At 30.5% G+C, this 44,604-nt stretch carries 35 protein-coding genes and 6 tRNA genes; 23 read left to right on the top strand and 18 right to left on the bottom strand.

Going from position 1 to position 44,604, the window contains the following annotated elements; genetic code table 11:
* Nucleotides 1-1,465: S46 family peptidase (locus ACVC2P_RS05335; protein ID WP_452597440.1), on the top strand; the 1,465-nt coding region annotated here is incomplete at its 5' end.
* Nucleotides 1,466-1,568: 103 nt separating this feature from the next.
* Here the strand turns inward: ACVC2P_RS05335 and ACVC2P_RS05330 are convergent.
* From ACVC2P_RS05330 to ACVC2P_RS05320, 3 genes are all read right to left on the bottom strand, one after another.
* A complete protein-coding gene (locus ACVC2P_RS05330) occupies nucleotides 1,569-2,267 on the bottom strand; it encodes a hypothetical protein (protein WP_452597439.1) in 699 nt (232 codons plus the stop codon).
* 34 nt (nucleotides 2,268-2,301) lie between these two features.
* A complete protein-coding gene (locus ACVC2P_RS05325; RefSeq protein WP_452597438.1) occupies nucleotides 2,302-2,994 on the bottom strand; it encodes a LytR/AlgR family response regulator transcription factor in 693 nt (230 codons plus the stop codon).
* A 114-nt stretch (nucleotides 2,995-3,108) separates the two neighbouring features.
* Nucleotides 3,109-4,044 (bottom strand): sensor histidine kinase, encoded by a 936-nt coding sequence (locus ACVC2P_RS05320; protein ID WP_452597441.1) that lies wholly within the window; start codon nucleotides 4,042-4,044, stop codon nucleotides 3,109-3,111.
* Nucleotides 4,045-4,250: 206 nt separating this feature from the next.
* Here ACVC2P_RS05320 and ACVC2P_RS05315 point away from each other — a divergent pair, with 206 nt between their 5' ends.
* Both ACVC2P_RS05315 and ACVC2P_RS05310 read left to right on the top strand, forming a co-directional pair.
* Nucleotides 4,251-5,177, top strand: coding sequence for a PfkB family carbohydrate kinase (locus tag ACVC2P_RS05315; RefSeq protein ID WP_452597437.1), 927 nt, complete (start codon nucleotides 4,251-4,253; stop codon nucleotides 5,175-5,177).
* Between the two features lie 101 nt (nucleotides 5,178-5,278).
* On the top strand, nucleotides 5,279-7,177 hold the full coding sequence (locus tag ACVC2P_RS05310) for an amidophosphoribosyltransferase (protein WP_452597436.1): 1,899 nt from the start codon (nucleotides 5,279-5,281) through the stop codon (nucleotides 7,175-7,177).
* A 522-nt stretch (nucleotides 7,178-7,699) separates the two neighbouring features.
* On the opposite strand, the gene ACVC2P_RS05305 is transcribed toward ACVC2P_RS05310, so the two are convergent.
* Nucleotides 7,700-8,308, bottom strand: coding sequence for a superoxide dismutase (locus tag ACVC2P_RS05305; protein WP_452597435.1), 609 nt, complete (start codon nucleotides 8,306-8,308; stop codon nucleotides 7,700-7,702).
* Between the two features lie 125 nt (nucleotides 8,309-8,433).
* Here ACVC2P_RS05305 and ACVC2P_RS05300 point away from each other — a divergent pair, with 125 nt between their 5' ends.
* The 5 genes from ACVC2P_RS05300 to ACVC2P_RS05280 all read left to right on the top strand — a co-directional run bounded on the left by ACVC2P_RS05300 (nucleotide 8,434) and on the right by ACVC2P_RS05280 (nucleotide 18,089).
* Nucleotides 8,434-11,583 carry a UvrD-helicase domain-containing protein gene (locus ACVC2P_RS05300; RefSeq protein ID WP_452597434.1) on the top strand — a complete coding sequence of 1,050 codons (3,150 nt, stop codon included), beginning with the start codon at nucleotides 8,434-8,436 and terminating at the stop codon, nucleotides 11,581-11,583.
* Between the two features lie 87 nt (nucleotides 11,584-11,670).
* Entirely contained in the window at nucleotides 11,671-12,864 is a 1,194-nt protein-coding gene (kbl, locus tag ACVC2P_RS05295; protein ID WP_452597433.1) for a glycine C-acetyltransferase, read from the top strand.
* Between the two features lie 123 nt (nucleotides 12,865-12,987).
* Nucleotides 12,988-14,421: an OmpA family protein gene (locus ACVC2P_RS05290; protein ID WP_452597432.1), complete on the top strand. Its 1,434-nt coding sequence runs from the start codon at nucleotides 12,988-12,990 to the stop codon at nucleotides 14,419-14,421.
* A gap of 72 nt (nucleotides 14,422-14,493) precedes the next feature.
* The gene (locus ACVC2P_RS05285) at nucleotides 14,494-17,250 is read left to right on the top strand and encodes a PD-(D/E)XK nuclease family protein (protein ID WP_452597431.1); all 2,757 of its coding nucleotides are present in this window, start codon (nucleotides 14,494-14,496) and stop codon (nucleotides 17,248-17,250) included.
* Between the two features lie 2 nt (nucleotides 17,251-17,252).
* Nucleotides 17,253-18,089: an alpha/beta hydrolase family protein gene (locus ACVC2P_RS05280; protein ID WP_452597430.1), complete on the top strand. Its 837-nt coding sequence runs from the start codon at nucleotides 17,253-17,255 to the stop codon at nucleotides 18,087-18,089.
* 7 nt (nucleotides 18,090-18,096) lie between these two features.
* Here the strand turns inward: ACVC2P_RS05280 and ACVC2P_RS05275 are convergent, their stop codons facing one another.
* Together ACVC2P_RS05275 and ACVC2P_RS05270 are read right to left on the bottom strand one after the other, a co-directional pair.
* Nucleotides 18,097-20,433 (bottom strand): 7TM diverse intracellular signaling domain-containing protein, encoded by a 2,337-nt coding sequence (locus ACVC2P_RS05275; RefSeq protein ID WP_452597429.1) that lies wholly within the window; start codon nucleotides 20,431-20,433, stop codon nucleotides 18,097-18,099.
* A gap of 182 nt (nucleotides 20,434-20,615) precedes the next feature.
* Nucleotides 20,616-21,413 carry a universal stress protein gene (locus tag ACVC2P_RS05270; RefSeq protein ID WP_452597428.1) on the bottom strand — a complete coding sequence of 266 codons (798 nt, stop codon included), beginning with the start codon at nucleotides 21,411-21,413 and terminating at the stop codon, nucleotides 20,616-20,618.
* A gap of 130 nt (nucleotides 21,414-21,543) precedes the next feature.
* Between ACVC2P_RS05270 and ACVC2P_RS05265 the strand changes: the two genes are divergently transcribed.
* The 3 genes from ACVC2P_RS05265 (at nucleotide 21,544) to ACVC2P_RS05255 (ending at nucleotide 23,934) form a co-directional block, all read left to right on the top strand.
* Nucleotides 21,544-22,878, top strand: a complete 1,335-nt coding sequence (locus tag ACVC2P_RS05265; RefSeq protein ID WP_452597427.1) for an MATE family efflux transporter — start codon at nucleotides 21,544-21,546, stop codon at nucleotides 22,876-22,878.
* A gap of 135 nt (nucleotides 22,879-23,013) precedes the next feature.
* The gene (locus ACVC2P_RS05260; RefSeq protein ID WP_452597426.1) at nucleotides 23,014-23,466 is read left to right on the top strand and encodes a 6-pyruvoyl trahydropterin synthase family protein; all 453 of its coding nucleotides are present in this window, start codon (nucleotides 23,014-23,016) and stop codon (nucleotides 23,464-23,466) included.
* A 261-nt stretch (nucleotides 23,467-23,727) separates the two neighbouring features.
* Nucleotides 23,728-23,934 (top strand): hypothetical protein, encoded by a 207-nt coding sequence (locus tag ACVC2P_RS05255; RefSeq protein ID WP_452597425.1) that lies wholly within the window; start codon nucleotides 23,728-23,730, stop codon nucleotides 23,932-23,934.
* On the opposite strand, the gene ACVC2P_RS05250 is transcribed toward ACVC2P_RS05255, so the two are convergent.
* Nucleotides 23,931-24,521: a riboflavin synthase gene (locus ACVC2P_RS05250; protein ID WP_452597424.1), complete on the bottom strand. Its 591-nt coding sequence runs from the start codon at nucleotides 24,519-24,521 to the stop codon at nucleotides 23,931-23,933. The genes ACVC2P_RS05255 and ACVC2P_RS05250 overlap by 4 nt on opposite strands.
* Before the next feature lie 66 nt (nucleotides 24,522-24,587).
* On the opposite strand from ACVC2P_RS05250, the gene pdxA reads away from it, so the two are divergent.
* The 12 genes from pdxA to ACVC2P_RS05190 all read left to right on the top strand — a co-directional run bounded on the left by pdxA (nucleotide 24,588) and on the right by ACVC2P_RS05190 (nucleotide 38,064).
* Nucleotides 24,588-25,643, top strand: coding sequence for a 4-hydroxythreonine-4-phosphate dehydrogenase PdxA (gene pdxA, locus ACVC2P_RS05245; protein WP_452597423.1), 1,056 nt, complete (start codon nucleotides 24,588-24,590; stop codon nucleotides 25,641-25,643).
* Between the two features lie 87 nt (nucleotides 25,644-25,730).
* On the top strand, nucleotides 25,731-26,270 hold the full coding sequence (locus ACVC2P_RS05240; RefSeq protein ID WP_452597422.1) for a YceD family protein: 540 nt from the start codon (nucleotides 25,731-25,733) through the stop codon (nucleotides 26,268-26,270).
* A gap of 9 nt (nucleotides 26,271-26,279) precedes the next feature.
* The gene (gene rpmF, locus ACVC2P_RS05235; RefSeq protein WP_452597421.1) at nucleotides 26,280-26,483 is read left to right on the top strand and encodes a 50S ribosomal protein L32; all 204 of its coding nucleotides are present in this window, start codon (nucleotides 26,280-26,282) and stop codon (nucleotides 26,481-26,483) included.
* 178 nt (nucleotides 26,484-26,661) lie between these two features.
* On the top strand, nucleotides 26,662-27,657 hold the full coding sequence (locus ACVC2P_RS05230) for a beta-ketoacyl-ACP synthase III (protein WP_452597420.1): 996 nt from the start codon (nucleotides 26,662-26,664) through the stop codon (nucleotides 27,655-27,657).
* A 36-nt stretch (nucleotides 27,658-27,693) separates the two neighbouring features.
* On the top strand, nucleotides 27,694-28,176 hold the full coding sequence (gene accB, locus ACVC2P_RS05225) for an acetyl-CoA carboxylase biotin carboxyl carrier protein (protein ID WP_452597419.1): 483 nt from the start codon (nucleotides 27,694-27,696) through the stop codon (nucleotides 28,174-28,176).
* A 95-nt stretch (nucleotides 28,177-28,271) separates the two neighbouring features.
* The gene (gene accC / locus ACVC2P_RS05220; protein ID WP_452597418.1) at nucleotides 28,272-29,627 is read left to right on the top strand and encodes an acetyl-CoA carboxylase biotin carboxylase subunit; all 1,356 of its coding nucleotides are present in this window, start codon (nucleotides 28,272-28,274) and stop codon (nucleotides 29,625-29,627) included.
* 903 nt (nucleotides 29,628-30,530) lie between these two features.
* Nucleotides 30,531-31,031, top strand: a complete 501-nt coding sequence (locus ACVC2P_RS05215) for a helix-turn-helix domain-containing protein (RefSeq protein WP_452597417.1) — start codon at nucleotides 30,531-30,533, stop codon at nucleotides 31,029-31,031.
* A 134-nt stretch (nucleotides 31,032-31,165) separates the two neighbouring features.
* Entirely contained in the window at nucleotides 31,166-33,985 is a 2,820-nt protein-coding gene (locus ACVC2P_RS05210; RefSeq protein WP_452597416.1) for a M4 family metallopeptidase, read from the top strand.
* A gap of 325 nt (nucleotides 33,986-34,310) precedes the next feature.
* The gene (locus ACVC2P_RS05205) at nucleotides 34,311-35,423 is read left to right on the top strand and encodes an NAD(P)/FAD-dependent oxidoreductase (RefSeq protein ID WP_452597415.1); all 1,113 of its coding nucleotides are present in this window, start codon (nucleotides 34,311-34,313) and stop codon (nucleotides 35,421-35,423) included.
* The gene (gene mtgA, locus ACVC2P_RS05200; protein WP_452597414.1) at nucleotides 35,423-36,100 is read left to right on the top strand and encodes a monofunctional biosynthetic peptidoglycan transglycosylase; all 678 of its coding nucleotides are present in this window, start codon (nucleotides 35,423-35,425) and stop codon (nucleotides 36,098-36,100) included. The genes ACVC2P_RS05205 and mtgA overlap by 1 nt, the downstream gene beginning before the upstream one ends.
* The gene (locus ACVC2P_RS05195) at nucleotides 36,097-36,555 is read left to right on the top strand and encodes a 3-oxoacyl-ACP synthase (protein ID WP_452597413.1); all 459 of its coding nucleotides are present in this window, start codon (nucleotides 36,097-36,099) and stop codon (nucleotides 36,553-36,555) included. The genes mtgA and ACVC2P_RS05195 overlap by 4 nt, the downstream gene beginning before the upstream one ends.
* Nucleotides 36,556-36,636: 81 nt before the next feature.
* The gene (locus ACVC2P_RS05190; protein ID WP_452597412.1) at nucleotides 36,637-38,064 is read left to right on the top strand and encodes a hypothetical protein; all 1,428 of its coding nucleotides are present in this window, start codon (nucleotides 36,637-36,639) and stop codon (nucleotides 38,062-38,064) included.
* A 1-nt stretch (nucleotide 38,065) separates the two neighbouring features.
* On the opposite strand, the gene ACVC2P_RS05185 is transcribed toward ACVC2P_RS05190, so the two are convergent.
* The 11 genes from ACVC2P_RS05185 to ACVC2P_RS05135 all read right to left on the bottom strand — a co-directional run.
* Nucleotides 38,066-38,779 carry a DUF434 domain-containing protein gene (locus tag ACVC2P_RS05185; RefSeq protein ID WP_452597411.1) on the bottom strand — a complete coding sequence of 238 codons (714 nt, stop codon included), beginning with the start codon at nucleotides 38,777-38,779 and terminating at the stop codon, nucleotides 38,066-38,068.
* Between the two features lie 26 nt (nucleotides 38,780-38,805).
* Nucleotides 38,806-38,877, bottom strand: a tRNA-Asp gene (locus ACVC2P_RS05180).
* 11 nt (nucleotides 38,878-38,888) lie between these two features.
* Nucleotides 38,889-38,960, bottom strand: a tRNA-Asp gene (locus ACVC2P_RS05175).
* 95 nt (nucleotides 38,961-39,055) lie between these two features.
* A tRNA-Cys gene (locus ACVC2P_RS05170) sits at nucleotides 39,056-39,128 on the bottom strand.
* 21 nt (nucleotides 39,129-39,149) lie between these two features.
* Nucleotides 39,150-39,223 (bottom strand) — tRNA-OTHER (locus tag ACVC2P_RS05165).
* A 10-nt stretch (nucleotides 39,224-39,233) separates the two neighbouring features.
* The gene (locus tag ACVC2P_RS05160; protein ID WP_452597410.1) at nucleotides 39,234-40,604 is read right to left on the bottom strand and encodes an SDR family NAD(P)-dependent oxidoreductase; all 1,371 of its coding nucleotides are present in this window, start codon (nucleotides 40,602-40,604) and stop codon (nucleotides 39,234-39,236) included.
* A gap of 8 nt (nucleotides 40,605-40,612) precedes the next feature.
* On the bottom strand, nucleotides 40,613-41,317 hold the full coding sequence (locus ACVC2P_RS05155) for a hypothetical protein (RefSeq protein WP_452597409.1): 705 nt from the start codon (nucleotides 41,315-41,317) through the stop codon (nucleotides 40,613-40,615).
* Nucleotides 41,318-41,485: 168 nt separating this feature from the next.
* Nucleotides 41,486-42,484 carry an RNA ligase, Rnl2 family gene (locus tag ACVC2P_RS05150; protein ID WP_452597408.1) on the bottom strand — a complete coding sequence of 333 codons (999 nt, stop codon included), beginning with the start codon at nucleotides 42,482-42,484 and terminating at the stop codon, nucleotides 41,486-41,488.
* A gap of 37 nt (nucleotides 42,485-42,521) precedes the next feature.
* Nucleotides 42,522-42,592: transfer RNA gene (locus ACVC2P_RS05145), tRNA-His, on the bottom strand.
* 334 nt (nucleotides 42,593-42,926) lie between these two features.
* A tRNA-Leu gene (locus ACVC2P_RS05140) sits at nucleotides 42,927-43,000 on the bottom strand.
* 676 nt (nucleotides 43,001-43,676) lie between these two features.
* The coding region (locus ACVC2P_RS05135; RefSeq protein ID WP_452597407.1) for a DNA polymerase beta superfamily protein at nucleotides 43,677-44,604 on the bottom strand (928 nt) is incomplete at its 5' end.

Raw genomic sequence — 44,604 nt, 5'->3', positions numbered from 1 at the left:
CAATTGGGTCTTTCCAAGACACACAGGAGATTTTTCTATGTTTAGAATTTATGCAGACGAAAACAATCGTCCAGCAAAATACTCCAAAACCAATAAACCTTACAAACCAAAACACTACTTACCAGTCTCTTTAGATGGTATAGAAGAAGGTGATTTTACTTTAGTATTTGGGTTTCCTGGTAGAACAAACGAATACCTCCCTGCTGTTGCAATAGAACACATAACCAAAGAGTTTAATCCAAGTAATATTGCCATTCGTGAAGCGGCATTAAAAGTCATTGATGCTAAAATGAAAACTAGCGATGCAGTAAGAATTAAGTACGCTTCTAAACAAGCTAGAATTGCAAATGCATGGAAAAAATGGATAGGAGAAAATCTAGGTATTGAAAAAAGTAATGCTGTTGCCAAAAGAAAAGCATTTGAAGCAGAGTACACAAAAGCACTAAAAACAAAAGGCTTAGAATCTAAATACGGTAATATATTACCAGAATTTGATAAATTATATAAAGATTTTGCCGATATAAATATTAAAAGAAGAAACTTTATAGAGGTCTTTTTAGTGACAAATGAGTTAATGCAAATGACGTTTAGAGCCTTCCAAATGGAAATGGCGACTAATGCAAATATTCAAAATTTTGAAAATGCTAAGGCTTCTTTAATTTCAAGATTAAAAGGTATTCATAAAAATTATGATGTACAGGTAGATAGAGAGGTATATAAAGCAGTAATGCCTTTTTACACAAATACTGTAGATGCCTCTATTTATGAAAATACTGCATTTACTAACTTAGAATCTGCATTAAAATTATTAGAAGGTAAACCTAAAGACGTTTTAAAACGCCTTAATAAAGATGCAGCTTATAAATATGCAAAACCTTTAATGGAAGCATTTATGAACAAAATAGATGCAGAGTTTCAACAGAAAAATGCACCCATCACTGCACTTCAAAAACAATATATGAAAGCCTTAATGGAAGCTTTACCAGATGCACGTTATTTTCCAGATGCTAACAGTACATTACGTGTTACTTACGGGCAAGTTAAAGGCTATTCGCCAAGAGATGCTGTGTACTACCAACCTGTAAGCTACTTAGATGGTATTATGGAAAAGTACATTGCTGGCGATTATGAATTTGATGTTCCTGCTAAATTACGTGATTTATATGCCACTAAAGACTATGGCCAATATGCAGATGCTAACGGAAAAGTACCAGTATGTTTTATAGGAACAAACCATACTACAGGTGGAAACTCTGGAAGCCCAGCTATTGATGCTGAAGGAAATTTAATAGGTTTAAATTTCGATCGTGTATGGGAAGGTACTATGAGCGATATGAATTACGACCCAGAGATTTGCCGAAACATTATGGTAGATTTGCGTTACGTACTATTCATTATAGACAAATACGCTGGAGCTACACATTTAATTGATGAAATGAAATTAGTACACCCTAAGAAAAAATAGTATCGTTCCTTCGCAGGCAGGAATCTCATTAAGTATTATTACAATATTTTTATATTTAAAAGAAGCCTTTATGAACAGTAAAGGTTTTTCTTTGTAATTTAACTTACTTAGGGTTTTTAACAACTCTATAACCGTTTTCTTCTGATTCATATTCTCCAAATTCATCTAGATTTACATAGCCTTCAAATTCGTTGGAGTAATTACCTAAATGTTTTAGCCTTAGTTTAGTTTTAAAATTCCCTGAATACTTATATACTGAAGATACGCAGATATTATTTGGTTTTAAAATATGAGTGTAAATCCCTGTTCCGCAAAAATAGCTCCATTGCTTTTCTACTGGCTTCCACTCTCCTTTTCTATTTTTAGCTTCTAAATGAAGATATAGAATACTTCCTAGACCTACAGCATAATTTTTATACGATGAGTTATAAATAAAAATAGGGTGCGATTTACTATCTGAGTCTCTTTCTGAATACTTATATATAACTTGAGTAGTGTCTACTATAATTTTTAAACCTTCCTTTTCAGACCTATTCACATTAAAAGCTAATGCACTAGATTCTGCATGATGGGTATTATATTTAATTTCTGGGATTAATGGCCCTATGTAGCCTACAGTATATTTAACTCTAGTTAAAGTATGATTTTCATTTCCTAAATTAACCGTACTATATACTTTCTTTATTTGTGGTAAAGACTCATAAAATATTCTTTCCTGAGACTCTTGAACAGAAGTCGTAAATACAACTAAAAAAACAATTAAAATGATAGACCCAATATTTAAAAAGCTGAAATTTTTCATGATAGAGAATCATCAAAAAGCATTCCAGTAATTTTTAAACAATTTCTAAACGTTGTAGCAACTCTTGCTTATAAGTTCTACCTATAGGCAATCTATTTGTTTGTATATATAATTCGTTTCCTGCTATTTTGTCTACACACTTACTATTAATAATGTACGACTTATGTATTTGTATAAATTCTTGTTCTGGCAGTTTCTCTTTCCAATTTTTAAGCGAATCGATATACGATAGTTTTTGTGTTTTAGTAACAACAGTAATATAGTTTCTATCAGACTCTAAATATAGAATATCCTGTAATACAATTTTATATAAGGTTTTATCTACATTTAAAAAAATGGCTTCTTTTTTTTCTGTAGTAGAACGCTCTGGTTTTATAATTCTTTCTTTTACTTTATTAACTCCTTTAATAAATCTATCAAAAGAAAATGGTTTTACTAAATAATCTACAATAGTATCCAATTCAAAACTAGATACCGCATAATCAGGATATGCCGTTGTCATTATTATAGCTGGTGGGTTTTTAATTGTTTTTATAAAATCTATTCCAGTTATATCGGGTAGGTTAATATCTAAAAACACAAAATCAACTGTTTCTATATTTAAAAAAGCATTAGCTTCTATTGCTGCCTTAAAAACACCTTTTAATTCTACATTAGGTAGTTTACTCAAATAGTTTTTTAAAATATTCTGAGCAGGAATTTCATCTTCTATTATTATACAAGTCATAGATTTTCTTATAAATTTTGAGATCAAAAAATACTTAATTCAATATGTAAACTTAAAACTCTAAATTACTTCTCGATACAATTTTCTATAGAAAATTACTCGAAGTGACTTATTCTATTTTAAATTCAGTTTTAAGGTGACTACAAATTGTTCTCCTTTAACAATAGTAAACTCATACCTACTATTATACATTAATTGCAATCGCTTTTCTAAGTTTTGCAATCCAATATTAAAGTCTTCGGTTGTAACACTATCTTTTTTATAATCGTTAGAGCAAGTACAAACTAAAACAGCATCTTGTTCTTTAATAGAAATAGAAATATCACTATTTAAAGTACTATGCTTAAAAGCATTTTCAATAATAGTAATGAGTAATAAAGGCGCAATAACGTTATGTTTAGATTCTATTTCGGTTGCATAAAAAATCTGTTTTACACCTTCGGTTCGTAATTTCTGAAACTTGATATAATTATCTAGAAACTGAAGTTCTTTTTCTAACGAAATAGTTTCGGCATTACTTTCGTACAATACGTGTTTTAAATTATCCGATAGCATTAAAATAAGATCAGGCACCTCGTTTGGTTTTTCTATGGCATACGAGTAAATGGTATTTAAATTATTAAATAAAACATGCGGATTTATTTGAGATTTTAAAAACTTAAGCTCCATTTCGGTATGTTCTTTCTTAATACGTTCTACTTCTTCTTGCTTATCTATAAAGCGGTACAATACCCAAACAAAAGAGAAAAATATTAAAGGCACCAATGTTTGCCATAAGTAATCACTTAAACACTTCATGATAGAACAACCACATTGCGCAAAAACATTACAATACAATTGTGTTGCAAAAAAAGAAATAGCAGCAAATACAAATATATAAAGAGCATAGAGACGCTTCTTAACAAAAAATGGTAGTAACACCAAGTTATTTACATACACAATAACTACTAAAATAGATGCATATTGCAAAAACGGATTTTCTCTCCAGTAATATTTAGAAAACAGAAACAAAGACACAATAACAAAAAGTGCCCAAAACAAAAGGTGCACCAAAATTTGTGAAGTATGTTTTTTAAAAAAAGTCATATTATAAAACCCGAAAATAGCAAGAAGTACTTAAACCTTCAAAATTAATGTATAAAACCACTAGTTAAGTATACAAACAGCATATAAAATAAAAACGCCATCAAATATTACATTAATAATAACGAAATATTAAAAAAACTTATATTTGCACAGAATTTAGAATTCATTTTATGAGCAAATTAGTAGTAGTTGGTACAGTAGCGTTTGATGCTATTGAAACCCCTTTTGGCAAAACAGATAAAATACTTGGTGGTGCAGCCACTTATATTGGTTTATCTGCATCTAATTTTAATGTAGATGCAGCATTAGTTTCTGTTGTAGGTGGAGATTTCCCACAAGAGCATTTAGACCTTTTAACAAATAAAAACTTAGATATTTCTGGAGTAGAAATTGTAAAAGAAGGAAAAACCTTTTTTTGGAGTGGTAAATACCATAACGATATGAACTCTCGCGATACATTAGTTACAGAACTTAATGTATTAGAACACTTTAACCCAGTAGTTCCAGATAGCTATAAAGATGCAGAGATAGTAATGCTAGGAAACTTACACCCAATAGTACAGCAAGGTGTATTAGACCAAATGAATACAAAGCCAAAATTAGCAATTTTGGATACTATGAATTTTTGGATGGATATTGCATTAGACGATTTATTAAATGTTATTAAAAACGTAGATGTAATTACTATAAACGATGAAGAAGCTAGACAATTAACTGGAGAATATTCTTTAGTAGTGGCTGCACGTAAAATTCATACTATGGGACCTAAGTATGTTGTGATTAAAAAAGGAGAACATGGTGCTTTATTATTTCATGATGATAATGTATTCTATGCACCAGCCTTACCTTTAGAAGAGGTATTTGATCCTACGGGAGCTGGCGACACTTTTGCAGGAGGTTTTGCAGGTTATATTGCAAAAACAGGAGACATCTCTTTTGAAAACATGAAAAATGCAGTAATCTATGGCTCAACATTAGCATCCTTTTGCGTTGAAAAATTTGGAACAGAGCGTATGGAAAGCTTAACTAAAGACGAAGTTTATAAACGTCTACAACAATTTAAGGATTTAACACAATTCGATATTAAATTAACATAAACTAACGCGCTCAAAATTTGAGCGCGTTTTTTATTAAATATATATTTGCCTTTTCTGTAAAACAGAATTAATAAAAATACAACGACTACAACAACTAAACAATGAGTGACATTTTAAAGCATGAGTGCGGTATTGCAATGGTTAGACTACTAAAGCCATTAGAATTCTATAAAGAAAAATACGGAAGCGCTTTTTATGGGGTAAACAAAATGTATCTATTAATGGAAAAACAGCACAATCGAGGACAAGATGGAGCTGGTTTTGCAAGTATAAAATTAGATACAAAACCAGGAGAACGTTATATAAGTAGAGTTCGTTCTATACAACAACAACCAATACAAGACATTTTTGCTCAAATTAACGAGCGAATAAATAAAGAGCTTACAGATCACCCAGAATATAATGATGATGTAGCGTTACAAAAAAAGAACATTCCGTACATAGGAGAGGTTTTTTTAGGTCACGTACGTTATGGAACTTTTGGAAAAAATAGTGTAGAAAGTGTACATCCATTTTTAAGACAAAATAATTGGATGCACAGAAACCTTATTATGGCAGGAAACTTTAACATGACCAATGTTAAAGAGCTATTTAAAAACTTAATAGATTTAGGACAACACCCAAAAGAGTATACCGACACCATTACTATAATGGAAAAAATTGGTCACTTCTTAGACGATTCTGTAAGTAAAATCTATAAAAAACTAAAAAAAGAAGGTTACAATAAAAACGAATGCTCTCCATTAATTGCAGAACGTTTAAATGTTGCTAAAATATTAAAGCGTGCCGCTAAAAACTGGGATGGTGGTTATGCAATGGCTGGTTTACTGGGACATGGTGATTCTTTTGTACTACGTGATCCAGCAGGAATTCGCCCAGCTTATTATTATAAAGATGATGAAGTAGTTGTAATTGCATCAGAACGCCCCGTAATACAAACGGTTTTTAATGTAGAATTTAATGATGTTAAAGAACTAGATCCAGGCCATGCGATCATAACAAAAAAATCTGGAGAAGTCTCTATTAAGAAAATACTAGAACCTTTAGAGCGTAAAGCCTGTTCTTTTGAACGTATTTATTTTTCTCGTGGAAGTGATGCAGAAATTTACCAAGAACGAAAAGAACTAGGGAAATTATTAATGCCACAAGTTTTAAAATCTATTAATAACGATACTAAAAACACTGTTTTTTCATACATACCTAATACAGCCGAAACATCTTTCTTTGGAATGATAGAAACTGTAGAAGCTCACCTTAATGAGAAAAAAACACAAGCCATTTTAGATGGTAAAGGAGGCTTGAGTGCCGAAACCGTTATTGATATTTTATCTGAAAGACCACGTATTGAAAAAATAGCCATTAAAGATGCTAAACTAAGAACTTTTATTACAGAAGATAGCAGTCGTGACGATTTAGTTGCCCACGTATACGATGTTACCTACGGCGTTATTAAACCTACAGACAATTTAGTAATAATAGACGATAGTATTGTTCGTGGCACCACGCTTAAAAAGAGTATTATTAAAATGATGGATAGACTACACCCTAAAAAAATTGTAGTTGTCTCCTCTGCTCCGCAAATTCGTTATCCAGATTGCTATGGTATAGATATGGCTAACTTAGAAACTTTAGTCGCCTTCAATGCGGCATTAGCATTATTAAAAGATAATAATAAATATAACCTTGTTGAAGAAGTCTATAAAAAGTGTAAAGCACAGATAGATTTAGAAGACAAAGATGTTAAAAACTTTGTAAAAGAGATTTACGACCAATTTACACCAGAACAAATTTCTAAAAAAATTGCTGTATTATTAAGCGATGAAACGGTTAATGCAGAAGTAGATATTATTTTCCAACCTGTAGAAAACCTACATAAAGCTTGTCCAGATAATTTAGGAGACTGGTACTTTACAGGAGATTACCCTACTGTTGGAGGTAATAGAGTTGTAAACAGAGCTTTTATAAATTTTTACGAAGGCAACAAAGAAAGAGCCTATTAAAAATTAAACAATAACATATAGTACTTATAATAATTAAAAAGCTGAATTAATCAATTCAGCTTTTTTTATACCTCACTAAAAAACAACACTATACATAGTATTATATTTTACTATTAAAAATAGTCAAGTATTTTAACCTTATTTAAACAATAAATGTAGCGCTTTAAAGTTATAATAGTATACCATTACATAAGTAGGTTAAGTCATGGTAGATTTGGGACAAAAAAGATGAACGAGAGTTCATCTTTTTTATTTTCAACTTATACTCTAATAGCATCACTAAAAGGCTTTTAAGAGCACTTAAATACATTTAATCGATTTTTAAAACCTTTAATCTAAAAAAAGGCGCAACTCACCTAACTCTTGATTATATTTGAACTTACCATAACATAAGTAGGTTAAGTTCATGGTAGATTTGGGGCAAAAAAGCTGGACTCTCGTCCAGCTTTTTTATTTAATATAGAACACAAAAAAGCAGGCTTATTTTAAGCCTGCTTTTTTGTATAAAACTGTAATTAAAAATTACTTAGCTTCTGCATAGCGTCTTTCTACTTCATTCCAGTTAATAACATTAAAAAATGCATTAATATAATCTGGTCTTCTGTTTTGGTAATTTAAGTAATAAGCATGTTCCCATACATCTAAACCTAAAATTGGTGTTCCGCCACAAGTTACGCCTGGCATTAATGGATTATCTTGGTTTGGTGTAGAACACACTTCTACCTTTCCTCCTTTATGCACACATAACCATGCCCACCCAGATCCAAACTGTGTTGCTGCAGCTTTACTAAAAGCATCTTTAAAAGCGTCAACAGAACCAAAAGCAGCTTCTATAGCATCTTTTAATTCTCCAGATAAACGTCCTTTTCCTTCAGGATTCATCACTTCCCAAAATAATGAGTGGTTATAGAACCCACCACCATTATTTCTTACTGCTTTGTTATCCATATCTAAATTGGTAAGAATAGCTTCAATAGACTGTCCTTCTAATTCAGTGCCTTCAATAGCAGCATTTAACTTTGTTGTATAACCGTTATGGTGTTTAGAGTGATGTATTTCCATTGTACGTGCATCAATATTTGGTTCTAATGCATCATACGCGTATTTTAATTTTGGTAATTCAAAAGCCATAATAAAAAATTTTATGTTGTTAATTTAAATTTGATCAAATTTACGGATAAAAGAACTCAATAAAAAATAATAAATAGTTATGAAATCATTGATTGTTTTTATCTTGTCTCAAAATTTAAACTCTTATGTCCAAAGACCATTCTTTTAGTGTTTATGACGCTTCTGCTGGAAGCGGAAAAACATTTACACTAGTAAAAGAATATCTTAAAATACTATTTGCTTCAAATAAAAAAGAACAATTCAAACATATTTTAGCAATTACATTTACTAATAAAGCGGTTGGTGAAATGAAAGCTCGTATTCTGGAAATGCTAAAACTGTTTTCTAATACTGCTATTATAGAAACGCCAAATAGTATGTTTAAAGCTATTTGCGAAGAATTACCTATTTCGCCTCAAAAACTACATAACAAGTCTCAAGACGTTCTTAATAGTATCTTACATAATTATGCAGCTTTCGACATTTCTACTATAGATGGATTTAACCACAGACTTATACGAACCTTTGCTCATGATTTAAAACTACCCTTAAATTTTGAAGTAGAATTAGATGTTAATGCCTTACTTAACGAAGCCGTAGACAGCTTGATTGCAAAGGCTGGTAGCGATGAAACCTTAACAAAGGTGCTAATAGATTTTGCTTTAGAAAAAGCCGATGACGATAAAAGTTGGGATGTTTCTAGAGATTTTAACGCTATTGCTTCGCTTTTAATTAATGAAAATGATTTAGACTATGTAAAAACATTAGAAGATAAAACGCTTGAAGATTTTAAAACGTTAAAACAACAACTAATTGAGCAAATAAAAAAAGCAGAGCAAATAGTTATAGACACAGCAGAAGGTGCATTACAGCTTATACAAAATAATGGCTTGGAATTTTCAGATTTTTCTAGGGGGACACTTCCCAATCATTTTAAGAAAGCAAAAGAACTTAACTTTTTTGGGTTATATGCTAATCAATTAGAAAGTAACATTGCTGAAGGCCTAAAAATTTATAACAAAACATTAGATCCTTCTAAAGCAAGTGTAATTGATTCTATATTGCCACAAATAGGCACATATTATCAAGACACTAAATCGGCTGTTTTTCATCTTAAATTTTTAAAAGCTTTTTATAAAAACATAACACCGTTATCTGTTTTAAATGCCATTAATAATGAGTTAAACATTATCAAGGCCGACCAGAATAAAATGCTAATTTCAGAATTTAATAGTATTATTAGCGAAGAAATAAAAGACCAACCTACGCCTTTTATATATGAACGAATGGGAGAGAAATTTCGTCATTATTTTATAGACGAGTTTCAAGATACTTCACAAATGCAGTGGGAAAATTTAATTCCATTGGTAGACAACACCCTTATTGGCGAAAACTTAAAAGGGGAAAAAGGGACCACAATGCTAGTGGGTGACCCTAAGCAAGCAATATACAGATGGCGTGGCGGAAAAGCAGAACAGTTTATAGACTTAAGTAATGGGTTAAGCCCTTTTCATATTACGCCGTATAATGTTAGATTGGAGAGTAATTATAGAAGTTTTAAAAATATCGTTAATTTCAATAACGACTTTTTTAAATATCTATCGTCTGTCTCCTTTAGTGATCTTGATTATGCTAAGCTCTATGAAAATGCAGGTCAAAAATTGTTTATAGAGAATAAAGGCTATGTCGATTTAAATTTTATAGATTTCGACAAAGAAGATAATATTAATAACAAGTATTCTCAACAAGTTCTAGACACCATTAACTCTTGTATAGAAAATGGATACGAACTAAAAGACATCTGCATACTCGTTAGAAAGAAAAAAGAAGGCATTGCCATTGCTGAGTTTTTAAGTAATGAAGGTTTAAAAATAACATCGTCTGAAACGATGCTAATTAATAATGCTCCAGAAGTTCGCTTTATAAATAGTATATTAAACCTATTATTAAACTCAAAAGATAAAGATTCTAAAATCTACGTTTTAGATTATTTAGCAGAGGCATATAACATACAAGACAGACATGAGTATTTCATAAAGCATATTCATTTAGGACTAAACGAGCTATTTGAAAGTTTCAAGCAGTTCGATATTAATATTAACCCCAAAACACTTATACAAGAACCTTTATACGATGTAGCAGAAACTATTGTTAGAGTTTTTAAACTTGTTAAAAGCTCTAATGCTTACATTCAATTTTATTTAGATATCGTTTTAGAGTATTCTCAAAAACATATATCAGATGCTTTAGGCTTTCTAGACTATTTTAATAAAAAGAAAGACAATTTAAGTATTGTATCTCCTCAAAATCAAGATGCAGTACAGATAATGACCATTCATAAATCTAAAGGATTAGAATTCCCTGTAGTTATATTCCCTTATGCTCAATTAGATATTTATAATGAAATAGAGCCTAAAGAATGGTATAAAATAGATAAAGATAAATACAATGGTTTTTCATACACACTACTTAATTATACTAAAGATTTCGAGTTTTATGATAATGAAGGATTGCGCATTCACAAAAAACATCAGGCAGAATTAGAGTTAGATAATTTAAACCTATTATATGTTGCATTAACTAGACCAATAGAACAATTATACATTATAGGTAAAAAAGACATTTCCCAAAAAGGAGTTGTTAATTCAAAAACGTATTCGGGGCTATTAATTAATTTTTTAATACAAACAGGAAAATGGCAAGAGGGGCAATTAAACTATAATTTTGGAAATCCAAAAAGAACACAACAAACTCAAGACAACAGTAATAACACTATTGAGCAAAAAGAATTTATTACAACGGCTAAAAAGGACCATAATATAAAAGTAATTTCAAACTCTGGATACCTATGGGATACAGAACAACAAAATGCGATAGAAAAAGGAAATCTTATTCACGATATTATGGCACATATAAACACAAAAGAAGATATTGATTTTGTAATTAATGATTTTATTAACTCAGGAACTATTAATACTGAACAAGCTGAAGCTCTTAAAATTACTATACTACAGATAGTAGAACATCCAAAACTTAAAAATTACTTTAACGAAACCCATACTATATATAATGAACGCGATATTATTACTAAATCTGGAAACATTTTAAGGCCAGATCGTTTAGTAATAAATAATAAAAACCAAGCAGTTATAATAGATTATAAAACTGGTTTACATAACCCAAAATACCAACATCAATTACAAGACTATCAAGATGTTTTAGAAGATATGAATATAGCAGTCCTAGACAAAGTGTTAATTTATATAAATGAAGACATTAAAATACTTAACTATTAGTTACCCCTATTTAAAAGAATAAAAAAGAAGTTAGTTTCCATAACTAACACAAAAAACATATTAAATTTGCAATAAAAATAACACATTATGTACGGCAATATAAAAGAGCATTTACAAAACGAAATTCAAACGATAAAAGATAACGGTCTTTTTAAAGAAGAGCGTATTATTACTTCTCCACAAGGCGCTGAAATTACTTTAACTACTGGGCAAACTGTTTTAAACTTTTGCGCTAACAACTACCTAGGGCTATCCTCTCACCCAGAAGTTATTAAAGCTGCGCAAAACGCAATGGATACACATGGTTTTGGTATGTCGTCGGTACGTTTTATATGTGGTACACAAGACATTCATAAAGAATTAGAGCAAAAAATAGCCAATTTCTATGGTACAGAAGACACCATATTATATGCAGCTGCTTTTGATGCCAATGGGGGTGTTTTTGAACCTTTACTAGGAAAAGAAGATGCTATTATTTCAGACTCTTTAAATCATGCTTCTATAATTGATGGTGTGCGTTTATGTAAAGCTGCACGTTATCGTTATGCAAATAACAATATGGAAGAGTTAGAAGCTAGACTAATAGAAGCTAACGAAAATGGGGCTCGTTTTAAAATTATAGTTACAGATGGTGTCTTTTCTATGGATGGTATTGTAGCATCCCTTGACAAAATTTGTGATTTAGCAGATAAGTATGATGCTTTAGTTATGATAGATGAATGCCATGCTACTGGTTTTATAGGTGAAACTGGCCGTGGTACATTAGAAGAAAAAGGGGTTTTAGGAAGAATAGATATTATTACTGGAACATTAGGAAAAGCAATGGGAGGAGCCATGGGAGGTTACACCACTGCTAAAAAAGAAGTCATAGAAATTTTACGTCAACGCTCTAGACCGTATTTATTTTCTAACTCTCTAGCTCCAGCAATAGTTGGTGCTTCAATTAAGGTTTTCGATATGTTAGCTAACGATACTGCACTAAGAGACAAGCTAGAGTTTAATACAGATTACTTTAAAAAAGGAATGAAAGCTGCTGGCTTTGATATAGTAGATGGAGATTCTGCAATTGTACCTGTTATGCTTTACGATGCAAAACTTTCTCAAACAATGGCAAACATGCTATTAGAAGAAGGTATTTATGTTATAGGATTCTTTTATCCAGTTGTTCCAAAAGACAAAGCAAGAATAAGAGTACAACTTTCTGCGGCACACGAAAAAGAACATCTTGACAAAGCCATAGAAGCATTTACTAAAGTCGGCAAAACATTAAAAGTTATTTAAAACCATTCCATTATAAGCCACAAATAGCAACTGTTATCAATATTTTTATATATTTGTCTTTGTTAATAACGTTTAACAACTTATTTTTGCTCTAATTAACACTTAAAAATTAAATTTTTGAATATGAAAAATCTTAGCAGATTATTATTCGCACTAGTACTTATAGTAAGTTTTAGTAATGTGAATGCACAAAACCAAGATAACCCATGGGCTATCAGCTTCGGAATTAACGCCGTAGATGTATACCCTGTTGGTGAAGATGCTCCACAAGGAGATTACTTCGATGAATTTTTTAACGCAAAAGATCACTGGAACATTCTTCCTTCTTTATCTACAATAAACGTATCAAGATACATAGGAGATAACTTTACTGTTTCTGTTGGTGGGTCTCTAAATAAAATTGAAAAGTGGGGACAGTTCGAAACTGCAGCTGGAGATGTAGATGTTGCTGTAAATGATTTAAACTATTATGCTGTAGATGCTCGTGTTTCTTATAGTTTAGCTAACTTAATAAAATCTAAAAAGTTTGACCCAGCTATCGGTATTGGTGGTGGTTACACTTGGATTGAAGAAGGACCATACAATAACAACAATGTAGGAAGAAGAAGTAACTTAGGAGCTGGAACTTTAAACGGTTCTTTAGGATTAACTTACTGGTTTACTGATAATGTTGGTTTATATGCTCGTACGACTTATAAGCATGCTTTCTCTGACGATGGTGTTAAGCACTTTCAACACGCTGCTGGTTTCTCTGTAAGATTTGGAGGAAAAGATACAGATGGTGATGGAATCTTCGATAAGAATGATGCTTGTGTTGACGTATTTGGTTTAGAAGCTTTCAACGGATGTCCTGATACAGATGGTGATGGAATCGAAGATAGTAAAGATAGCTGTCCTAACGTAGCAGGTTTACCTGAATTCAACGGATGTCCTGATACAGATGGTGACGGAGTTGTAGATGCTAGCGATAAATGTCCTACAGTAAAAGGTCTTAAAGCTTTAGCTGGATGTCCTGATGCTGATAACGATGGTGTTGCTGATGGTGATGATAAATGTGTTAACGAAGCTGGACCAGCTGATAACCAAGGATGTCCTTGGCCAGATACAGATGGTGACGGAGTATTAGACAAAGATGATAAGTGTGTTAACGAAGTTGGAACTGTTGCTAACAATGGTTGTCCTGAAATCGTTGAGCCTACTCCTGAAGTAATCGCTACTTTAAACTCTTATGCTAAAACTATTTTATTTGATACTGGAAAATCTTCTTTCAAAGAAAAAACTTACCCAGTATTACAAGCTATCACAGGAATCTTAAAAGATTACCCTAAGTCTAACTTCACAATTGAAGGTCACACTGATAGTGTAGGTAGCAAAACTACTAACCAAAGATTATCTGATTCTAGAGCTAATGCAGTTATGGCTTACTTAGTACAAAACGGAATCGATCCTAGTAGATTAACAGCTATTGGATTTGGAGAAGATTACCCAATCGAATCTAACAAGACTAGAGCTGGTAGAAAAAACAACAGACGTGTAGAAGTAAAACTTAAAAAATAAGTTTACAAAAAACACATAAAATAAGTTACAAAAAACGCTTCGGTTAACCGAAGCGTTTTTTATTTTTATACAATGAAGAGTTTTATTTACGATGTTTTAAATCACTTAAATGAAAAAGGAGAGAACATATCTCTTCTAACCTTTATTCTTCCTAGTAAACGAGCTGGTATCTTTTTAAGACAAGAATTATCTCAAGTAGTAAATAAAACTATATTTTCTCCTAAAATTATTAGTATTGAAGAATTTGTAGAAGAATTAGCCCAGCTTAAAACAGTATCTAACACAGAGTTGCTATTTGAGTTTTACAACAGTTATATTACTTTAACCCCAAAAACAGAAAGAGATACTTTTGAAACATTCTCTAAATGGGCTCAAATATTATTACAAGACTTTAACGAAATAGACCGGTACCTTATCCCGCAAAATAATATTTTTGAATACTTAAGTGCTATTAAAGAACTTGAACATTGGTCTTTGGAAGACAATAAAACAAAGGTTGTACTTAACTATTTAAAATTCTGGGATAAATTAAAAATATATTATAACCATTACACTAAATCCTTAATCAATAAAAAAATAGGATACCAAGGTTTAATATACAGGGAAGCTGTAGAAAATATCCAATCTTACCTAGCAAGTAAGCCAAATACTAAACATATTTTTTTAGGTTTCAATGCCTTAAACACTGCCGAAGAAACAATTATACAAGAGCTTCTTCAAAATGAAATGGCCGAAATATTTTGGGATATAGATGAAGCGTTCCTAAACAACCCAATACATGATGCCGCTCTATTTACAAGAAAACACAAAACAAATTGGAAACATTTTAACAAGCATCCCTTTAACTGGATAACAAACCATTATACTAAAGATAAAAACATTTCTATATATGGTATCCCTAAAAATATAGGACAAGCAAAAACCGTTGGAAGTCTGCTTAAAACAATTTCTAAAAACAATCCTTCTTTAAAAAATACAGCAGTAGTACTAGGAGAAGAGAGTTTATTAATTCCTATTATAAATTCTATTCCAAAAGATGTAGAAGCTCTTAATATAACTATGGGGTTTCCTTTAAACTCAATACCTCTGGCCTCTTTATTTGAGTTATTGTTTACCATTCAAAAAAAGGGTGTAGAAAATTACTATTATAAAGATGTTATAAGTATACTTTCACATCAATTTATAAAACCATTATTTTCTACTAAAACTATAAATGTAGCCTCTATTATTATTGAAAACATTCAAAAAAACAACTTAGTATATTTAACAATTTCAGATATAAAAAAACATTCCAAGACACATCATGACTTAATTAATCTACTATTTTCTAACTGGAAAGATGATGCACACATAGCAATTGCAAATAGTTTTAAAATTATTAATGTAATAAAAACAGAGCTTTCTGTAGATAAAGAGTCTAATACTCTTTCTTTAGAATACTTATTTCGTTTTAATACTTTATTTAATGAATTACAGAGATTAAACGATGGCTTTAGGCATATTAATGATATATCTGCGCTATATAGCATATATAAAGAACTTTTAAGTTCTGAGACTTTAGATTTTCAAGGAGAACCCTTACAGGGTTTACAAATCATGGGAATGTTAGAATCTCGTGTGCTAGATTTTGAAACTGTAATAATAACATCTGTAAATGAAGGTATTTTACCTTCTGGAAAAACAAACAATTCTTTTATCCCTTTTGATGTAAAGATTGAAAATAACTTACCTACATATAAAGAAAAAGATGCTGTGTATACCTATCATTTTTACAGACTATTACAACGAGCTAAAACTATTTATATATTATACAATACAGAAATAGATGTTTTAACTGGTGGAGAAAAAAGTAGGTTTATAAATCAACTAGAATTAGAAAATAGCCACAAAATACAACATAAAATAATTACGCCTTCTGTACCTAGTTTTAAAACAGAATTAAAACAAATAGAAAAAACAGAAACCGTTTTAAAGCAATTAAAACAAATAGCAGGACGAGGGTTTTCCCCATCTTCTTTAACCAATTACATAAGAAACCCTATAGATTTTTACTATCAAAAATTATTAGGATTAAAAGATTTAGATGAAGTTGAAGAAACCGTAGCAGCAAATACTATGGGAACTGTTGTACATAATACACTCGAAGACCTCTATAAACCGTATATAAACATGCCACTTACGGTAGATTCTCTAAAAAAGATGAAATTAAAAATAGATAAAACTATTATACATCATTTTAGTAAAGAATATGTGGATGGAGATATGACTAAGGGTAAAAACTTAATTGTTTTTGAAATAGCAAAGCGTTATGTATTAAACTTTATAAATCTAGAAATCGAAGATCTAAAAAAAGGAAATAACATAACAGTGCTTGCGCTAGAGGCTGAGAATAGTATGACAATTCCAATAACTGAGCTAAATTTTGAAGTAAAAATAAGAGGTACTGTAGACCGCGTAGATAATTATAATGGAATTACAAGGATTATAGATTATAAGACAGGTAAAGTACTACAAAACCAAGTAGAAATACTAAATTGGGAAGATATAACAACCGACTACAAAAAGTACAGTAAAAGTTTTCAAATACTTACCTATGCCTACATGCTTAGTGAATCTAAAACGCTAGAGTTTCCAATTGAAGCTGGTATTATCTCGTTTAAAAACTTAAGTTCAGGATTTTTAAAATTCACAAAAAAACAACAAGCTAGAGGTGGTAAAAAAGAAACATTGATTACCGAAAATACTTTAAATTCATTTTTACAGGAACTAAAAAAAGTAATTATTGAAATTTGTAACCCTAATATAAACTTTATCGAAAAAGAAGTATAATTATGATATTAAAAAATACAGTTTTAGATAGAAAACATAAAAAATCTATACTATGGGATGCCTTTTTTAGTAAAGATAACAAACAAAAACCGTTAGTTATTTTTTGCCATGGCTACAAAGGTTTTAAAGACTGGGGCTGTTGGGATTTAGTTGCAGAATCTTTTTCTAAAGCTAATTTCTTTTTTGTAAAGTTTAACTTCTCGCATAATGGTGGTACCATAGAAAACCCTATAGATTTTCCAGATTTAAAAGCCTTTGGAGAAAATAATTATTCTAAAGAACTAGATGACTTAGATAGTATTCTTAATTTTTTATTATCTAACGAAAACCAACTCAAAAGTGAAATAGACTGTAATAATATTACTTTAATTGGTCATTCGCGAGGAGGCGGAATTTCCATTATAAAAGCCAGTGAAGATTCGAGAATTACAAAGTTAATTACATGGGCAAGCGTATGCAATTTTGGAAAACGTACAGCAACCATTGGTGATTTAGACACTTGGAAAAAAAATGGTGTAAAGTATATTTTAAATGGAAGAACAAAACAACAAATGCCACATAATTATCAATTTTATGAAGATTTCATTGCTAATGAAGAACGATTAAATATTGAAAAATGCGAAAAAAAAATAACCATACCTCATTTAATAATTCATGGAAAAGACGACCCTTCTGTATTTTATAAAGAAGCTGAAACCTTAAAAGACTGGAATCCTAAAAGCGAATTGTTTCCTATACAAAATTGTAATCATGTTTTTAACTCTAAACATCCATGGAATAGTAACAGCATTCCAGAAGCTTTAAATATTGCCATTAAAAAAAGTATCAACTTCATTTAAGTTAATGCTAACTTGTTTTTCTGTAACTCTCAATTTTATTAAGTAACAGCGCTTTGTTTATAGGTTTTGTTATGTAATCATTCATACCAATATTAAACACCTTATCTCTAGCAAACTCTGTAGTATCTGCTGTAACCGCAATAATTGGAATATCTTTAGAGATAGTACTAATACTACTATTTCTTATTACCGAAGCAGCTTCGTATCCATCCATAATTGGCATTTGCAAATCCATTAAAATAATATCAAACGTTTCTTTTTTTAATACCTCTAAAGCTTTCTTTCCATTAGAAGCAACTGTAATTTCTACTAATTTAGACGATTTTAAAATACGCTTTATAATGAGCTGATTCATAACATTATCCTCAACCACTAGAACTTTACACACAGTATTTACATTATTCTTTTCGTACTTATTTTTATTTTCATCAATGAACTCTTCTAAGTTGAAATCTATAGTCACTTTTGTACCAAAACCTTCATTACTATCTATTACTATATTGCCTTTAAAAAGCTCTACCAAATGTTTAACAATACTTAATCCTAAACCTATTCCTCCAAAGCGCCTGGTATTATTTAAGCGCATTTGCGCAAAACTGTCAAACAATCGGTTTTTTTTATCATCACTAATTCCCACTCCAGTGTCTATAACTTGTAATGTAAAATGGTGTGTGTTATTTTCTTTATATGTACATATAACAGTAAACTCAATTTTACCATAAACTGTAAATTTAACAGCATTACTCAATATATTATTTATAATTTGTGTAAAACGTTCTCCATCTCCCATAACAGATTTTGGGATATTTTCTGAAACGTTTAAAATATATTGAAGCCCTTTACGTTTTGCTGCTATTTTCCAATTATCGCTAATTTGTTTAATTGCGTTTCGAGGGTTAAAAGGCTGCATTCTTAATTTTAATTGGCCTTTTTCAATTTTTTCAAAATCCAATATGTCATTTATATTACTTAATAAACTAATAGAGGCTTGTTTAATTATTTCAAAGTTTTTATAACTTTCTTCGTCTTTATTTTTATCCAGTTGGTCATCTGCAATTCCCATAATTGCGTTTATAGGCGTACGCAGTTCATGACTCATATTAGACATAAAAAAACTTTTAAGTTCGCTAACTTCTTCAGATTTGTTTAATGCTAGTTTTTGCGACTCTTCCTTTTCTAATCGTAAATCGCGTATAAGATTTGTCATAGATAACGATAAAAAAACCACTTCGAGACCAATCCCGAATTTAGCACTATTTAAAATAATAAAATTATTGGGTAATAAGCTCAAATTATTCATAACAAACCCAAGAAGCCCAATAACTAAAAAGAAAATTCCAATGGAGAAAAAGGTATCAATCTGGATACGTTTATAACGCATATAAAACAATACTCCCAAAATTAAAATAAGACTTAACAAGCCATTTACATTACTAATAGGGTATACTAATGCTTTTGTTTTATCATTAATAAATAACAAAATACCTAAAATGATGATAATACTATATATTAATTTAAATCCATAATGTATAATGGTTGTTCTTGTTTTTATTTTTAAAAAATGTTCACAGTATTTTAATAAAAAAAAGTTTGAAAATAAAGCCGTAATTAAAACAATTCTATCATTAAAATAACCACCATTAGAAAATACATATTGAAACAAAAAACCATCTAAAGCAGATTGTAAAAAGGCTATTGAAAGTACATAAATACTATAATACAAGAATGTCTTTTTAGAAAGACTAGTATAAAAAAAGAAATAAACAAGCACTGCTAAAAACAAGAGCCCATAAAATACACCAAGAAATAACTGTTGACTATAGTTTTCTTTCCAAAAAGCATCTTCTGTATATAAATTAAGAGGCAGGTTTAAAGTTTCTCCATCACTCTTTAAATGCAAATAAAATTGTTGTTTAACTTGTTTTGGTATGGTAAATTTAAAAATAGTCTGCCGGTGTTTAACCTGTCTTTTAGAAAAAGGAATTTGATCTCCGCTCTTAAACACCTGTATATTACTATCCTTAACTTGAAATAGTGTTGCTATATCTGTAATTGGCCTAGCGGTTTTTAAGTAATATGTTTTAGGCTCTAATGATGAATTCTCTAAAACAAAATGTATCCAATAACTATCCGTAGTAAAACCGACACTCTGGTTATTAGAATCGATAGTATTAAATTTAAGATTAGGGTTACCAATAACATCTTGAATGGTTAACACCTTAGACGTCTTAAAAAAAGAAGCATATTCATAAAGCTCTCCTTTACTTCCTTCTGGGTTAAAAGCTACATTTTGCGCATTAGTTAAAGAGTAGCTTAACGCAATTATAAATAAAAGAAAGCGCATAAATATATTAAGTCTAGATTAGGTTGTCCACTAAAGATACAATTTACTTACGTAAAAACTATAGGGATGGTTTTACAAAGGACTTAATGTAAAAAAATGGACACCATTTGGTAATAACCAATAGCAGAATAACTATCAAATAAATGCATTAACAGACTAAATAAAAGCCTCGCTTATCTTTTTTATTTTAGACCACTCAACACTAAAACAGGTATAGTAGAAACGTAAAAGTCTTTTTTAAGAATAACGTTTTTTTCCCAAAGTTTTCCAAAAAAACCACGATTACGTCTTACAACACATAATAAGTCTGGGTTATAGTCTTTATAATGTTCTAACACCCCCTGAAAAGTAGTTGCGTTTTCTGTTTCAGTAATTGTTTCAACTAATGCTTTTAAATCATTATCTACATTAAAATCGTTGTCCTTATAAAATGGTGTTTTTACTAAAAGTAAATTAATCTTTGATTTAAAATCTTTTTTAATAATGTCTAAAGGTTCTAAAACGCCTTCTTTTTTTATAATAGCAGATTTAATAGCCATTAAAATAGAATTAATAGGTTTAAAACCATAACCTTCTGGAACAATTAGCGCAGGAATATCTGTTTGTTTTATTATTTTTCCTGAAGTTTTTCCTAAAAACACTTCATCTTTTATAGAATTTGTTCGTGGTTCTAATACTATCAAATCAATATCTAAAGACTTACAAACTAACTCTACAGTATTTACCAGTTTCCCTTTAAATGTTTTAGCTATTACTTGAACACCTGTAGTATCAATTTTTGCAATATGTTCGTCTAAAAAAGCTTTACTTTCTCTTTCTAGAATATGATCTATTTTAATCATAGTACCCGCTTTTGTATACACATTATAAACTTGTACAACATATAATTTTGCTCCTGTATATCTTGCAAAATCTACAGCGTATTGTAAATGGCTTTTTGCGTTCTTAGATGAACCAACTGGTACTAAAATATTCTTCATAATTAAAATAAGGTAATCAATGTAACACTACAAAAATACAGTTTTTTTAATCTGAACACATTTAAACCGACTTAAATAGTAAATAAAATCAGTATTATTTCACGATATTCGCCAGAATATTTATAATATTTTGAGTACAAATATTAGTTTAAAACATATAAATAAGTTGGCTATTCCTGCATTAATATCAGGAGTATCAGAACCTATATTATCTTTAACTGATGCCGCAATAATAGGGAATGTAGACTTAAACCCTACAGAGTCTTTAGCAGCTGTAGGTATAGTATCTACATTTATGTCTATGCTTATTTGGGTATTTGGACAAACCAGAAGCGCTATATCATCAATAGTCTCGCAATATTTAGGTGCTAACAAGTTAGAGGCTGTAAAAAACCTTCCAGGTCAAGCTATATTTATAATTACATCTTTAAGCCTTTTAACAATACTAAGTACCTACCCATTTACAGAGAGTATTTTTAAACTATATAATGCTTCAGGGACTATTCTAGATTATACTTCCGAATATTATAAAATTAGAGTATTTGGTTTTCCTTTTACATTATTTACTATTGCAGTTTTTGGAACATTTAGAGGATTACAAAACACCTATTACCCAATGCTTATAGCAATAATAGGTGCTGTAATAAACATTATACTGGATTATATATTAGTTTATGGGTTTTTAGATAGTATTCCTCCAATGCATATTAAAGGTGCAGCTTATGCTAGTGTAATTGCACAATTTATAATGGCTCTTTTTTCAGCTTACTTTTTAATAAAAAAAACAACTATTCCACTACGCATAACATTTCCTTTTAACAAAGAGATTAAGCGTTTTTTAATTATGATTGGTAACTTGTTTGTGAGAACATTAGCTCTAAATGCTGCATTGTTTTTTGCTACAAAATACGCTACTGCTTATGGGCCAGAGTACATAGCGGCATATACAATAGCTATTAATCTTTGGTTTTTAGGAGCCTTTATAATAGATGGTTATGCTAGTGCAGGCAATATTTTATCAGGTAAATTATTGGGAGAGCTAAATTATAACAAGCTTATAACACTTAGTAATCAACTTATAAAATATGGCATATTAGTAGGTCTATTAATGGCTTTAATTGGATTTATATTCTACTACCCAATAGGGCTAATTTTTAATAAAGACGAAGCTGTTTTAAAAGAATTTTATAACGTTTTCTGGATTGTACTCGCCATGCAACCATTTTGTGCACTTGCTTTTATTTTTGATGGTGTTTTTAAAGGTTTAGGAAAAATGAAAGATCTTAGAAATTTACTATTAATATCTACCTTATTAGTCTTCATTCCTGTTTTATTAATTTTAGATTACTTCAATTTAAAGCTTCATGCTGTTTTTATTGCTTTTACACTATGGATTATAGCTAGAGGACTACCATTAATTATAAAATTTAGAAAAGAATTTTTGCTGCTATCTCAAAACGAGTAACTTTGCTCCTGAATATATTAATTATAATACAATGGATGTTTTAAATTTTTTAGGAGGACAAGGTATGTTTATTCTCTTGGGCTTTGCTTTAATCGTTATTTATGTAGTAAATAGAATAAAAAGCAGACGTAGATAATGGGAAATATTCGTATTACAAAACAATTTTCTTTTGAAACTGGTCATGCACTTTACGGTTATGATGGAAAATGTAAAAATGTTCATGGACATAGTTATAAGCTTTCTGTAACGGTTATTGGACAACCAATAAAGGATAACACCAATGTAAAATTTGGGATGGTTATAGATTTTGGCGATTTAAAAAAAATTGTAAAAGAAGAAATTGTAAATGTTTTTGACCATGCTACGGTTTTTAATAAGAACACACCTCACATAGAATTAGCAAAAGAACTCAAAGACCGTGGACATAATGTGTTATTGGTAGACTATCAGCCTACTAGCGAAATGATGGTTCTAGATTTTGCTTCAAAAATTAAAAGACGTTTACCTAGCAGCATTAAATTACACTCTTTAAAACTACAAGAAACAGCAACATCTTATGCAGAATGGTATGCAAGTGAAAATTCTTAACAAAAATGTAGCAACTTAATTGTAAAACGACAAAAAGCACAATAAATTAAACTAAAACCTAATTAGTTTACATTTTTACCGCCAATAAGCTACGATAAATTCATTTTAACATATCTTTTTGAAAAAAAATATATTTCTGTGAAACCTGATAAAAACAGTACTTCGTCGATATTTTATGCATTTAATAGACGTTTATTGCAAAAAAATGATTTAAAAAGTTTTGTAAAGACACAATTTTTTATACATTTACCACCTGAAATTATGATACAAAATAAAAAAACATTTGCCTCATTCTTATTTGTATTAATAAGTTTTGTATGCTCCGCCCAAACCCCGCCGCCGCCTCAGCCGCCGCCAAGTCCTGTTGGTCTTCCAATAGATACTAATATTTTGATTCTAGTTATTTTAGGATTTTTATATGGTATTTATAAAATATATAAATTCAGAAAAAAGAAAGCTAGTATTTAATATTTTAGGGCGTTTAGTCTAGCAACGTATTTTCCAATAACATCAAACTCTAAGTTTACAACTGTTCCTTCTTTAAATGTTTTAAAGTTAGTATGCTCGTATGTATACGGTATTATAGCAACACTAAAAGTATCTCGTTGAGAATTCACAACAGTTAAACTAACTCCATTAACAGTAATAGAACCTTTTTCTATAGTTATATTGTTTAACGAACTATCATAATTAAAAGTAAACAACCAACTACCCGCAGTTTCTTCTACACCTACACATGTTGCAACTTGATCTACATGTCCTTGCACAATATGCCCATCAAGTCTATCTCCCAATTTCATGGCACGCTCCAAATTAACACGGTCATTAACTTTAAGAGCCCCTATAGCAGTTTTATCTAAAGTTTCTTTTATTGCAGTAACAACATAATTAGAATCAGAAATACTCACAACAGTTAAACAAACACCATTGTGTGCTACACTTTGATCTATTTTTAACTCTGAAGTAATCGAGCTATTTATTGTAATATGTAGATTATCTAAATCCTTTTTTAAATCCTTTACCACTCCTACGGTTTCAATAATTCCTGTAAACATAGTCTTAAACGTAATATTTAGTTAAATTTGTCGATGTAAAATTACAAACAAAAGTTATCATAATTAATGAGGAAAGAAGAAAATATTATCGTTGGAATATCCATAGGTGACTTAAACGGAATAGGCGCTGAAATTGTATTAAAAATTTTTGAAGATAATAGAATGTTAGAATTCTGCACTCCAGTTATTTTTGCATCTATAAAAACAATGAGTTTTGTAAAAAATCATTTTAAGCTAAATATTAATTTAAATAGCATACATAATACAAACCAGATAGTACATGGTAAAATAAATGTATTAAACTCTTGGAAAGAAAATGTTATTATCAATTTCGGAAAAGAAGATTCTAAAATAGGAGAATATGCAATTAAATCTCTAAAAGAAGCAACTAAAGCATTAAAAGAAGGAAACATAGATGTATTGGTTACAGCACCAATAAACAAACATAATATACAATCAGAAACATTTAAATTTCCTGGCCATACAGATTATTTAGCAAAAGAATTAAATGGTAATAGCTTAATGTTTATGGTAACAGATACATTACGAGTAGGCTTACTTACAGATCATGTTCCTGTAAAAGACATTTCAAATCACATAACACCAGAATTAATTGAAGAAAAAGTAGAAACCGTTTACAACTCTTTAAAACAAGATTTTAGGATTAGCAAACCAAAAATAGCCATGCTAGGCATAAACCCACATACAGGAGATAATGGAGTAATAGGTAATGAAGATGATGATATTATGAGACCAACACTTCATAAAATAAAAGAAGAAGGAAAATTAGTCTTTGGTCCATATGCTGCAGATAGCTTTTTTGGTTCTAACAATTATAAAAACTTCGACGCCATAATAGCTTCATATCACGATCAAGGTTTAATACCATTTAAAACGCTATCGTTTGGTCAAGGTGTAAACTATACCGCAGGATTAAGCCATGTTAGAACCTCTCCAGACCATGGTACTGCATACGAAATAGCAGGTAAAGGAACAGCAGACGTTGGCTCTTTTAAAGAAGCTATATTTTCTGCTATACATATATATGAATGCAGAAAGGAATATCAATTAATTAATAAAAACCCTTTAGCAATCTCAAAACGTAAACGTTACGAAAAATAAAGATTACAGGTATTAACAAAAAAAAGTATATAAAACGGTCTAGTTAATAAAAATTTGTATATTTGCAGGCTCAAAATAGATGTGATAATGAAGCGTTTGAAAGAATTTACAATTCCATTTGTTGGATTAAAAATAGGAAAACATCATTTTGATTATAAGATAAAGAAAGCGTTCTTTGAACATTTTGAGTATGAAGAGTTTAACGACAGCGATGTAAACGTTGACATTATACTAGAAAAAAAATCGACATTACTAGAGCTACACTTTGAAATATCTGGAGTAGTAAATGTTAATTGCGATTTAACAAATGAGCCCTATAATCAATTCGTAGAAAGTACTTTTGATTTAGTTGTAAAATTTGGAGAAGAGTATAACGATGAAAATATTGATATTCTTATTATCCCTCATGGAGAATACGAAATTAATATCCAGCAGTACATTTATGAGTTAATTGTTTTAGCAATGCCGTCTAAATGTATACATCCAGGAGTAGAAGATGGAACATTAAACTCAGAAATACTTGAAAAATTAGAAGAATTAAGTCCTAAAGCAAAGGATATAGAAGAAAACAAAGAGGACATAGACCCTCGTTGGAATACATTAAAGAAACTATTAACGGATAAATAAAATTATAAAATGGCACATCCTAAAAGAAAAATCTCTAAAACAAGAAGAGATAAGAGAAGAACTCACTACAAAGCTGTAGCGCCACAAATTGCAACTTGTCCAACAACTGGAGAAGCTCATTTATATCACAGAGCTCACTGGTTCGAAGGTAAACTATATTACAGAGGTCAAGTATTAATTGACAACTCGGCAACTGAAGAAAATTTAGCATAACTACTATGCATGCATATAGAAAAACGCTCACTTGTGAGCGTTTTTTTTATGATATTTTTTTCTTTGCGTTAAAAACAGCTTAATTTGTGTAATATTGACTAAAAATCATTAGTTTTATCAAAATTTCGCCTTTTTTGGACGAGTTTGAACATTATTTGGTCAAATTAACTTAAAAAGTATGAGTAAAATTTCGGCAGCGATTACAGCTGTAGGTGCCTATGTACCAGAATATGTATTGACCAATCAAATACTTGAAACGATTGTTGATACCAATGATGAATGGATTACTACTAGAACCGGTATTAAGGAGCGTAGAATCCTTAAAGGTGAAGGCTTAGGTACTTCGTACATGGCCATTAAAGCCGCTAAAGACTTATTACGTAAAAGCGGAACAAACCCAGAAGACATAGAGTTAGTTATAGTTGCTACCGCAACTCCAGATATGAAAGCTGCTTCTACAGCTGCATATACTGCGACTCAAATAGGTGCCGTAAATGCTTTTTCTTTCGATTTAGAAGCTGCATGTTCAAGTTTCTTATTTGGTATGTCTACCGCTTCTCGATATATAGAATCAGGGAAATACAAAAAAGTCCTTTTAATAGGTGCAGATAAAAATTCTTCTATGATTAATCCTAAAGATAGAGCAACATGCATTATTTTTGGAGATGGTGCAGGAGCTGTTTTGTTTGAACCTAATGAAGAACAATTAGGTTTACAAGACGAGTATTTAAGAAGCGATGGCGTAGGTAGAGAATTTCTACAAGCCAAAGTAGGAGGATCATCGTACCCAATGACGGCCGAAGCATTAGCAAATGAAGAACATTATGTTTTTCAAGATGGAAGAACAGTATTTAAAAATGCAGTTTCTAACATGGCAGATGTAGCCGTTAAAATTTTAGAACGTAATAATTTAACAAAAGATGATGTTGCTTGGTTAGTAGCACACCAAGCAAACAAAAGAATTATTGATGCTACGGCAAATCGTATAGAACTAGACCACAAGAAAGTAATGATGAATATTCATAAATATGGCAATACCACATCGGCTACACTACCATTACTTTTAAGTGATTACGAATCGCAACTAAAAAAAGGAGATAATTTAATATTTGCTGCTTTTGGAGGCGGATTCACTTGGGGTTCAATTTATTTAAAATGGGCTTATAACTCATAATAAACCAACTAAACTAAAATTTAATACATTTTAATTATGGATTTAAAAGACATTCAAAACTTAATCAAATTTGTAGCTAAGTCTGGCGCTAGTGAAGTAAAACTAGAAACCGATGATGTTAAAATAACTATAAAAACAGGTTCAGATACAGAAACTACTATTGTTCAACAAATGCCAATGGCAGCTCAAATGCCACAAATGGCTATGCCAACGCAAGCACAACCTGCAGTTGCAACTACACCAGTAGTAGAAAAAGCAGCCCCAACCGAAGACTCTAAATACATCACAGTAAAATCTCCAATAATTGGTACTTTCTATAGAAAACCTTCACCAGACAAGCCTTTATTTGTAGAAGTAGGGCAAACAATAGCTGAAGGAGATGTATTATGTATTATAGAAGCTATGAAATTATTTAACGAAATAGAATCTGAAGTATCAGGTAAAGTTGTTAAAATATTAGTGGATGATGCTTCTCCTGTAGAATTTGACCAACCATTATTTTTAGTAGATCCATCTTAATTTGAAGTTTAAAGTTTTACGTTTTAAGCAACAGTAGTTAACACCTACAAAATGCCTAAACAATTAAACCCATAAACTCTTAAACTCATAAAGATATGTTTAAAAAAATATTAGTAGCAAACAGAGGAGAAATAGCACTTCGTGTTATTAGAACCTGTAAAGAAATGGGCATAAAAACGGTAGCAGTATACTCTACAGCAGATGCCGAAAGTCTACACGTAAAATTTGCTGACGAAGCGGTTTGTATAGGACCTGCCCCAAGTAGTGAATCTTACTTAAAAATGTCTAATATTATTGCAGCTGCAGAAATCACAAATGCAGACGCAATACACCCAGGATACGGTTTTTTATCAGAAAATGCAAAGTTTTCACAAATTTGCGATGAACATGAAATCAAATTCATTGGAGCTTCGGCTGAAATGATTGATAAAATGGGAGATAAAGCCAATGCAAAAGCCACTATGAAAGCTGCTGGAGTACCATGTGTACCAGGAAGTGAAGGTGTAATAGAATCGTTTGAAGAATGCGAAAAACTAGCTGTAGAAACTGGATACCCTGTAATGCTAAAAGCATCTGCTGGTGGTGGTGGAAAAGGAATGCGTGCCGTATGGAAGCCTGAAGATTTAAAAGATGCTTGGGATTCTGCAAGACAAGAGTCTAAAGCCGCTTTTGGAAATGATGATATGTACATGGAAAAACTTATTGAAGAGCCAAGACATATTGAAATTCAAGTAGTAGGAGATTCTAACGGTAAAGCATGTCATTTATCTGAGCGTGATTGTTCTGTACAAAGACGCCACCAAAAATTAACCGAAGAAGTACCATCTCCATTCATGACCGATGAGTTACGAACTAAAATGGGAGAAGCCGCAGTAAAAGCAGCAGAGTTCATTAAATATGAAGGCGCAGGTACAGTAGAATTTTTAGTAGATAAGCATAGAAATTTCTACTTTATGGAAATGAATACGCGTATACAAGTAGAACATCCAATTACTGAGCAGGTAATAGATTTCGATTTAATACGTGAGCAAATATTAGTTGCAGCTGGAGTGCCAATCTCTGGTAAAAACTATACACCAAATTTACATTCTATAGAATGTAGAATTAATGCAGAAGATCCTTTTAACGATTTTAGACCGTCTCCAGGAAAAATAACAACATTACATGCTCCTGGCGGCCATGGTGTACGTTTAGATACTCATGTTTATGCAGGATACTCTATACCACCAAACTACGATTCTATGATTGCAAAGTTAATTACAACTGCGCAAACCAGAGAAGAAGCTATAAACAAAATGAAGCGTGCTCTAGATGAGTTCGTTATAGAAGGAATAAAAACAACAATTCCTTTCCATAGACAATTAATGGAGCATCCAGATTATTTAGCAGGAAATTATACTACTAAATTCATGGAAGATTTTGTTATTCAAAAAAATGTAGATGATGCCTAATTAATTATAGACATAAATAACTATTTCAAAGCCTAAACAATATAAATATTGTTTAGGCTTTTTTTATTTAATACGTTTTCATCCCCTTATGTCACATCACATTAAAATATTATAGGTAAACAAGAACATAACCAATAAGTAGAAATTAAAAAAACTTTTCTAAACATATATTTTAACTATATTAGTATTGAATTTTAACTATTTATGAATATACTTTACACAAAACAACCACCATAATAGATATATTGTTAAAAAAATAACATTTTTTATACATAAAATTCAAAAATATAACGAATCCCCTTTAAATTATATTTTCCTAATAACATGATTAAGATTTTAGACGCTTTTTATTTTATAAGTGGCGTACAAACGTTTATAGTTATACTAATTTTTTTCTTTTACAAATCAAAAAAAATAAAAATAAATAAGTACCTCGGCTTATTTTTTATAACAATGCTTATTGAAATAATTTTTTATTTTTTATTTACAAACAACCCTTCCAAGTTAATTTTTGTAAATCCGTTAAAATTTAACCTATTAACAACGCCTTTACTTTTACTATATGTAGTAAAGCTTTCAAGATATAAATTAAAAAAAATAGAACTCTATCTAATTCCTTCTGCAATAGAGTTTTTATTTTTTTTAATTATTTTTATTATTGTTTATATCGATGAAAATTATATCAGTAACCAATCAATTAAAAATATTCTAAAAGTCTATACTATACTTTCTATTGGCTTCAATATTTTTATATGCATAAAAATAATACATGTTACTAATCTCCATAGAAAGTTTTTACCTTTATTCTATACGAACACTAAAAACAAGTCATTAAATTGGGTAACAGTATTTTGTGTATCCTGTATTATTTTTAATGTCTTTACATTCTTAACATTTTTCTTATTGCCTCCAAATAAACAAACGCTATATATATTATATTTTCTTAATATAGTCTTACTCTACTATTTAAGTATAGCAAGTGTTATACAAATTAATATAAACAATTATGTAAAAATCACAAATAGTTCTCAAGGTCTCAAGAACAATGCTCCTATTAATAGTGAGTTAATAGAAATCTTTAATAAAGTAGAGAGCTATATAAGTGATGAAAGGTTATACTTAAACCCCAATATTACATTAAAAACACTTTCTAAACTCACAAAAATTTCAAGTAATAAAATTTCTAAATCACTAAAAGCAGCAGGCTATGAAAACTTTAATAGTTATATTAATAATTATAGGATAGAAGAAGTAAAAAAAATGCTTTTAAGTGACTCTTATAAAAAATATAGTATTATAACTATTGCAAAAGAAGTTGGATTTAATTCTAAAGCAACTTTTTATAAAAACTTTAAGGAGCGGTTGGGAGTATCACCTTCAGATTATATAAAACAAAACGAATGATATGTAATGCATAGTGTTTAAACAGTCTCATTTTGATTAATAAACGTCTTATTTCAACATTATAGACTAGTACTTCTTGGTTTTAAGACACTTTAATTTGTTCTTTTGGTTTAATCAAACTAAAATATAAACACATGAAAAAACTATTACAAGTATTATTACTCGTTTTATTTTCTCTTTCTATTTATGGGCAGGAGAAATTTAAAATTGTTCAAGAAGGCGATGAGGAGATGCACCCTCGTTTTGTAAAATTCAATAAAGATGCTGTACGATTTATATCGCCAGATAATTACCTCAAAACTATTTTAAAAACAAAATCGTTTGAAGGTTTTATCCTATTAGATCAAGAAACAGATCATCTAGGATACACTCACTATAGGCTACAACAAACCATTAATAATATTCCTGTTGCTTACAGTACTTATTCAATACATGTAAAAAATAACCTCATTACTACTGCTAATGGAGATTGGTTTAAAAATATTCCATCTGGAGTTCCTAAAAAAAGAGCAAGTTTAAATTCTGAAGGAGCTATGGTCAAGGCAAAACAAATAGTAAGAGCCAAAAAGTATGCTTGGGAAGTAGCTACTTTAAATGACAGAGGCAAAAAAGTATTTATGGGTGAAGAAATTAACAACAAAGGGAAGTTAGTTTATATAACTAAAAATAACAGTCTTAAATCTAGCGAGTTAAGACTAGCTTATAAATTTGATATGTTTTCTGCTGCTCCTTTAGATCGTAAACTAGTTTATATAGATGCTATCAATGGAGAAACACTATTTATAGAGCAAAAAATGCATTCTGCAGATGTAGAAGGTACAGCAAATACTGGACATCATGGAACTAGGACTATCACCGTAAGTAATAGTGGTAATGGATATGTTACTCAACAAAATGGTAATAGAAGAATATCGCTACGAAACATGAATGGCGCCAGTCTACCAACACAACAAGGGCAAACTATGAATGGTACTTTGTATTCAAGTAATTCGACATCATTTAATTTTTCTGGAAACCAAGCCTATTATATGGCAGCTTACTGGGGGGCAGAACAAACATGGGACATGTATAAAAATACATTTAACAGGAATAGTTATGATGGCAATGGAAGTAATATAGGGCTATTTGTAAATGGCGGCGGTCAAGGTGCAAATAATAATGCTTTTTGGATAGGTACTCAAGGCTATTTTGGAAACGGAACTAACGGAGGTGCTCCTCTAACCCCCTTAGATGTAGTAAGTCATGAAATAACCCATGGAGTTATAGGAACTAGTGCTAGACTTGTATACCAAGGTGAGTCTGGTGCTTTAAATGAATCTTTTGCAGATATATTTGGATCTTATGCTGAATATTATGCTTTTAATAGTGTAGACAACAACGTATGGACTTTAGGAGACAAAATTTCTATAAAAAGATCACTTTCAAATCCAAAAACATACAATCAACCAGACACTTATCAAGGTTCATTATGGGCTTCAACAAACTCTAGTGCCGATAATGGCGGAGTTCATACTAATAGTGGTGTAATGAATTATTGGTTTTATTTAACATCACAAGGCGGTAACGGTACTAATGACAATAACACTTCCTATTCGGTAGATGGTATTGGTATTGATAAAGCTGGGCAAATTGCTTACAGAGCATTAGTTTATTATTTATCTAATAACTCTAATTATAATGCAGCGAGAAACGCAGTTATAAATGCTGCAAAAGATTTATATGGGCAAAATTCTTGTGAAGTAAAAACAGTTACCGACGCTATGAATGCCGTTGGTATTGGTGCAAAATATTCAGGGTCTGCATGCGAAACATCCAACACCTGTGGAGCAGTTACAGGAGTAAACAGTTCTAACGTTACAACATCTTCAGCAACGATTAATTGGAATGCAGTTTCTGGGATTTCAGATTATATATTAGAATACAAAACTTCTACAGCAGCAAACTATACAAGTGTAAATGTTTCTGGAACTTCTTATAGCTTATCTGTTACTGCTGATGTTTCTTACGATGTGAGATTAAAATACACATGTACTACAGGAGAAGAGTCGCCATACTCAACAGTAATTTCATTTACAGCTACAGATGGTGGAGGTTCTGGAAATTGCAATCCTGTTAACGGAGTGTCTAGTACAAATATTTCAACATCATCGGCTACTATTAATTGGAACTCTATTTCTGGGGTATCGAATTATACATTAGAATACAAGACTACATCTGCTTCAAACTACTCAAGCGTATCGGCTTCTGGCAATTCTAAAGGATTAACTGGTTTATCTCCTAATACAACTTATAATGTAAGATTAAAATATAATTGCCCTACTGAAGGTCAAGGAAATGATCCATGTACTGGAGTAGCCGAATACCAACCTGGTGCATTTTATCCTTTCGGTTCTAAGGTAACTTTTCAAGGCTCTTTATACGAAGCAACACCATCAGGATGGATAAATCTTGGACCATGTGGTACTTCTGGAGGAGGAACTTCTCAAGAATCTCCATACTCTTCGGTCATATCATTCACAACTACTGGAGTTACAGGACCCTGTAGTGGAGTTCCTATATATCAACCAGGAATTCCATATCAACCGGGATCTAAAGTAATTTATTTAGGAGGATTATATCAAATGAATATTTTCTACCAGTGGATTTATTTAGGACCTTGCTTTAGTGGTTTCAGCTCTTCAGTTGCACCTACAACTGGTTCAGTTATTAATAGTGGTTTAATATCTATTTATCCAAATCCTGCTTCAGATTATATAACTCTTTCTACAAACGGAGCAACAAAAGAACAAATATCTGTTATTATTTATGATATTAATGGAAGAACCATGCTAAATAAACAATTGAGTGCAGGTAAAGGCATACACTCTAGCACATTAGACATTTCTAAATTAGAATCTGGGATTTATATAATAAATATAGGAGGTGAAATATCTAAAAAACTCATAAAAAATTAATTTGCCCCTTTAATAAATAACAATCTAATTACACTCCATTTTTGAGTATTAGCAAAAGCTCCATTTTAATATAAAATGGAGCTTTTAATATAAATCCTTTTCGTATTTTTTAATACCTAAAGAATTGCTTTAGGCAATGTATAATCTAAAAAGTATATACTAATCAAGCAAAATATGTAACTAAAAAGATTACGGTTAAATAATCTGTAATTCAATTTTAAAAAATCCTAAAGTACTTTCAGAGTTTTTTTATACAACAACTTTTTCACTATTTTGTATTCTCATATTTTATATCCTATTTATAAAATAAACGAATACTATATCTATGAATTTATCCTATTGGGAAAAAAAGAGTTGGCTTACTAATGTAGATTTTACAATAATTGGTAGTGGTATTGTAGGACTTAATTGTGCTTTACAATTAAAAGAACGTTTTCCTAAAGCTAATATTTTAATACTAGAAAAAGGGATGCTTCCTCAAGGCGCAAGTACAAAAAACGCAGGATTTGCATGCTTTGGAAGCTTAAGCGAATTAATAGACGACCTCAATAACCATAGTAAAGAAGACGTTTTAGAATTAGTAAAAAAACGAGTTAATGGACTTCAACTATTAAGGCAGACATTAGGAGATAAAATTATAGACTATAAAACATTAGGAGGTTATGAGTTGTTCTTAAAAGAAGATAACGCTTTTTATGACAGTTGTTTATCTAAGCTAAATACTATCAACACCCTTTTAAAGCCTATTTTTAACGATACTGTTTTCTCTCTAAAAGAGAATAGTTTCCAATTTAAAAATATAAAAAGCAAATACGCTTTTAATAAGTTTGAAGGACAAATTGATACTGGAAAAATGATGGAGGCTTTATTACTAAAAGTACAATCTAAAGGTGTTAAAATTCTAAATAACTGTACCGTTGAATCCTTTACTGAAGAGACTAATACTGTAAAGTTAAAAACAAACAATTTTGAACTCACAACTACAAAACTTTTAATTGCTACCAATGGCTTTACTTCTCAATTATTAGAAGAATCTGTAAAACCTGCTAGAGCTCAAGTTTTAATTACAAAGCCAATTAAAAACCTACATATTAAAGGAACTTTCCATTTAGATAGGGGTTATTATTATTTTAGAAATATAGACAATAGAATACTATTTGGAGGTGGAAGACATTTAGATTTTAAGACAGAAGAAACTACAACATTGGAACAAACAGATTTAATACAAAACAAATTAGAATCACTTTTAAAGAACACTATTTTGCCCAATACTCCTTTTGAAATAGACCACAAATGGAGCGGAATAATGGGTGTTGGCGAGCAAAAAAAAGCTCTAGTAAAACAAGTATCTAACTCAATATATTGCGGTGTTCGCTTAGGAGGCATGGGAGTAGCTATTGGTAGTTTGGTTGGGAAAGAATTAGCCGATTTGATATAATGAAAAAGTTATTTCGTTTCTTTGTTAAACTCTTCTTTTGGCTAGTTGTTTTTTCTTTTGCTATTGTATTACTCTTTAAATGGGTTCCTGTTCCTACAACTCCTTTAATGATTATTCAAAAAACTGAGAATACTAAAATAAAACAAAAACACAGTTGGGTTCCTTTAAAATCAATTTCAAAACAACTACAATTAGCTGTTATTTGTAGTGAAGATCAGTTTTTTTTAAAACATAATGGTTTCGATTTAAAAGCTATAGAAAAGGCCTACGAAAACAATAAGAAAGGAAAACGTATTAAAGGGGCTAGTACCATAAGTCAACAAACTGCTAAAAATGTATTTTTATGGCCAGAGCGTAGTTGGCTACGTAAAGGTTTAGAAACTTACTTTACTTTTTTAATAGAATTAACTTGGTCTAAAGAACGTATTTTAGAAGTTTACCTTAACAGTATAGAAATGGGAAATGGCATTTTTGGAGCAGAAGCTGCAGCGCAATATTGGTTTAAAAAGCCAGCAGCCAAACTAACACAATACGAAGCAGCGGCCATTGCTGCTATTTTACCTAAACCAAAACATTACAAAGCAACACCTGCAACTAATTATATTCAGAACCGGAAACAGTGGATTGTAAAACAAATGCAGTATTTTGGACCATTAAAATTTGATAAGAAAAAATGAATCAGCTTTCAATAAAAGAAGCGCTTTATAAACAATGTTTAGCCTTTGTAGATAACCGATTATTAACGGTAAAAAATACAATGCAAGAAATACAACAATCACTTTTATCTGAAACAAAAAGTAGTGCAGGAGATAAACATGAAACGGGTCGTGCTATGCTACAATTAGAGCGTGAAAAAGTGGGTAATCAATTAGCAGAAATAATTAAAATTAAAGAAAACTTATCAAGAATAAGTATTGAGAACCCTTCTGATAAAATTCATTTAGGAAGTGTTGTATACACATCAAAAGCTAATTATTATATAGCTATAAGTGCAGGTGTTGTTAAGGTATATAATACCGAATTTTATGCTATTTCACCTATAACTCCTATTGCGAAATTATTGCTTGGAAAAACTATTAATGATACGATATCCTTTAGAACCCAATCTTTTACAATAACCGCTATTCATTAAACAATAAAACTATAAACTGTGCTATTAAATATCCTTTTTAAAATTATATCTTTTACTAAAAATCTTTTTTTCATTAAACGATTGGTTGCGCTAGCTATTCTTATTTTCGCCATTTATGAGTTTAGCGGAGATGTATTATTTGCTTCAAAAGCTAGAGTGTTAGAGCCTATAAAAGCAGAGAACTTATTACAGACAACAGATTTAGATAAATATATACTGCTTTCAGATTACAAAATAGATAACAACTATCCTTTTGCAGTTAAAAAGGTTTTCAAAAAAGATAAAATAAGTCACTTTTATTTGCCTCTAGTTAGCAAAAATAATCCCAAAAAAATTATTGCTCTAATTAATGATAACAGTACTAAAGATAGTAGTGTATTAAAAACTAACTTATATAACTCAAAAATTAATCTGTCACAAAACTACTTTAAAAAAGACATAGCGTCTAAATTATTAAATGGTGAACGTGAATTTTATGAAGCTAATGGGTTTAGCTTTTCTGATTCGTTTTTACAATTAGAAATAGATACTCCTCCAACGTCTTCTACAAACTATTTAATATTTATTTGTATCGCTAGCATAATAGTATTAATTATACTACTATCTTTCATTCCTAGAAGTCTTTTAAACAAGTGGTTTAACCAGTATACAGGCATAGATTATAGCTTTGGCAACAAGGCTATAAAAAAGATTGTAAAGTTAGTTATTCAGAAAAAATACGATACCGCTTTAAACAGATTAAGCCTACTATCTACAGATGAGCAAACACAAGCTATTGATGCTTTAGCGTTAATGCTTAACGATAAGCATATAAACCAATGGAATACAATAAATGGTAGATCTCCTTTATTTCAAGTTGTTAAAGGTAACCGATTACTATATGATGCATGGGAAGCTCGTGGTTACGCTTATGCAGATGAGACAAGTATGGAAAGTGCTTTAGGTTTTCATGAATTATTAAACCAAGCAAATACAACTTTAAATCAGGTACAAGGACCTTTAAAAGTCGAAGCCAATAATTTATTAATTCGAGCCAACAAAGGTTTAAGTGAAAAAACTGCCGCTAAGAATGCTTTCTTGTATTGTATTTCTGCTAAACCAGATCATACAATGGCTTACCTAGGTTATTTAGATGTTATTCTCCCTAAATGGCTAGGCGATGAAGATGAAGTAAATACATTTATTAAAGAGTATGAAAATAAGTCTCTGTTTATAGAAAGTATCTTAAAAGCTAAATGGCTTATTGAACAAGTTAATTATAATGAACAAAATAAGGATTATACAGAACAAATAACTGCCTATTTTAATAGATATGAACCTCAAATTAAGGCTTTAAAAACAAACAGCCCACATAAGTATGTTTTATATAACTACTTGTACTTTTTAGCAGATGAGATTAATAATAAAAAATTAGCTAGACGCTATGAGAAGAAAGTAAAAGACTATTTGTCTCCAACTATTTATACTCCTTTAAGGTCTGCAAAAGAGATTAAAGAAAAGTTAGGATAAGTTAACTATTAACAACATTTACATTGTTTATAGTTTGCTCTATAAGATACCCCGCTATATTATACCATGTCTCAGCGCGATCTAATATCCAAGCATCTGAGGTTACTATAACAGAAGCACTCTCGGCTAAGTATTTATCGGGGTTATTTTCTAAAATAATGTCCCAATTATATTGTTCTTGCTCTGCTAATTCTCGTAATCTGGTTTTAAGCCTTCCACTATTAGATACTGGTTTATCTAATACCCAAAGAATACTATTAACCTCAGCTTGCTTTAATACAGAACCTATTAATAATAAGGCTTGCTCTGTTTGCTGTACACGTTTATAAGTACCGTATACACCAGATAAATCGCGATAACAATTATCTAATCCTTTAAAAATATAAGCTTGAGACAAAGCACTCTCTAATATAATAATCAAATTAAAACCATCTATAATTATATCTTGTCCTTTTAAAGTATTTAAAGTAACGCAAGTAGATTGACGTTTTTTTATTTGTTTTTTAGAAGCACTCATGCCTTGTACTGCTTGTTGCTGTCGCGCATTAAGGCGATATTTATTACCAACTAGCTGTATTGACGATTTTTGAGCATATCCTCTAGATAGTAAGTAACACATATCTGTAACGGCTTCTTTAATTTTGTCTTGCATTTTTGGTGTTCCAAAAAGCAAATCGTCTCTTCCCTCCTTGCCTCTATTTTTAAGATTACTCATGACAACTATTATCTTTTATTGAAAAGGAAAGTAAGTGAGGTTCGAACTCACATCTCCTGCGTGACAGGCAGGTGTTTTTCCAATTAAACTATTACTTTCTTCAATGTGTTGGAGTAGGCAAGACTCGAACTTGCACCCTCCTGCGTGATAGGCAGGTATTCTTCCTTTGAACTACTACTCCATGTATATTATTATTAGGAAAGCACATTGGATTTGAACCAATATTTCAACATGTGGCGGCTGACGATTTCCAGTTATCTTAGTGCTTTCTTTTTGGGGAATGAGCAAGACTCGAACTTGCATCTACAGTTTTGCAGACTGTCGTTTTCCAATGTTTAACCACCATTCCCATTTTATCATTTAAAAAGTAAAGCGCGTGTAAGATTCGAACTCACGGCCACTGTATCTGAGTAACTAGTGATCTTCTAACTGAGCTAACGCGCTTTACAATATTTTACCAAGGGTTTATTTCATAATTCTTTAATAAAGTTCCAACTAATATAGTATTTCCATTTAAAGCTTCAATAATAGGGTGTATTATTCTTGCTGCTCCATCTACAGAATCTAAAGGTGGTATATAGCCTTCTTCAAACTGTTTTTTACGTAATACTTCTTTTGCTCCAGTAGAAATCCAACCTACATCTACTGCATACATATAAATAGCGTCTTTTTCGTAATCTGTTCCAGATGTTTTTGTTAGCATATTTAATGCTGCTTTTGTCATATTAGTATGCGGGTGAAAAATTGTTTTTTTACTATAACTAAAAATACCTTCTGAAGAGGTTACATTTATTATAAAACGCTTATTAAAACTTGAGTTTTTTAATAACGGTGTAAATTCTTTAATCATAAAATAAGGGGATATTTGATTGATTAAATTAACCTCTAACAACTCATACATAGATACTTCTTCTAATGTAGAATTCCAACTTGTTTTGGTTCTTACATCTATTGGTTGCCCAAATCTATTCATCTCGAAATGATTATTTTGAGACGTATTAGCTAATAGTTTTACGTCTTCAATTACAGACGTTTCATTAGGTATTAAGCATTTTTCGTTTGTATACTGTAAAACTAATTGTTTCTCTTTCTCTACTATTGGCAAATAATAATTATCATCGTACTTTATGGTTTGCGCTGCATTATTTATTAAAATATCTAGTGTATTGTATTTAGACTTATAATACGCTATAAAACGTTCTACGGCTTTTAAATTTCTTAAGTCTAATCCATAAATAGTAAGTTTATGTTTCCATAAATTATAATCGGTCTCTTTTTTAAAGTTCTCTAATGCCGATGCAGGAAAACGAGTAGTCAACATAACATTAGCTTCTGCTCTTAATAGCTTTAAGGCTGTTGCATATCCTACTTTTACACGCCCTCCTGTTAATATTACGTTTCTATTTTTTAAATCTAAAGTTTTAAAACGTTGTTCGTAATTGGCTTCTGCGCAACTAGGACACAATCGGTTATAAAAAAAATGTAACTTATTAAACTTTACATTACAAGAATAACAGCCTTTAGCTTTGTTTAACGTTTTATAACTACCACCATTTTTATTATCATCATCGGCATAAAGCGTTATGTTTTCTAATGCATTTTTAGAAATCATAGTATTTTTAACAACCTTTATATCTTCAGCTTTTGGGGTATCAAAAATTTCTTTAGATTTACTCTTTTTTGCTGTTTTATATATTTTAGTTATTAACCCAGATAATAATGGGTTGTCTGGATTTTGAAACGGGTCTTTTTTAAGTTCGTTTAAAACCTTTATACAATGCTCCCATTCTTCTTGAGTGAAATTATATGATTTAAATGTATTCATTTTTAATATTATAAAAAGGGTTCTAGAAAACCTATTAATGTCTTGTCTTTAATACTCCAGCGCATGCCGTGTCCAGTTGCTATTCTAATTTCGTATACTAATTCGTGTTTGTAATGGTAAAATACATTCCACCACGTATGTTTGTCTATTAGTGTATTAATTAATACTCTTGCTTTTTCTTCTTTTTCTTCGGGCTTACCTTGTATTTCACCCCAAAAGGAATCTTCGGTTCTATCTATATGTTTTTCCCAAGCTCTTACCGCTACACTTATATGTTTATTATAGGGTTTGAAACAACTAGCTAATACTTCTTCTCTTAATAATGGTAACCCTTGTATTGTTTGCACAGTTGCAGAGGTTATGCGTTGTCCCATTAGTAATAAAATATCTTTAAATGCTATTGTTTCTATTGTTTTTGCTATTGCTTTTTGAGTTATAGCATTTGATTTATAATCATGCTCTTGTATTTGTTTTAATGAAGGTAGAAATCTTGAAAAGGTATTATGTAGTAACGGTGTTACTTCTTCATTAAAATGAGGATGTGACAATGTTTCTAATACACCTTCAACATGGCATTTAACAAGGTTTATTGCCAACTTTTCCAAATATTCTTTTTGAAAGAATGAACTATGTATAGCTAACCAATCTAGAGAGTAGTGAGGTTCTGAATCTATTAATATTTGTGTTAAAAGTATTGTTTTAATATTATGCATTAACCCAGTATTTATTATAAACAAAGTAATCATTAATTAATTACAGCACAAATATTACATTCTATTACGCATTCTTTTTGCGTAATAATTATTTTATTTAAATACAGCCGAAAATTATACTATATTAAAGTTCTTTTCGACTGTACTCAATAACAAATATTACTTCTATTATCTGTATAGAAAAATTTGCTTAACCATATTCGCTGCTTCTTTATTAAGCATTTTAGTCATTCGTTTTTGACTTTCTTTTTCTATAACTTCCCATTGCGACTCGTAATCTTTTTTAAAATCTACAAGTGCATCTTGTGCAAATAGTCCAATGGTTTTCCCCATTTGTTTTAATGAAAATTCTCCTAGTTTGCTTTGCACATTCATTAATCTATTTTCACTTACATAACTTAAAAGGTAATTAACAGTTTCTTTTTCTAATTCTGAAAATACTTTTACTTCTCTAGCAACTTTATTTTTTGAATGTGAGCGTTCGGACCATTTTTCATTTTTATTTTTAAAAATAACACGTTGTCCATTTCTAAAATGCTTACTTACTAGAGGTTTAATAATTACACCTTCGCAAATATTACCTTTAATCTCTGGTAACTTTAACCATGTTGGAATTTTAGACTGAAAAATATTAGGGTAGTCTAAACATTTTTGTAACGTGCCTTGAAATAGCGTTTTTGCGTAAAATAATTCTACTGCTTCAAAATACGTATTGGCTACAGGTACATCTAGGTATTTTATTTGATTAATACAGATATCAAACGCATAAAAGTCGTTTTCTGGACTGTAGAGCACACCTTTTTGCACTCTTACCATTCCTTTTATTTTTTCAACATCTGGATGCTCATAACTACCTCCATACAATTCCCCGAAAATGGTAACTATTTCTGTTTCTGGGTAATCTATTTTTACCAATCCAAATAATGTTTTTATAGCTTCGGAATACGTGTCTAATACATGCTCGTAATTACTAAAATTTTCTCCTTCTACAATTAAACCACTTCGTTTTGCTACTTGTATTGTTTTACCATTAGTAATAAAAGAAAAGTTGGCTCCATGTACTTTTTCTTGTACCACATAGGTTTCTTTATCATATCCATGTAGGTAGATTTGCTCTACTTCTTTTTCACGGTACGTGTTTTCTATACTATTGTATTTTTTAAACATGATTTCTAATTTTTATTAATTACTAATTTACTTTTAGGGTGACTTCGGGGCTCGAACCCTGTTCTCTTCATTCACAGTGAAGTACTTTACCAAATAAGCTAAAGCCACCATATTGTTTTATTAATTCATTATTAAATTTTGATGACCTGATAGGATTAGCTCGCTTCTTTTTTATTATTTTAAAGTTGTACTCGTGAATACAAAAGTATTTTGAACCTATACAACTAGAGTCAAAGTCTAGTATACTAACCGTTACATCACAGGTCATTATTAACACTCCACCTTGGATTACTCATTAATTTCTATTGTTTTAAGAAATCGTGAATACTTCGTGTTTAGAACCAAGACTGAACGGGGCTTAAACCAGAACTTCGTTCGGTACCTTCGAAAAAACAATTGTTTTTTCTTGCCAATCTCTTCCAATTGGTCTAGTGGAGTATAGTACAGAAAGAGAGATTCGAACTCTCAAAATCTTGACTCTAAATCAAGCGCGTATGCCAGTTCCGCCATTTCTGCATTTTGTAGTTTTTATAAAATCTATTTCATAAAAAAAGCACCTCTTTGGGGAGGTGCTACGTTTAAAACGTTATATATTATTTTAATTATATATACTCATCCTCCCATTGTTTCAAAAATAATTGTACATCCTTACTTAACTGCCCTGTAATTCTAAACAGATCATGACTACTATTAAGTTTTTGATTATGTGTTATTAAATGTTTCATTATTTTTAATTTATTATTGTTTTTTCAACGATGCAAAGATGTATTTGTTTTTTTAATTACGCAAGAAAAAAAATATTTAATTTACTGATTATTAGATATTTAAGCTTAAAACCAGATACTATAATTCCTGTCCGCTTTACGCAGGGATTTAACATTTTTCACAATAGACTGTCTCTCAATTGTTTCTTGTTTTAATTATTCTATTCTACTGTTTTTAAATACTTAACATGTTTTCAAAAAAAATTTCATAAAAAAAGCGTCCAATTAAAATTGGACGCTTATATATTATAGTTATTTAGGGTTTTTATTACATTTTATTCCTTCTAAAAATTATACAGCATCCTGTTTCGTCCCTTAAATCTTGAACAAAAGTATAGAGTCCAGCTCCTTTTATATTAATACTATGTAATTTTTGTATTGTCATTTTATTTTATACCATTTATATTGGTGTTACAAATATGCTATTATTATTTTAATTGCAACTCTTTTTCTTTATAAAATTGTTCTCTTAAGCTTACTAATAAGGCATTTACAGTTTCTAAGCTTGGATATTCTTGTAAGGTTGAAGTATTGTAAATAGTCTCTAATTCTACCTTCATTGCTTCTGCTTTGCTTACTAATGTATCATATTCGAAATCTGCTTTTTTAATAGATAACAGAAAATCACGATCATTTCGTTTTACATTAATCATTTTTGTTTTTCCTATCTCTTTTGCCATATGCAATAGCCTAAAGGTGTGCATCATGTTCTTAGCATCGTAGTTTTTACTGTGTGAGATATTATTTTTATATCTGTCCTCATTTCTATTGTTAACCCAGGCCCAATAGTCTTTATATTTTTTACAATAACTAGAATACCCTTCTACATTAAAATATAATAAGGCTATAGGTTTCTCTGTTTTAGGTACAGAACTTAAACATACTTCATTTGCTTGTTCTCTAGATATTCCCTTATAACTTATGGATAGGCTATAAAAAATATTATAACAATTTTTCATATGTGGTATTTTAACCAACCCGCATTTTGAAGCTTCTAATTGATTATCTTTTAAAAACTCTTTTAAAGAAATTGATTGTTTTTCTGTTCTTACATAGCAAAAATCTTCAACAGTTTTTCGCTCTCTTTCTACAGGATTTACAATTTTCTTATTTAACCCTCTTGCTTTCTTTATTTGCGTAAATGCATAATTAGCAAAACTATTTTTACATAGTTTAGATAAAAAAACACTTTGTTTAATTTCATCATATATAGGGTGTTTATATAATATACATGCTTCTGGCACATTCAATAACTCTAAAATATTAGGGTTATTCTTTGCCAGTAATTCTATAAACTTTCGTAGCTCATAATAAGCAATATCATTTGTTTCATTATTAATTTGCCCTATATAATCT

This window comes from Pontimicrobium sp. MEBiC01747 (assembly GCF_053601635.1).
This window is presented reverse-complemented; position numbering and strand designations above follow the sequence as displayed.

Excerpts from the sequence above, each read along its gene's own strand:
- ACVC2P_RS05330 (WP_452597439.1), bottom strand. The coding sequence starts at position 2,267 with ATGAAAAATTTCAGCTTTTTAAATATTGGGTCTATCATTTTAATTGTT.
- ACVC2P_RS05325 (WP_452597438.1), bottom strand. The coding sequence starts at position 2,994 with ATGACTTGTATAATAATAGAAGATGAAATTCCTGCTCAGAATATTTTA.
- ACVC2P_RS05315 (WP_452597437.1), top strand. The coding sequence starts at position 4,251 with ATGAGCAAATTAGTAGTAGTTGGTACAGTAGCGTTTGATGCTATTGAA.
- ACVC2P_RS05310 (WP_452597436.1), top strand. The coding sequence starts at position 5,279 with ATGAGTGACATTTTAAAGCATGAGTGCGGTATTGCAATGGTTAGACTA.
- ACVC2P_RS05305 (WP_452597435.1), bottom strand. The coding sequence starts at position 8,308 with ATGGCTTTTGAATTACCAAAATTAAAATACGCGTATGATGCATTAGAA.
- ACVC2P_RS05300 (WP_452597434.1), top strand. The coding sequence starts at position 8,434 with ATGTCCAAAGACCATTCTTTTAGTGTTTATGACGCTTCTGCTGGAAGC.
- kbl (WP_452597433.1), top strand. The coding sequence starts at position 11,671 with ATGTACGGCAATATAAAAGAGCATTTACAAAACGAAATTCAAACGATA.
- ACVC2P_RS05290 (WP_452597432.1), top strand. The coding sequence starts at position 12,988 with ATGAAAAATCTTAGCAGATTATTATTCGCACTAGTACTTATAGTAAGT.
- ACVC2P_RS05285 (WP_452597431.1), top strand. The coding sequence starts at position 14,494 with ATGAAGAGTTTTATTTACGATGTTTTAAATCACTTAAATGAAAAAGGA.
- ACVC2P_RS05280 (WP_452597430.1), top strand. The coding sequence starts at position 17,253 with ATGATATTAAAAAATACAGTTTTAGATAGAAAACATAAAAAATCTATA.
- ACVC2P_RS05275 (WP_452597429.1), bottom strand. The coding sequence starts at position 20,433 with ATGCGCTTTCTTTTATTTATAATTGCGTTAAGCTACTCTTTAACTAAT.
- ACVC2P_RS05270 (WP_452597428.1), bottom strand. The coding sequence starts at position 21,413 with ATGAAGAATATTTTAGTACCAGTTGGTTCATCTAAGAACGCAAAAAGC.
- ACVC2P_RS05260 (WP_452597426.1), top strand. The coding sequence starts at position 23,014 with ATGGGAAATATTCGTATTACAAAACAATTTTCTTTTGAAACTGGTCAT.
- ACVC2P_RS05255 (WP_452597425.1), top strand. The coding sequence starts at position 23,728 with ATGATACAAAATAAAAAAACATTTGCCTCATTCTTATTTGTATTAATA.
- ACVC2P_RS05250 (WP_452597424.1), bottom strand. The coding sequence starts at position 24,521 with ATGTTTACAGGAATTATTGAAACCGTAGGAGTGGTAAAGGATTTAAAA.
- pdxA (WP_452597423.1), top strand. The coding sequence starts at position 24,588 with ATGAGGAAAGAAGAAAATATTATCGTTGGAATATCCATAGGTGACTTA.
- ACVC2P_RS05240 (WP_452597422.1), top strand. The coding sequence starts at position 25,731 with ATGAAGCGTTTGAAAGAATTTACAATTCCATTTGTTGGATTAAAAATA.
- rpmF (WP_452597421.1), top strand. The coding sequence starts at position 26,280 with ATGGCACATCCTAAAAGAAAAATCTCTAAAACAAGAAGAGATAAGAGA.
- ACVC2P_RS05230 (WP_452597420.1), top strand. The coding sequence starts at position 26,662 with ATGAGTAAAATTTCGGCAGCGATTACAGCTGTAGGTGCCTATGTACCA.
- accB (WP_452597419.1), top strand. The coding sequence starts at position 27,694 with ATGGATTTAAAAGACATTCAAAACTTAATCAAATTTGTAGCTAAGTCT.
- accC (WP_452597418.1), top strand. The coding sequence starts at position 28,272 with ATGTTTAAAAAAATATTAGTAGCAAACAGAGGAGAAATAGCACTTCGT.
- ACVC2P_RS05210 (WP_452597416.1), top strand. The coding sequence starts at position 31,166 with ATGAAAAAACTATTACAAGTATTATTACTCGTTTTATTTTCTCTTTCT.
- ACVC2P_RS05205 (WP_452597415.1), top strand. The coding sequence starts at position 34,311 with ATGAATTTATCCTATTGGGAAAAAAAGAGTTGGCTTACTAATGTAGAT.
- mtgA (WP_452597414.1), top strand. The coding sequence starts at position 35,423 with ATGAAAAAGTTATTTCGTTTCTTTGTTAAACTCTTCTTTTGGCTAGTT.
- ACVC2P_RS05195 (WP_452597413.1), top strand. The coding sequence starts at position 36,097 with ATGAATCAGCTTTCAATAAAAGAAGCGCTTTATAAACAATGTTTAGCC.
- ACVC2P_RS05185 (WP_452597411.1), bottom strand. The coding sequence starts at position 38,779 with ATGAGTAATCTTAAAAATAGAGGCAAGGAGGGAAGAGACGATTTGCTT.
- ACVC2P_RS05160 (WP_452597410.1), bottom strand. The coding sequence starts at position 40,604 with ATGAATACATTTAAATCATATAATTTCACTCAAGAAGAATGGGAGCAT.
- ACVC2P_RS05155 (WP_452597409.1), bottom strand. The coding sequence starts at position 41,317 with ATGCATAATATTAAAACAATACTTTTAACACAAATATTAATAGATTCA.
- ACVC2P_RS05150 (WP_452597408.1), bottom strand. The coding sequence starts at position 42,484 with ATGTTTAAAAAATACAATAGTATAGAAAACACGTACCGTGAAAAAGAA.